Consider the following 57,671-nt stretch of genomic DNA (forward strand, 5'->3'; position numbering starts at 1 on the left):
TGATCAATCATGCCGGGATTAGCTCCACTGGCGCATAAAATCACGGCATCTACACCTTGGTGCTGCTGGATTGATTCAATTACACTGCTGACATCTTCTACACTAGCGCATACGTGGGCGGCACATGTTTCCTTGAGCTTGGCACAGCGTTCGGCTAACAAGTCAAGCCCGATGACCCTATTGCCAGAAACATCTGCGATCTGACAGACGATTTGGCCCAAGATGCCAAGTCCGACCACAACGACGGATTCACCTAATCGCAAGTCAGCTTGGCGCAGCGCATGAATGGCAATCGCTCCGAGTCCGACGAAGGCGGCCTCTTTGGAGCTGCAAGTCTCGGGTATTGGCGTAACAAGATGCTTAGGCACGACCAATACTTCGGAATGGTTAACAAATGGCGCGCCATAGCAAGCCACGCGTTGTCCCGCCTTGACGTGCGTAACACCTTCCCCCACCTCACGAACGATGCCCATCGCACTATAGCCAAGCTGCATCGGCTCTTCATTCATCATTCTTTTGAGCAGCAGTTCCGTACCTGAACTAATCGCGGAATAGAGGGTCTCAACGCGCACATGATTCACAGCGCTGGATGGTTCGACTACATCTATAACATCAACTTTACCTTTCAGGGAAATCACTGATTTCATCGGTACCCTCCTTTTTATTGGTATATATCTGGTTCATATAATCTATGTTAAGTCATAATAAAACCACTGTCAAACCTTTTATCAGTGAAAATTGATTTTATTTCACTAAAAACTCACATTAATAAGAACCAAATAAGTATCAGAGTATTTCGTAGGCTTGACCACAATTAGAACTCAGAACCGAGTTAGTTTCCCCCGTTCCGATATCTAACTGCAAACCTCGTCTGGCCCGTCTTGCTTCGCTCTACGATCGTGGGAATTTGCTCCACCTTACTGATGTCTGCTACGCCCCTTTCGTTTGTGGTTACAGTTAACGACAAAATCAATCCCTCGATGGTACTCGTAGATTTCGTCAGCTTTGACGATACGAAATTCCCCAGAGACGATGCCGCGACTCGCGTTCGCACCTGACCGTAGATGTCTTTCATCACACTCTGCGTCACCGGATGCAGGACATGAGGATGTGCCCCCACAACCACATTCGCACCTTGTTTGAACAGAAATCGGTTTAACTGCTTCTGCTCACGCGACGGGGAGGTTAGGTACTCCTTGCCAAAATGAAGGCATACTAGGATGAAATCCGTTTTATTTTTCAACTCGCGCATATCCGCTGCCATGATCTTGGGATCCAGACGATTCACAAGCCAGCGCTGCGGTACGGGGATCGCATTGGTGCTTTTGGTATAGGCCAAGATGCCGACCTTCACATCTTTGACCTTCAGAATCAGCTGCCTCTTCGCTTCACTCATGGAACGTGCCGTCCCTGTATGCGCAAGGCCTTGTTGATCAAGGATACGCAAGGTGCGCTTGAGTCCGTTAATGCCGCCATCCATGCAATGATTGTTTGCCGTGGTGACCACATGAAATCCCGTGTTTTTCAACGTTGCTGCAAATTCATCGGGGCAATTGAAAACCGGATAGCCGGTTTTCGGATTTCGTCGTTCTCTCGGACAATTGCATTTGGGACGTATCCCCAAAGCGCCTAACTGCCTTTTGCCCGAAAAGGTCGTTTCCAAATTGCCTATCGTCAAATCATGCGCCATGAAAGTTGGTTTAACCTCTTCCAAAATAGCATCAAACGCATAGCCTTCGGCTTGCTTGCATGAAGCAATGATTTCACTTTTCATCAGTAAATCCCCGACCGCGGCAATCCTAATTTCAGCCATCACCTCACTCCTCTCTTGAGCACATTATTCAGCCGGAGGCGCTGACGTTTGCAAAATGGGCGTGAGAAGAAACAGCGCTGCATATTCTCAGCGTTCTTGCCTCCATCTATTTAACTCCACCATTTCATTCCACCAATTACTCATTTCCCCATTACTCTCCCACCATCGTGATCGGGAAAGAAATAAGCACCTTCTGTTGTCCTATTTACCCGGATCGAATAAGAAAAACGGCTTCGCCGCTCTGAGAGATCAGTCTCTTCTTAGCGACAAAACCTGTTAAGGGAACTGGAGGACGCTATTTTGGCAAATAGCAGGGATACTGGGGTATTAGTGGAACTACAGGGTCTTATTTCCGCCAAAAGCGCTGAATTACCCATGAAACAGCAGAATAGCGTCCTGTAGTTCCCACACCCCCGCAATAATGGCACTTTTGGCCCGAATAGCTTACTGTAGTTCCCTCACCTCCGCGCGAGGCAACTGGATCAACCCCGCGCTGTAAAAAAAAGAACAGCCGAGTTTCCTCGACTGTCCTTCCATAATGCCGCTGCCAAGCATGTGCAACATCCCCTAAACAAGCCTTCAGGCAGCTTGGCATCCCAATCCCTGGGAATAGGGAGCCCCAGTGCATGCAAAGCGACGGCTGCCGTGTCTATAATCGTCAGACCGACCAGATCGGCATTTGCAGCAACGCCTGGACCCCGACATCCCCAGAATATGGTCATATCGCCCGGCTGATCGCTGCCGTGTTATCCTAAATCCGGTGTATCTACCAACTCAACAACCGCCTTATCCGTATGGTGCAATTCGAACACGATGATTTCATTGCGGCCTTTTTTCAGTAATGGCGCTGGCAGGTAGAGCGTCTTTTGAGGCCCTTTTTCCCAATAACGTCCCAAGTTAAACCCGTTGATCCACACCACACCCTTGGACCAGGCATCCAAACGAACAAAAGTGTCCCCAGCCTCTTCCACCGTGAACTCCCCACGATAAAAAGTCGGACGGGCCTGTCCTTCAACTTCTACCGCTTGGCGCCCAAAAGGAATCAATGCCGGATTGTCTAGCGGGAGTGGATATATCGTCCAATCAAACAAGAATTGATTATTCATCCGCACACCTTCGGTAATGCCTTTATAATCTTTCAATTGCGGGCCATAATTAACACGTCCCATGTTCTCAACGAGAATATCCAGCTTCGCTCCGCCAGCAGGAATGTCCAGTGGAAGTGGATGTTCCTCCCATCGTTCTACTACACCTTGATAAACGCCGTCCAAGAAAACAAGTGCGCGATCATGAACTTCTTGCAGGCGAAGCATCTCGCCCGTGCGTGGTCCAGACACCTGCGTCGAATACACAATGAAGCCATAGTCTTGACCGAGTTTCTCCATCGGCTCCGGGTACGTTCGCTTCACAGGCTCCGAAAGCTCAGCTAAATGATGGAGCAAATCCACCTTCTCAGTCAACGCAATGTGTCCATAGCTTTTCTTTGCAATTGGCTCAGGCATCACTGGGAAATCCTCTACATTCTTGCCCAAATAGTTCGCAATTACGGTGCGAATAGCCCTGTATTTCTCCGTTTCATCCCCGCACTCGGATAATGGCGAATCATAATCATAGCTCGTAATTGTCGCTTCATACTTATCATGATAATTGGCTCCATTATAGAAACCGAAGTTGGTTCCGCCGTGGAACATATAGAAATTCACAGATGCGCCGGCACGAAGCATACGGTCGAACACATCAGCCACATCATCAGCAGCCCGCGTATGGTGCGGTTTCAACCAGTGATCAAACCAACCATTCCAATACTCCATGCAAAAAAGTGGTTCATCTCCGCGGTATTCACGGAATTTCTCGAACGCTTCTTCCGGCTTAGAGCCGAAATTGACTGTCGCCAATGTACCGGGGACTGTGCCGCCTTGCAGCATGCCATCCTCAGGGCCATCTGAGGTAAACAGCAAAACATCCACACCTCGTTTAATCAGGCCATCCCTTAAATAAGTCAGGTACTCTGTATCGTTGCCGTAGCTGCCGTACTCATTCTCGATTTGCACGGCCAGGATAGGCCCGCCATTCGTACTCAGCAATGGAGTCAACCGGGGAATCAGCTCATCATAGTAGCGATCCACTTTTTGCAAATACCGCGCATCCATGCAGCGGAATTTCATGTTCGAATCTTGCAGCAGCCATGCCGGCAACCCGCCAAATTCCCACTCTGCACAAATGTAGGGACTCGGCCGCACAATGACATGCAGCCCTAAATCGCCAGCAAGTTGGACGAATCTCTCTACGTTGGCAAGTCCCTCGAAATTAAACACATTTTCCTGTGGTTCATGCAAATTCCAGGGCAAATAAGTCTCGACTGTGTTGAATCCGCAAGCTTTCAGCTTGAGCAAACGATCTTCCCAATATTCCGGTACAACGCGGAAATAATGAATCGCTCCCGATATCAGCTGAATAGGTTCTCCATCTAGTAAGAACTGTCTATCTTTTGCTTTTAAAATTGCCATATAAATCCCTCCGGATTAAGAATACTTAAGAATACGATTGGTTGTTGTCTCCTCTCATCATCGCTGAAAAGACATGACCGCTCAATCTCCAAATGGAGCATTTTCTATACCAAATGTGCCATTACAATGGTATGATGATAAGAACCATTTGAACCCTAGGGAGGGATTTGCTGTGGAGGATTTATATCGGTTTCCCAACATCATACATACCCTGCAAGTCGTAGGCTGCCATTTTGGACGCAAGCCCCCGGGATGGGAATATCCGCGGCATCATCATCATTTATTTGAACTGCTTTACTGCCAAGAGGGGCAAGTTACGCATGACATTAATCGTGAAGCTGTAACGATGAAGACAGGTGACTGGTTGCTGATCAAGTCCGGGGTCCGTCATCAATCTTCTAATTCGTCTGCGCTCGATTATGGCTATTTCAATGTGCATTTTGATCTCGACGATACGGAAATTCGCAGTCTGCTGGCAGCAACACCTTATCGTTATATTCCACAAAAGGCAGCCGCTGAGAGCAAACTCTTGCATTATGTAAAAGAGCTGGAATCTGTCATGCATAGGAATCTCGCCAATGCCGAAGAAGCCCAGCTTCACTTACGCTTTGAGGATAAACTGCTGCTGCAATCTTACCTATTACTCATCATTCATGATGTGCTTGATCTAATACGGGGGCATGCTGCCTCATACAAACAAAAAAAAACAGCAGTGTCGGATAAAGATGCCTCTTTATTCGCCGCTGATGTCGCGCATGCAATTGAAGAAAAGCTATCAAGTGGGCTTTGTGAGGAAGCGACCGTCGCCGGGATCGCCAAAGAGCTGAATTTGAGCCGCAGCCAGTGTACCAAGCTATTCGCCAAAGTGTATGGCCTGTCGCCGCGTCAGTACGTGAGCCAACAAAAGCTGAAACTAGCCAAAGAACTGCTGGTCACAACCCATTTGCCCATGACAGATATCGCCGACAAGCTTGGCTTCCAATCAGCCAGCCACTTCTCACGGCAATTCCGCCGCTGGACCGGTCAATCGCCAAGCGAATTCAAGCCCAAACACCAGGTCGCTCAGCAGCCGCTATCCTAAATCAGTCACTGATCAGAACTTCAATGCCGAGTGTCTCAATCGCATCGATCCATTCTTTGGAACAGCCGGAATCGGTTATCACCATCGATATTTCTTCGAGTTTCGACACGCGGGCAAACGTAGACATCCCGAATTTGGTATGATCCGTTACCAGAATGGACTCCTCAGCTCGCTGTATCATTTTGCGCGAAACAAGGGCTTCCGCCAGGTGAAAGTCGGTTATGCCGTCAGTGAGTGAGATACCTCCAACGGAGATAAACGCCTTGTTTACTTTGAACTGGTCCAGCATTTGATCCGTAAGAGAGCCTGCAGCTGCTTGAAACTCCATATTGACTTCCCCGCCTACGAAGATGATTCTTCCACGGAACGTTTCCATGGCCAGATTGAGAATCGGGACCGAATGAGTAATCAACGTAATATTCGTACGATCCTTCAAATAAGGCATAATCTCAATCGTCGTCGTGCCGTTATCCATCATGATCGTTTCGCCATCCCGAATTAACGAGGCAGCCAGCTTGCCGATCGCCGCTTTCTCCGCCTTCATCATTTGGGCCCGCTTCAGAAAAGGCGGCTCCACAAGCTCCAGACGCATCTTAACCGCACCGCCGTAAACCTTGCGAAGCTTTCCTTCCTTCTCCAATCGGTCCAAATCACGCCGCACTGTTTCCGTAGAAACCGCAAGCATCTCTGAGAGCTGATGCACTTGGACCTTCCCTTCCATCTCCAGCTGATTCAGGATCGTCATCCTGCGATCTTCATATGTTAATGACATTTGGGCCTTCCTCCATGACCGATAGTTTGTATATGGTGTTGTTTCTTGTTGTTTTAATCAGTGTAGGGGTAGGTGTTGCGTGTGTCAACTGGGACCAATCACTACCTTAGTGTGTCAGATCAAACTCATATATGCACATTAGCAATACCTAATATGCCATTTTTGAATTTTACTCCTGAATAAACCTTTCGTACAATAAAATAAAGCCATTCTTCCAGGTTTATCAAACCGTCTGATCGGAGTGATCCAGAAAAAGTATGCTTTGAAACACAAGAAAGTAGATTAGTTCAAAATGGAAACGAAGACACCGTTATAAAGTAGAAATCTGAATAAAAACCTCGAACTCGCTGTAAGATGAGATCGAGGTTTTTGTATTTGCCTATCACGTACATGCTGCACAAAATTTGCATTGACAGTTCAACTGAAATGGATATACAATTGTCAACAAACAACAAGATATTATCACAAAACCACATAACGACAACAAAACAACAAATAGGGGGCTATTCGCGTGCAGCATCCGCTTACTTTTCGGAAAGATCACACGTTTACCATTACACAATTTACTGATGTACATTGGAAAGATGGTGGAACAGAAGACCAGCTTACCAAACGGCTTATGGAAGATGTGCTTGATGCCGAGCGCCCTGATCTTGTCGTATTTACTGGCGACGTCATTTATACCGGCTATGTCACACCAGGCGAACCTCTATGCGAGCAGCCTTTAGAAGCATTCCGCGATGCCGTTCAGGTTGCTGAAACCCGAGGCATTCCTTGGGCTGTGGTATTCGGCAACCACGATACCGAGACCCTTATCACAAGGACTGAGCTCATGGATACCGTTCTTCAACAACCGCATACGGTTGCACAGCGCGGTCCGGAAGAAATCAACGGTGTTGGGAACTATCAATTAACGATCACTGATTCAGAGGGATTGGCAGCTGCTGCCTTGTACTTTTTCGATTCTGGGAATGTCTCATCGCTCCCTCACATCAAAGGCTATGATTGGATTCGCCGCGATCAAATCGACTGGTATACCAAGCAGTCTTGGCAACTCACGTCCAGCAACAACGAGCAGCCTTTGCCTGCGCTTGCCTTCTTCCATATCCCGCTTCCGGAATATCAGGAAGTTTGGAACCGCGCCACTTGTTATGGCAACAAGTTCGAGAATGTTTGCTGCGCTCCCGTGAATTCCGGATTGTTCACAGCCATGGTCGAAATGGGCGATGTCATGGGAACATTCTGCGGTCACGATCACATCAATGATTATTGGGGCGAGCTGCATGGGATCCGTCTCAGTTACGGAAGAGCAACAGGCTACAGTACCTATGGGCAAGAAGGCTTCCCGCGAGGCGCCAGAATGATTCGTCTTCACCAAGGCGAGCGTTCTTTCGAAACATGGCTGCGACTGGCTGACGGCAAGGTGATCCGCAATCAACCAGAACACAATCCTACCGTATAAGTTCACCTAGATCTGGAGATGATCATTTGTTTGTTGTTTCACTTTCACTTGTCGTAGCTTCTGGTCTTACACATGCGATTTGGAGTTTATTCACCAAAAGAAGCCGGAATAAAAGCGTCTTCCTCTGGGCCATTGTGATGGTAACGACTGTCGGTCTTTTTCCTTATCTAGTCAGAGAACTGTGGATTACTCCTTTATCCTTGCAAGCCTATGGACTATTACTTTTATCAGCTTGTTTACAGAGCATCTACGCCCTATTGTTGGCCAAAACCTACAATATGGGCGATCTCTCCCAGGTGTACCCGATCATGCGAGGCACGAGCACCCTCTTCATACCTATAGTCAGTGTCCTCTTCCTTCGTGAAACCTTATCTGTCTATGGTTGGATGGGTCTGCTCTGTATGGTCATTGGTTTCCTGTGGCTTAGCGGCATTATTGGCCGCAAACAGACGTCCGCGGGAACGGTCAAACCTTTTCTTATGGCCCTTTGTGTCGGCTTATGCACGACTTGCTACGTTTTTGTAGATCGCCTTAATCTACAGCATGTCTCAGCAATCACCCTGCTCGAAGTAACGAATATAGGGTTCATGGCGGGCTTGACGCCGATCGTTCTCCGTTCCAAGCAGATTGGAATCGAATGGAAAATGAATGCCAAAATCATTCTCCTAGGCGCAATCCTCAACCCTGGATCTTATTTGTTATTCCTGTTCGCAATGACATACGCCCCGGTCGCTCATATTTCGCCAATTCGTGAAATTGGCACCGTCTTTGCTACCATACTCGGCATCGTTGTACTCAAAGAGAGACAAGGCAAACTTCGAATCATATGCTCAATTTTCATCTTAATCGGAATTCTGATCATTAGTTTCTTTGGTTAAGTCGCGGCTTTATTCGTTCACCTGTTGACTTTATCTTCTAATCACCTTATTATGATGTCAGTGAGTACTGACATTGATTCGGAAGAGGGATACCATGGACACCAGCAAGCTGGGAAGCAGCGATAGACTTCTTTTAGCGGCGCTCAATCTGATTTCGGAAAGAGGCTATAATGGGGTAACGACGATGGAAATCGCCAAAGCAGCAGGGCTTAGCGAGAAGACATTGTTTCGTCAATTCGGCAGTAAGCAGAAGCTTCTTGAGGCTGCTTTTGACCGCTATCATTATGCGGAAGAGATGAAAAAGCTATTTAATGAGAAGCTCGTATGGAAGCTGGAAGCGGATCTGCTTCTGGTCAGCCGAACCTATCATGAGATCATGAATCGCAACCGCAAAATCTTCCAGATCAGCCTCAAAGACGAAGGCCAGCTGCCCGGATTCCGCGAACGTACGCATAAGCATCCCCATCAATTGTTGGAAATCTTAACGAATTACTTCATCACCATGTCGGATAAGGGTAAAATGATTGCTGCAAACCCGGAGATGCAGGCCTTCTCTTTTATGATGATGAATTACGGGGCGTTCCAGAATGATCTCGACAGTCATAAAAATTATCCCAGCATTTCGCTGGAGCCTTTTATCCAAGAAAGTATAAAGATTTTCGCTAGGGCCTTACGTCCCTAGTTTTTTTAAGGACCAAATGTCAGTCAGTACTGACAGTCAAACCGAAGAAAGAAGTGATTACAGATGACTACTCAAACTGAAGCTCCAACTCAAGCAACACAGCAAAACGCCAATAAATTAATGCGTATTCTGATGTTTACCCTCACCATTTCTATGATGAGCGGCATCATGTTTAACATCGTACTCCCAAAAATTAGCCAAGAATTCTCCCTTACGATTGCACAGGTCAGCTGGCTCTCCTCCGCCTATATTCTTATCTACGCAATTGGCGCAGTCACTTATGGGAAGCTGGCGGATCGCTATAAGTTGAAAAATTTAGTGACTTTGGGGCTGCTCGTCTTTACCGTTGGTTCTCTCATCGGGCTAACCTCACACACCTTCGCTATGGCACTTGCTGGCAGATGCCTGCAAGCTATCGGGGCCGCGGTTATTCCCGCGATTGCAATGATTATCCCGTTGCGTTATTTTGCGCCTGAACGTAGAGGAGCAGCACTTGGCATGACCGCGGTAGGCCTTGCATTCGGCAATGCGCTTGGACCTGTTATCGCCGCTTTAATCGTTAGCATGGTACACTGGCGTTGGTTGTTCGCTGTCCCTGTGCTAGTCTTGGCTACAATCCCCTACTACCGCAAGTATTTAGGCAATGAACAAACCAAGTCCACCAGCAAATTTGATTGGATTGGCGGTATTCTTTTGGCAGTCACAATCACCTTAATGCTCCTAAGTGTGACCAAAGGGATCTGGCTGCTTTTAGGTGGATTAGTCTTCCTAGGTTTATTCATTGCTCGAATTTGCACGGCTGGAGAACCCTTCATTGCGCCGAAACTTTTTCAGAATAAAAAGTATACACTCGGACTTATTATCTCATTCCTGATCAGCGGAACGTGCTGTTCCCTGTATGTCCTTAGCCCGCTGCTGCTCTCAGATGTTCAGAAGCTGCCCTCCGTGTGGATTGGCTTCGCCCTGGTCCCTGCTGCCGTTGCATCGGCTGTTTTTGGCCGCAAAGGAGGCCGACTGGCAGACAAGAAAGGCAACTCCTTTGTCGTCTATATCGCTTCGAGCTTGCTATTCGCCGGTTTTCTTCTGCTCTCCACTTTTACGGGTGGATCCGCTCTGTTCATTGCGGTCTTCCTGATTCTCGGCAACGTTGGGCAATCTTTCATCGTCATCGCGATATCCAATTCTGTTTCGAGAACGCTGCCCCAGGAACAAGTTGGTGTCGGCATGGGCATGCTGGCGATGGTCAACTTTATCTCGCAAGGGATCGCTATCGGCATTTACAGTAAAATCGTGGATCTTGGATCACAAACCATACCTAGCTGGAATCCGCTGTACAACTACTCTTCCGGCTCTATTTTCAGCAATATCTGTTTGGTTCTTGCCGCTTCGCAGATTGTCATCTTTGCCATTTATTATCTGTCATTTGGACGGATGACGAAACACAAGCTTGGTGGGCTTATGCCCGAGGCGGAGGCTAGAACTTTATCTAATATTTAGGATCTATCGACATGATTCGACATGACTTCGACCTATTATCCTATAAACTATGAATGGAAGCTTTATCTTACCGTTCATAGCTATTTCATTTACTAGGAGGAAGTCATGGTTCTACATCAGAAAAAGAAGTTCATTACCACACTAGTTTTATTATTCACTATCTTCGCTCTCGTTTATCCGTCAAACGGTTATGCTTTTGAAAATGACGATTTAAGCGTTGAGACAGTAAAACCCTCTTTTAATGAAAGTGATATTGTTCCAGGCAAGGTCATTGTGAAATACAAACAAAAGCAGACAGGATCACTTGGCTTGCAGTCACTTTCTTCAAATCCTGTTTCGTGGACAACTCTATCATTCAATAATGAGGTATCGGTAGCTACTAAAATAGCCGAACTGGAAAAAGATCCTGACATTGACTATGTAGAGCCTGTTTATAAAGTAAAACTGATCTCTAGTACTTCCACACTTACTGTTACCGATACCGTTTACTCCGGTGCTGAGGCATACATGCAGCGGTGGGGCAAACTTGCCGCACATTTAGATGATACGGGTTCATATACGACCACTTCTCAAAATGAGAAAGTAACCGTTGCTGTTTTGGATACCGGGGTAGATTTGACGCACCCTGATATTAAGAACTCTATCGTTTCTGGATACGACTTTATTAACAAAGATGCAGTCGCACAAGACGATAATGGACATGGTACGCATGTATCCGGCATTATCACAGCTCAAGCAAGTTCTGGAGCAAGCATCGGAATTGCCCCAGGAGTTAAAATTATGCCACTGAAAGTCCTTAATGATAAAGGTGAAGGGGATTCCGCTTTATTAGTTCAAGCGATCCAATTCGCGATTACTAATCATGCAGACATTATTAATATGAGTCTTAGTGTTAATGGTGATAGCAAAGCTTTGCACGATGTGATTAAACAAGCACACAATCAGCATATATTACTTGTATCTGCAGCTGGTAATGAAAGCAATCACTGGATCAATACAGAACAGGGACAAATGAGTAAGACTCCTTCTACGGACACCGTACGTTATGCAAGATATACAGATTATCCAGCCGCGTACGAGGAAGTAGTCAGTGTAGGCGCTATTGCACAACTCCCTGATAAAAGTTACTCTCTTGCGGATTTCTCTAATGTTGGCAAAGTAGATGTGGTCGCACCGGGTGTTAACATTTACAGTACAGCCTTAGGCGGAAATTATATGTATATGTCGGGTACATCGCAGGCAACCCCGATTGTTACAGGACTTTCAGCCCTCCTAAAGGCAGCAAACAAGAACTTGGATGAAGAGGATATTAGAACTATTCTTCGAACCTCCAGGAATCCGGTTACTTTCCAGCCCTTTAAATTGAATGGAACAAGTACTTCTCTTAAAAACACGATCTATTCGAATAATCAAGTTTCCAACACAATGGCTTTCGGCGATGGTCTAATTCAAGGTAATCGTGCCTTTCAAGTACCGCGGCTGATCATAAAGCCTAACTTGGAAAATTATCCTGCTAATAAAACTGTTACTTATGATTTATCCATGGTAGACGTTCATAACTCGGTTGTTGACGCTACGTATGCGGTTGCTCTTAAAGCCAAATTGTATAATGAAACTTCTCCTGATCGAGAACGAGATCAAACTTTCGATCTTGGTGCGGCATCATCTGGTCAAACACAACATGGCCTCAAGAAACTTACAGCCAATTTTACTAATAATGATTCGGTCCATCATGTGTATATTTATGGGGAGTGGGATGAACAAGTTTCTGGCGGATATTCTCATAAACCATCCAATTCACATACACTGATAAGTCTTCCGAATACGCCTAATGTCAGCTTACAATCAGGAACTTATACTGGGAAACAAACCGTTTCCATTACTTCTCCTTATCAAGAAGGGATGATTTTTCTCCAAGTTCAAGCAAACGGCAAAGTGTGGGTAGATTCATCTGATTACCGCGGCGGAAAATTACCAATTACCGAAGATACAATCCTAACAGTAACTACTCTGCACAATAACGTATTTAGCGAAGAAGCCGTCTATCAATACACAATTAAAGCTGCCCAGGTTGGCGGCGGCGGCGGTGGTGGTGGCGGCGGTGGAAGCAGCCAAGCCCCTCCTTCACTAAACAAAGAGGGAAAAATGACCTATGATTTCAAACCGGCTCCTATTGATTTATTAATTTCACTGAATTCGGAGTCCAAAGTAGTCTCCCTTGATGCGAGCACCAAAGAAAAAGTGGATATTTTCACGGCAGAATTCAGCGCTAATTTTATGCAGAAAGCTGCCGAACGCAGCAAAACATTTATCATAAAAACGAATAATCTTACGATTAATTTTCCACCTGATGCACTGCCAGTCAAGAATGGAGACAATGCTATTCTATTCAAATCATCCATTGAAGTCGCGCCATCCCTACCTGCATTTTCAGCGGCGTCTTCTATCTATGATTTTTCTTTGACTGAAAATGGAGCAAAAATTAATACCTTTAACAAACCGCTCCAAGTTACTTTTTCTTACGACAAAAGCAAAGTACAAGATACTCATAACCTTAATGTGTATGTTTACGATGAACCGAAGGGAATCTGGACAAGTATAGGCGGCACGCTAAACGGGGATGGTACAATTACTGCATCACTCCCCCATTTCTCCAAATATGCTGTACTGGAAAAAAAGACAACCCTAAAGGATATTCAGGACCATTGGGCTCAAAAGGAGATCGAGGAATTATCCGGCAAACAGATTATTGATGGTATGGATGACGGATCTTTTAAACCAGATGCGAGCATGACTAGAGCACAATTCGTCACAATCCTTACGAAAGCTTTGAAACTGCAAAGTTCTGCCGGCGATTCCAATTTTGACGATATATCCAACGATTCTTGGTATAAGAATGCGGTTTATGCCGCCTACCAAGCCAATATCGTAAGCGGTTTGAATGAGCATACTTTCTCCCCCGAAACTAATATTACGCGGGAGCAAATGGCTGTCATTATGGTAAATGCTTACTTGCACGCCACTGGCAAGAAGCTCGCAGATATCGCCATTACGCAAGAAGTAAACTATTCAGATGAGGGAAATATCAGCGAGTGGGCCAGATCCTATGTGAGAGTAGCAACTGGCTTAGGGCTCCTTAGCGGAGCTAGCGAGGGCATTTTTGCACCAAAGGACAATAGCTCCAGAGCTCAGGCTGCTGTTGTTATGTCTCGTTTATTGAGTAAAATAAAATAACACGAAGGGGCTTCCGCTCAAGCAGATGATAAATCTACTCGAGGGGAAGCCCCTTGTTTTTTTGAATACAACCGTTGTGTTGTCTTATCTCACGAAGTTCTGCCCCAGATAGTAGTCTCCAAAGACTTCTATTTGCAAAAAATGACCCCTATATGTGCAATTAGGGAGCTCCTACAGACTCTTATTACTCCAGATATCGGCGAATTAGCAAACCCGGCCGATGGGCGGCCGCTAAGGATGATTTACAGCGCTAAACGCTGAATCCGTAGCGTCCGCTTCAACTTAACGCTGTAAAACAACGTTACAGCATTAAGAATTGGCGAATCCGGCCGATGGGCTGCCGATAAGGTTGATTTACAGCGCTAAACGCTGAATCCGTAGCGACCGCTTCAACTTAACGCTGTAAAACAACGTTACAGTATTAAGAATTGGCGAATCCGGCCGATGGGCTGCCGATAAGGTTGATTTACAGCGCTAAACGCTGAATCCGTAGCGTCCGCTTCAACTTAACGCTGTAAAACAACGTTACAGCATTAAGAATTGGCGAATCCGGCCCATGAGCGGCCGATAAGATGGTTTACTCGGCGCCGCTGCCCGCCGAGGCGGCTTCCCGCATCGCCGCGGAGAGCGCATCGTCGATGGAATCGCCACTGCTGCGCACCGTGCTGGCCATCTCCGCGCTGTACGCCCACCAACGAACACGCACATTCGCCGGCTCGGAGGTTTGCTGCACTTTCACGCCAATCCGGAAAGTCCCTTTCTGCGGATAGGCAATCGTGCCAATCTTCACTTCGGGCGCATCCGGTTCAAATTCACTGCCTTTGAACACGTCGGACGCACCGCCATAGACGCGGTCGCCGCTCGAAAGCATGTCAGAAATCGCGTCGCCGCTGCTTTCTTCCAGGCTCGTGATGATCAACACGTTGCCCTCACCTAAACCGTGGGCGATTTCGCCGGAGAAGAAGCTTTTGGTCGCTTTGCCGAATGGCGACACCGAAATCTTCGTGAACGGCTCAACCGGGATGTCCGCGAAGCCGCTCACGATCCCCGCAATCCCGCTGCCCCCGCCTGCCGGGATGCTTAAATCAAAGGAAAGCTCACTGATTGCTTTATTGAAATTGACCTTGAATTCCGGAGGTTGACCCGGCGCCAAGGTTCTCACTTTGGACTTGGTCACGAACTGGCCGGACGTGTCTTCCCGGTACTCACTCGATTGAGCAAGTCTGTACATCACCGAAGAATTATAGACATATTCGCCAAAAGGAACTTGCTCCACATTTTCAATAACGTAGGTCGGACCCATTTGAATCAGGCAAATTTTGGCCAAATAAATGCATGGCTCCGAAGGAGCTTCCAAGGAAGACTCCAGCGATTGTTTCACGAAATCGCTCATCAGTCGCTCCTGCACAGAATCGGCAATAATTTGCAACTCGCCAACGGCTTGCGCTTGCAGATCCAACTGTCTGTCATCTAGTTTCAGATTAGCTGAACCTGATTGAACACCAACGGAGGCTTTCACGGAAGCCGTGCTGTCCGCTCGGAGCAGCACCGTCATTTCATACTCACTCTCTAGCTGTTCTTGAGGTTCCTGGAACACAATCGTCGTTCCGCCCATCGCCTCAACACGGCTAGCTGCTAATTCATATTGAAAGGATAGTCTGCCAGCCTTGAGCGTTTTCTCGAAACGCAGCTTCATCTCGAACAACTGCCCCGGGTTCACATAGCGGGGTGTCGTTTGCAGAACACGCACATGCGTGTCGTGATAGAGGACGACTGTTTGGTCCGATAAGCCCGCCAAGGGTAGAGAAGCCGGATCTGGCGCATCCTCGCGAATGAATAAACGATAGCTCTCCAGCACCCGGTTATAATCATTAATTTCATCGGAACGAACCGACGAATTCGCCACCGCGTGAACGGGCTCTTTATCTTTTTCATCATAAGCGATACAGAGATATACGTTCTTCGCATACTCGTTATTGCTGAATCCGTCCATCATTGACAGCTTCAGCGTCATGGGAGTCGGCACGACAATTTCGCGGCCAAGCGCGTCAATCGCAGCTCCCATTTCAACAGAAACCGACTTATCATCGACCGCGACAACTTGCAATCCCGTAAGCACACCTGAGCCATGCAGCAGGCGATTCATCATTCTGCGTTTGTCATTGAAGTATTTTTGCTCGGACTCAAAATCCCTGACCGTCAGCAGCTTTCCATAGAAATACCGATTGCGCTCAAACGGATAATAACGTGTTTTTTTCATAACTATCCCCTCACCTTCTAAGGCTCATTTCGTTTACTCGATTTCGGAATCCAGTCCCAAGCGCGTATGTATATCCATTCGTTTATCGCGATCCACATCGATCAGCACCGTGTTGTAAGGCATGGATGAACGCTGATCGAGCGTTAATAACGTAGGTTCAGATAAGTAAGTATTGATGCCCAAATACGTATGCATATCGGCGTACATCCAAGGCTGTAGAACGATGAGTTTGCCTTCCGTATAAGCAGGCTTCTGATCCTCGATGATTTGTTCGATTGTCATTCGCTGCGCATCCGTCCGAACGAATTCAGGCTTCAACATCAGACAGAAGCAATACGGGTTGTCGCCATACAGTTGGGCAAAAAGCTGCCGCAGTTCTGAAGTCTCCTGCATTTGTTTAAACTGGAAATACTCCAGTAAAAAAGGCTCGGAGCCGGTGTAAATCTTCACCATATTAATCAAGCCCTCACGAGTCCCCCGCAGCTTATACAGCTCTGGCGCCTGTTTAATCAACTGCCTCAGCTTCGTCTCGCCCCAAGCCTCATGATCCGTAATCGCCAGCCATCGGCCTAACCACTCCAGGTATGCGCCAGAGACGGCATCGGGATCAAAGTGAGCCGAAATATGGTCGATTTTATCCTCCATATCATCAAAAAACGTGCTGAACATTGCCAAGAATCGTTCCAGAAAAGGACTGTGTTCCTCATCCTGCTGGTAGATCGGCGGCAAATAAGCAATCAATGAGGTTCTTGGGTAGTACACCCGCAGTTTACGGATGAACGGTGATTTCTGCTCACTGCCGATCAACTCCAATTTGAACCACAGATATCGGCCTCGGGCATTCATAAGCAGCGCATCCTTGGGATTCAGAATCGGTTCCGACCATAAACCGCGTGTCGCTGACAGCTTGGCTCTAGTCGAAATACTTGGATCGGTAAAGTAGCTCGTATAGGAAACATAATTCCCATCCAGAAACCCTTCGTCCTCATCCGAGGCAAAATAGGAAAACCGCACTTGCGTCTCTTCCGGAATCTCCGCTTCCAAGCGAATCTTGTGCCACTCGATCTCTGTTTCGGTTGTGTCCAAATCGGCTGAAAAATAGACAGCCTCCGGCAGTTGGGTATCTTCAAGGAGCATCGTGCGCGCCCTAAGATCAAGCAAACTGATCTGACCGCTGATGCCATCGAACACATACAACCTGTTGCGTCTATCATGCAGCAGCTTATCCGATCGCCCCCGGAAGCTGGTCACCTTATCAAGCTGTTCGCCATTGCCCCGATATTTGAGAATAAAGCGCTCGGTCACTCCTTCTTGCTGTGCGTATCCGCTGTCCCCTATATAGAGATTATGATTCGTATCAATGGAAATACCAGCAAACCGTCCCTCCTGTACGAGGGTAAAATGCAACGGATCACGTCCATCCTCATGGAAAACCGTGACGGTCCTGCTCCTAGCATCGAGCAGAGCTATTGTCCCGTCCGCAGCCGCGGTAAAATAGCGGGAATGAAGGGAAGATATTTCCTCCGCTTCCTCCAGTCGGAGAGCTTCGTGCTCGTAAACGTGCACCACCTCGCCCGCTGCGTTCCATGAGATAATGCCAATCCTGCCCCCTGCGGGGACTTCTGGATTTCCATTCATACCAACACTAATGTCCAAAGGAACTGTCGTGTAAATCGCATTGGCTGATGCCAACTTCGTATTGACCGAGAGCGGGAACAATTCCAGCCCATTCCATTCATGCACAGCCCACATGGTTTGTCCGTTGGAAATGGCATACACAGCCAAACGCCGTTCACTGGCCTGATTAGCGTCTGCAATAATCAACAGATCAGCCATAGCAGCCAAACTAGCTTGATTGCTGAATAAATGGTGACCTTGCCCGAATAGCAGCTCCCGATGACGGCTTTCATCCTCATAAATCCAGATATTGGCCAATTCATCCAGCAGGATGAGCTTGCGTCCAGGTCCCACCGTCATCTCGTGAATCGCTGGCATCCCCTCAATCTCGTCCGTACGAACGATGCGATGGATGCTGTACTTTTCGGTATGTTGAATTGAAAAACCAATCTCCCGCATATCGATATTGGCTGTATAGCCTTGTTCCCAGTCGAATGGCTTGTTAAGTGAAAAAAACGTCTGTCCATCCTGCATCGTTCGTCACCTCTCTCCTTCATTAGCAGCTAGACATCCGTCTGACTGATCGTTTCAACCTCGTGATCGCCGGAATAGACCAACGCATAGGGGGGGATATGAATATCGCCGGCTCCATCTTTGTGAAATCCAGTCCCTTCTGCATCCAGCCAAATATCCTGCACGTAGACGACACCTTTGATTCGAGAGATTACACCATAAATATCACCCTTGTACACGGTCCGTCCAAAACGCCATCCTGCTGAACCCTGTCCATGATCCATGGGCTGCAGCAATAATTTCAATTCTTGGGTAATACGGCGTTGTTCGGTTTTGAACTTAGGTTCCATGACCACAACGGCATGAACCGTAATTTTAATATATTCCGCTGGAATGACGTGCAGTTCTGTGGTCAAAAGACGATGGCGATCCAGATGCTGCTTGATCGTTTGCAGAAACCCTTTGCCGGCCGTTGGCTTATCGCTCTCGCTGTAGGGAACGACCGCGACGGTCATCTGCGCAGGGGCCTTGACCTTAGGGTAATCCCGCATGCCTGGCTTGTACAGCGGGATCGCCTTGACCCGCGCGACGCGCAGGCCTGGCGTCGCCCCCACGATCGCCTCGTAGTCCTCGGCGGTCACTGCCCTTGTCGGCATGCTGAGCTCCCGCTGCACGCGAAGCTTCGCCTGGTCGAGCGTCTCCGCCTCCAGGCCGCCCCGTGCCGGGAACGCGTTCGTGACGCTCACGCCCGCCACCTCCGTGAAGCCGGTCACCAGACCGTCCTTCACGTTGCCTCGCACCCCCCCGCCCGCTTGCAGCCTGATGAACCGAATATTCGGTTCAACGGACTTCGGCGGCGTCAACCCCGCTTCGTTATTGCCGAAGCGAATCGTGCCCTCCGCAGCGTCGTAGACGTAATGGCGGTCCGTGGACTTCGAATTATCGAAGTCATCCACGGCCTGCCAGTCGTCCCAGACGACGCTGGTCTCGCCCCGCGGCCGATAGCCCACCTGCAGCAGCATGCTGCTGGGCTTGTAGCTCAGGCCGCGGCTGACTTCAAAGGTCTGCCCAGGCAGACCTTTGCTGCCTCCAACATAACGGCCGTAGTCGAACTCGGCCGTGTAGGCAATAAGCCTCACCCGCTGCGCGCCTTGCGGCGGGATGCTGCCGTTCACCCCGTCGCCGAAGCGAACGCGGGTGACGCGGCGGGCCGAATCCTGCTGCAGCTCGCAGCAGTGATCTTCCGGCCCGCAATCCGCCAGCGACTGGACGGCCAACCAGTCGCGCCAATGCCCCTGCTCGTCCTGCACCTGCAAAGTATGCAGGCCGTTGTAAGCAAGATAAGAGCTGACCTCGAAGCTCTGATTCGGCTCTCCGCTGCTAGGGAAGGCTGAAACTTCGCTAAAGGTTTCCAGTTCAGCAGCCTTGACAGCATTAAGGCTGACCTTCTCAATCTTTGGCGACAGCTCATAGCCATCCTCCACCAGCGTACAGCAGATCCAGTAGCGGCTCCGATCGTCTGCTGGATATAGAGAAATCGGCTTCATCTCCGATGTGACGCGGAAACGAAGCTCACCGCTTTGGGACAAGTGAACCGTCGTATCGCTAACGGATTCAATCGGCAGCCAGCTCTCACTTTGTCCTTGCTGGCCTGCTCCTGCGAACGTCCAGGCTACCTTGGCAGACGATACCATCGGTGCGGCTCCGTTACCCGCGCTTCGGATCGTTACTGGATAGCGATCGAATAATTGAAAGAAAATCGAGATATCCGTTTGCTCAGGTAAAGCGCGATCGAACCCAAGATACAGATGGGCTCCTTTACGCGCTTCCGGGCCAAACGCATAATAAGCAATCTTCGCATGATTATTGGATGTAAAATCACCTGCCGCGGTTTCCGTGCGGACCAGCACTTTCTCCAGCGTGGATGCCACAAGCTGCACCGTGGTCAGAGTCTCAAACCGTTGATCCAACGCTTGCAGAGGCGTTCCTTGCGGGAGCACAAGCTGCTGCTGCAGTCCCTCGAAGGATACCTCACACTGGGCAGACACAGATTCACGCGGACGGATGCCAAGAAGCTTCAGGAACTTCCGTTCACTGCGCTCTGTCACCCGATTCAAATAATACTGCTGCATCTCGGTCATCCATGACATGAGTTCCAGCAGAGTAATACCCGGGTCATGTTCATTCTCATCCGTCCACTCTGGGAAAAGCTTAGGAATCGACTTCCGCGCTTCCTGCACCATCTGTTCAAACATACGATCATCCAAATTAGGAATCGGCAGCACTTATGCTCACCTCCTTCGATTATAGTTACAACGCATTCACAATTACCTTGTGTTTGCCGCTTACGATCATTCCATGCGGCATCACAGGCAAGCGATTCACATCAAGTTCCTGTCTTTCGCCATCTTCCAATTTATAGACCGTCATATAAAGCTTCTCTACATGGCTGATCGTTCGAATTGATTTCAATAAAGCATAAAAGACCGAAGGATGAATTTGTTGCCCAATTTCCCAACCTTTGCCATCGAAATTGCCAGTCAGCGGATCCAAAAAGCGATTCAGTTTATCCAACGCCTGAATTTCGGTTGCCACAACTGCGTCCATCCCTTCGACAGCGACAATGGCTGAGACGGATATTTCCATATACACAGGCTCGATAACTTGCAGCCGTTCTGGGAAAGCGACCAAACTTGAAGCCCGCTGAATGATATAGCGCTCCACCTGCTTCTTCAGTTCCGGGAACGTGGAGCTGCCGCTTTGCCCTTCTTTCGGTAAAATAACAAGCGTCATCGCGCCGATTTCTTTGTTCATATAGGCATTGCGATTCGGTATGCAGGTGACTTTGGCGATGTTGGGATAAGCTTCGCGAGCCAGCCACTCATAATCTTTGGAAGAGACGGCCCGATCCCGATGCTTGAGCAGCTCAGGTCCTCGCTGTAAAGCCGATTCCAGCTTCTCAGGCTGGCATCCCCCAGACGCAGGCTCTGGGTTGAACACCTCACCTACAAAGGCGATGGAATCCTGCATCTGAATAATTTCACGAGCCGCGACATTCCCGATCTGTCCAGCCGTGACTTGATACGTCACTTTCAACTGCTCCAGCCCTCCCTTGGGAGGGTGCATGCCATGAACTCCATCACCCACCCGTATGCGGCCAAAGGTGCGATCTATCATATAATGACGATCCCGATAGCCGGAATCCGCCATTTGGCGAACCGCCGTCCAGCGCACCCAGAGCTGCAGCAGGTTGCCTTCCGAATCCCGGCTAACCTCCATCAGCGGAGTTCCTGCCTGCTCGTATTCAGCAATTTCTTCCTCCGTGACGAACTCGGTCTCATCCACCCAGACCTCTTCCGAAACAATTTGATTGCGGCTAAGCTGGTACTCAAGCTCTTCCAATCCTTTGGAATCAGGAACTTCGCCAATGATGGTCTCCTGCTGCAGCACTTGCACCGTATTCATATACATACCTTGGATGGTAGGAATCTGCACGCTGCCTGTTAAGTCATCATACTTGTCATCCCGATTCACCGCGCGAATCCAGTAGCCGTCTCGGCCAAACAGAGAGACTCCCGCAAAATCCGCAGGACCTACGAACTGTATCGTACCGCTCTGCGTTAAACCGTTCGTTGCATCCAGGACCTTGAGCGCCGCCCATTCCGGCGGATTGCCAGGCAGCAACCCTGAGCGCAAATATTCCCATTCCAGCAAAGGAAGATCCTGCTCGGAGAAACGCTGCTGCTTAACTGAGATAAACAATGAAATCGGACCTCGCACCGGCGGCGTATCAAAAGCAAGGTGCAAAGCAGGATGACTGCCCTGCAGCGGCTGAAAAGGCTCGAAACCTCCCTCAAGCTGCCGGCTATGCCGCGTCTGATCGACAAAAACAGTGTTATTCAGCGCTAAACAATGTTCGGCTTGATACATGCGATCATCGTATTGATACGATAACGTCACCTCATTAATCCAAGGTGAAAGATAGATCGCTTGTGCCACATAGGCATTCTCAATATGCAGAATACGCGCCCGAATCCACCAATTGTCATTCCCGTTCACATAGGTCGCTTCCAAATTAGTTGGACAGCGGAAGTGAATGTCCTTGCGCACCTTATGCTCCTGGGGATAATAAAACAGCTTCTCAGCTTCTTTCTCCACCTCAAGCCGCACCCAACTGGAACCGTTCCAATACTCCCAAGCAACTTGGATGACCGTAACATGCGTGACCGGCGGCTTGTCGAACTTGGATTTTTTCATCACCATTTTCCAATCCACTTGTTCGATCAGCTCGGGCTGAAAACGGTTCTGAATCGCTTGCAGCTCGAAACTCAACTTGATATCGCCGTCTTTTTTCGTAAACACTTCCTGACTCCCGATATAAAAAGAGCCATAAAGCGCAAATTGATCACCAAATGGGTAAAATCCTGTCGGATCAGCAGCGATATCGTTATAAAACATCAAATCAGGCTGAATGCCACCCGTTTCTAGAGGATCGATATAGTCTGTTTTGAACGAAATGTGGTCCATCGACAGTTTGCTGTCTGCTAACGTTTGGCCATCTGCCAATAGCGGTTTGAGGCGGCATTGAATAAAGCGCCCTGCCGTTCCGTTCACTTCCTTCAAAGCAAGCTCCCCTGCTTCCTCTTTGAGAAGAATCACCCGATTGCCTTTGGCCGACACATGGCTGAACGGCTGCCAACCGTCCTCAGTCGCATACAGCCACTCCGTCAAGGCAGGGTCAGCCAATTGTTTGGACATGGACAGTTCATCAAATCGCCGTTTGGAATTGCGGAATTCAATTTCGATACGCGCCGTACTGGAGATGGTAAAAAGCGAGCTGTGCTGCAAATAAATCGCATGCTCCTGCAAATTATCGCCATCCTGCAAGCTGAATAGCTTGGTAGGATAGGCCTGTCCCTGCCGGGATGCGCGAACGAACTCATCGGGCACATGAATAATCTTATCTTGTTTTAGACTTGTCATGAAGACATCTGTCAGCAATGCAGGGGTTAAAAGCGCACTGCGAGCGGTCTCGTACAGGATGTAACCATCCTCAGCAGCAGCCGCGACTTGCGTTCCTGTCGCAATAAAAACCGACTCCTTGGTCCCTTCGTTCAATGCAAATGTCACATAGCTGCTGGCCGGCCGTGCCGGGAGCAAGGTCACATCGAACATATTCAGGAAAGAGATCAGGTTCTTCGTAGGCACTCGATTCAACCGCTTGATATTATCATGAAACATGTCTGCGAACATGAAGAACAGCGCTGAACCAGGATCTGGATTCTCCGGTGTGAAACGCCACTCCGGTGTATAATAAGGCGCCATTTCTTTCATTTGCACAATCAGATTAGGAATGTCTCTTGGATCAATTTTGGGAGGTTGCACAGCTCCACCTCCTCTCTGAATGTATCGTCATCGCTTCTGCAGCCTCTTTCTATTTGGAACCCTCATATAAGTAAAATGGATAAACTTGGTTAAATAAATTGTTCGTCGTGCGGACTACATACGCAATTCGGATCATCACTTTAGCGGGATCATCCGCTTCCGGTACGGCTTTTACTTCCACTTCATGAACTCTCGGTTCCCAGTTTCTGATCGCCTCGACAATATTGCTTTCGAGCAAATGCAGCGATGTATCATCCGTCATGCCAAAAATAAATTCCTGAACGCCGCAGCCAAATTTCGGCCGCATGACCCGTTCCCCTTGTGTCGTGCCAAGGATCACGCGAATCGCTTCAGCAATGTCTTCTTCATACTCGGACATTCGGATTCTCCCCGTAGCAGGATCAACCTGAATCGGGAATTTCCACCCGCGTCCCAAAAATGCCTCCGACATCCCCGCTTCGCCCCTCGCTAATTAATTTTGACCATGCTGCCCTTAATATTAATAATGCCATCCGATTTCAAATCGAGCGTTGCGCCTGCCTTCAGAGCCATGGTCGCAGATGCTTCGATGTTAATTTGTGTCGATTTAATTTTAATTTCTTTGGAACTCTCAATGGCTACATCGCCTTTGGCATTCATCGTGATTTTGGAACTGCTGCTTACCACAGAAATCTCATTGGCCGAGCCGCCTTTGATCGTGATCTTGTTATTGCCGCTCTGATCGGCGATCGTAATGCTGTCATCCTTATCTTTGAGCTCGATGATTTGACCTTTTTTCGTTTTGATCGTAATGCTCTCATCACCGCTCTTATCATTGAAAGCTAATTCATGACCGGAACGTGATTTGATCATCCGCAAATCATTCTTCTCCGCAGGCGCAGGCGGCATATTCTTAGGATTCCAAAGCATACCGATCACGAAAGGTTGACGCAGCTCCCCTAGATGGAAAGCAACCAACACCTCATCATTCACTTCCGGAATGAACAGACTGCCCATATCTTTGCCGCCCATGAACGTCGCGATACGCACCCAATCTGTCTCCGTATCCGTTTCCTGCATGGGAAGCTTGAGCTTCACTCGCCCCATTTTATCGGGATCATTATTATTAGTAACTACGGCTACCATGACACCGCCAATTTTCTGGCTGGCAAAGTCCGTCACACCGCCTATCGTAATATCGGGAGCCTTGAACATTATACCGCATTCCCTCCAATCTGAAAGCGAGTTGTATAGCCTTCATCATCAAAAATATGCGTCGCTCCAGTCACATAATAGGGCTGATCAAACTTCTTGCCGACACCATCCAGCTTCATGTAGCGCCCGGCACGGATTTCCGGTATCCCGATACATTCCCCTGTCCCGCTGATCAGTTTCATAGCCCGCCTGTTCAGCAGCGCATCTGCATAGGTTTTGGCTTCTTCAGCCGATGCGGCATTCGTATAAATATGCTCCACGAACTTCCCCTTCGCTGCCAGTAAATCTTTCCCTGTCTTGGCGTTTGAACCAAGCTTAGCTATCGTGCCCGATTCCCCCTGGATGACCTTGAGCTCTTTATTGTCCCAAGCCCTGACAGTCACGCCAGTAATCTGCTCGGACAGATTCATATCAATGGTCAAGTTGCGCAGGGTTTTACCCATTTCCAGCGTCATCACAGCCGTCATATCTGTCAGGGGCTTGCGAAAGTATACATTTTTGCCGACAACGAAGAAGTCATAATTGACCAGATTCGCTAAGTTTTGAATAAAATGATAATCATTTATTTGACTCTGAGAAATCGTCGGAAACTCCGTCGTTGTCGCATCGATTTGCGTCTTGGCGCCATATTCCTTGGCAATTTCCGTAACCACATCGCTGTATTTCTTCTTATTCCAGGAACGCGACTTCGTCCCCTTCATCATCAAATAAGACATATCCATCCCCCGTATAATAAGACCTGGCGAACCATCCTCAGGAAAATCCACAACGACCGACGTAATATACCCTGTAAAAACGGGCGTAAATTTATCGACATAACCCAAGCTGATATCAATGGCTTTCCCTAAGGCAAAATCGGAGAGCCACTGGAAATCATTCTTCGTGATGTCGTATGCGTTCGTAATACGAAAAGAAAACGAGTCCGCTGTACCATCAATGGACGTATCCACACGGATCGTCGCAATGGCAATGCTGTCCGAAATCTTCGTACCATCAACGGTGATCAAATAGGCGGGAGAGAAAAATTCTTTATATTTTTTGGCTAGATCATCATAAGTAAAAGAGCTTGTATCCAGTTGTAATGTCGCCATACGATCAATCCAATCTTGGGACCGAAATGCGGCGTCCCGTGACCACTTTGAGTGGGTTATCTATGTGATTGGCCTTGGCGATTTCCCGCCAGAGACTCGGGTCTTCATATTCATGAGCTGCCAGCATCCAGAGCTGGTCGCCCTGTTTCAGCATCTTCTGTTTCGTACGATCTGCCGAATGCCGGGGTATCGTTTGCAATTGCTCTTTCTTGCTGTGCCAGGAGCGGAATACGACATTGAGCTTCGCCCGGACTGGAACGCCCGTATCTAGAAACATCGTAAACTGTTGTGTCACTTTCTCTACAACCCCTTTGAAATCCAAGGAGCCCCACACGAATCGGCAAATGGGAGGTGCATGCAGCTCTTTCTCTACATCCAATAACCCAGAAATTTTCTTCGTATAGTTACGAACATCCGTCCCTTTTTCATAGGTGTCAAAATAAAAATCCATCGAGAGCGTTGTCGTTCCGCCGCTCACGAATTGGCCGATGGGCATGGACAAACCAGGCACTGTTTTCCAAGAGTAGCTGTTTTTCGTGTCGAGCGTGTATTCACCAGGGTTGAATAATACGGGGACGGTCTCTTTGCTGTTGCCCTTGTCTACGATAATTACCGCTTTCTTGAGTGCCATTCCTGTCAGTCCTTCCTATCGAAGTATGTAAGATTATAGTCCTCGGCGCTGCCGTTCGAACTTCATTTTTTTCTCGATTTCGCGGTAGACCTTGTCCGCGATTTTGGCGATGTCGAGCTGCGGCAGCTCCTTGATCAGTTCCTGCAGCTGCTCTTCACTCAGCTTAGGAGTACCCTCCGGGACTACTAGTGTTGGAGCCGCCTCTTGATCTGCGCTGGCTTTGGTGCGCAGCCAGTCCATCTCGAGCGGAGCCACGGCTAGCGCGCTGGGCTCGGCCGCGCTTGCGGTTGCGCTTGTCGCTGGAGCCCACTTGTGCTCCAACGAGGTTGGTTGCGAGGCCGCCGGGTAATCCGGCCTCGCGGACGCCATGCTGCTCATTGGCAGCATGGTTGCTGCTGCGGGGGCGCCTGGCTGGGCGCCCCGTGGTTGCCGCTGCACCTGCGTGCCCAGCGGCTTGGCCGTTATAGCAGCCATCGGTTGGCTGCTGCTGTGGGTCAGGCCGATGCTGCGCTGCGCGTCGGCAATTGCTGCGGCAGGCGAAGCCGCAGCCGCCCCCGCAGGAGCAGCGCGAAGCGCTCCTGCTCTGCTCGCCAACAGCGGCATGACACGCGGTGTCATGCTCACGGGCTGGCGAGCCATCGGTGCGCGCTCCTCTTCCAGCGCGCTCACTCTAGCCCTGATGGTTCGTTCCACCCAATCCGACTGCACGCCTGCGGCTTCAGCCGGATTCTCCGAACCATTCCCCCTCCGCTGTGCGCGTTCCCCTTCATCGACAACTGCTTGTCTCTGAAGATGCTCGACTTGCACCTCGCTGCCAAGTTCTCCGCCAGACGTACGCTTGCTGCGTTTGGCTCTGACAACCTCAGCTCGATCATTTTCCTCGCCGCCAACGCCAGATTCAGCTTGCCGGTTTACGAAGCTGTTCCTCGTTAATACTCTCTCAACGCCAGCTTGCCCCTGCCTTAATTGCTCCCTAACTTGATTTACGCGGGAGGGCTGCTCTGTTCTTCTAATGATGTCAACTGGTTTGAGACTTAAGGTTTCCGCTAAGCCAGATCTTTCATTTCCGACACTTCTCTGTGTCCCGCTAGCCGCTGCTCTGCTTTCTTCCATTCGTCCTTCTGTAACTTTCCTCCATATAGAGGGAAAAGAAGGGCGGTTATCGGGCTCTTTCTGACTAAGCAATCTCATCTGTCTGCCATTCGATCTACCATCGGAAATCAGACCTAATCCAGCCACCCTTATACTGTTTCGTGCCACTCTGGCAGCTATATCCGTTGCTAGAGTACCTACTGCCGAGCGGCTCAGTTCCCTAATTCCAGAAGCTTCTCCTACTGACAACAATCGCTCTTGATTTGCCTGAATGTCGATTCGTCCAGCTCCGGAAGAAGGAGTAAGAAATACTCGCTCTGGTCCGTTATTTTGGAGCACCGAGGCAGACTTTCTCTGTGCTTGTGCCTGATTAACTCCGTTTAACTTCAAGTTGGTCTTTGCCGCAACTAACCTTGGCAGCCTTTGTCTTGCTGTAGACTCAGATGTCCGCGGTGGCTCCACTATCAAATTAGTTAAACTGGCTACTGCTATTTTCGCAGCGAGTTCTACAGCCAAAGATCTATGAACTGCTGAACCTTGCACGACCGATCGTGCGTTGGTTTCAATCTCATTAAGCTCGTTCGAATCTTGGTTTTGAGCTTGAACTTGGTGTTGCACTTGATTCTGATTCTGGCTCTGTACTTGATTGTGTAGTTTGTTCTGTATTTGATCCTGTATTTGTTCCTGTACTTGTTCCTGTATTTGTTCCTGTACTTGTTCCTGTACTTGTTCCTGTAGTTGATCCTGTACTTGTTCCTGCATTTGACTCTGTAATTGTTCTTGTATTCGATTCTGCACTTGATTCTGTACTTGTTCCTGTAATTGATTCTGTACTTGAATCTGTGCTTGATCCTGCATTTGACTCTGTACTTGATTCCGTACTTGATCCTGTACTTGTTCCTGCATTTGATTCTGTACTTGATTCCGTACTTGTTCCTGCATTTGATTCTGTACTTGATTCCGTACTTGTTCCTGCATTTGACTCTGTACTTGATTCTGTGCTTGTTCCTGCAATTGATTCTGTACTTGATTCTGTACTTGTTCCTGTAGTTGTTCCTGCATTTGACTCTGTACTTGATTCCGTACTTGATCCTGCACTTGTTCCTGCATTTGATTCTGCACTCGACTCTGCACTTGTTCCTGCACTTGTTCCAGCATTTGACCCTGCTCTTGGCCAGTCAACAACCCTGTTGGAGAAGAGTTCCGAAAAACGCGTTCCACATTTTGCAACTGACTACTAGCTTGCGCATTAGCCCTGTAGCTTTGTAAGGGACCAATTTGCCCTAGTTGGTTGAAACTATTGGCAGTTTCTTTTGCAGATGTCTCAGAAGGTATACGATCTACAACTATCCTTTTTCCTGTTGATGTTGTCAGTGGATCTGCGTTTTGTTTAATGAACTGCGAGTTATGGAAGGGTTCTCCTGAATTCTCATGTCTGGAAGCACTACGGAAAATACGCTGATTTCCCTGCACAATCGTGCTGGCTTGCACACTGGCACGGTATCCTTCCAACGGATGGCTCGATGTTACTTTCTCAAGGCCGCTTCCCCTCACAATTGTAGATACCACAGAAGACGTACGTTTCGGTTGGATAGAGCTCTGAATAGAAGGTGCTAAAAAAACCTCATCTTGTTGACGCGACTGGCGGTTAGGCTTTTCCTTCTGTGTAAATGAAGAGGTATGACTTCTGCTATTTTGGATACTCTCATCTCGTATCATTCGCGGACTGCGTCCTGTCATGATCGATGAATCTTGGATTCGCTTGGATTGATCGCTTGGAGCTGTATGTGTACTTCTAACCAATGAATCGTTAGAAGAGCGTTGTCTTGGTTTGTGAACAAGCTGAGTCAGCCATTGTTCATTGCTTTGAATCTTCCCGCCTGCTTCTCCCTTAATCTCACTCCCATTCACTTTTCTGTGAACTACCTTAGATGGTGCAGTTGCTAGCGGAAGTTGAGGTGAAGCTGCGTTTCCTTGTTGCACTACTTGTTTCGCAGCAAGCTGCGTTATGTTTTCTAACGCTGAGGAGCCTTGCTCCTTCTTACTAATCGCCCGTAATATAGGTCTAACGCTTGTAAAGTCATCTGATCGATCGATGCCAACATGTTGATGTTCAGAGAGCTCTTGCTGACTCCCAACATGCTTCTGTCTTTCTCCTGCCTGTTCTTTTCCTCGCACTTGCCTTTGTTCCTGAACTTGCATTTGCTCTAGTTCTTGCACTTGCTCTTGCTCTTGCACTTGCTCCTGCACTTGCTCTTTCACTTGCTCTTTCAATCGCTCTTGAATCAATAGCAATTGCTCCTGGATTTCCGCGCTGCTCTGCTCTCGTGGGCTTTGCTCCAGTCGGACTCGTGCTTCATCGGCAAATTCACGAACGGACACATGCTCGCCAATTACGGCTTGTTCCGATGGTTTACGCCAAATCTGAGATGAGTTCGCGCCGGTTCTAGCTGCCCGTCCTGTGGAGCCTGCTCCCCAGCTTGCTCCTGCCTGCATTGCAAAAGGCACAGAAGATGTTATGTTTGCAGCCTGAATAGCTAGCGGACGCTGGCTTGCTGCCAGAAAGCCTCTTGCGGAAGAAGGAATCGTTTCACTGCTCTGGTTTGAACCATGACTTGGACTAGCCTCTTGCTCTAAAGTAAGCAATACTTCATCCGTCATGTTTCGAACTAACAAACTTTTAATAAACCGAACCGTCCCTGGCGAGGTGCCTTCACTGAAAGGACCTTCTCCGAGCTTCATTCTAACTTTCTGAGCCGTTGATGGTTCATTAAGGCTGCTTGCAGCCGCCCCAGAACTACTATTTTCGCTAATAAAAGGAAAGCTTTGATTGTTCTTTGGGGCCATCGGAGATTGCGTCACATTAACTAGAAAACGCCCAGCCTCCTGGAGAAATGAGGCCCCACCCGCCTTATCCATGCTATTAAGGGGTGCTCCTTGAGCACGAATATCCGCTAATCCTGCACTTAGTTTACTTGGTTTACCTGCTTGAAACTGCTCCAGCCATTGCGATGTGCTGCGAATGGCATCCACATGGTTGATCACATGTTGAATGACATTTTTATGAGAAAGCTGACTTCTTCGCATCTGGAGATTTGCCGACAGACTTGTATGTTGAAATCCACTCACTCCGTGTGATCGTTGATCAGGGTTGCTTAAATGGGCGCTTGAAAGCATGCCGATTGCAGAGGCAATTTGTCCGATGGAGCGCTGAATGAACGGTGAGCTTCTTTTATTAACGTTGTTAAATGACTCTTGTTTAGCTAGAACCTGTTTAACAGGTGCAGTCTCAGGCTTATTAGTTGAAGCTATAATTCCCTTGCTATTTCGTCCCTGTTTCTTAGGCGTTTTGACAGGCAGCTTATAGCCGCTGCTCGTAATCAATTGCTGTAATTGACGAATCGTTTGTTTCTTGGTGAGTAAGGGTGCAGAATCGGGATGCTGCAAGTTCTTCAACTGCAACTGAAGCTGAATCACCCAAGCCTGGTCATGTGTCCTCGTAAAAGCCGCTAAATCTTTGTTACTCAGCGGACCTTTTTTGTTGAAAATGAGGGCGAGCAGCCCTAAATAATTGTGACGACCGAAGCCATACTTGCCCATAACGCCAGAAGCAAATAGGTTGGATTGTCGACCTACACGTCCGGCAGCACTGCTGCTGACAGCAGAGGTTTGGATGACAGCCTTCTTCCGCTGTGCACGGGGTTTATGCGATTGTCGAGATTTCATAAACAATCCCCCTCAGCGTTGTCCATACCGACTTATTTAAAAATGGCCTTTAAACCCTCATGCACCAGTTCAATCGACTCAATAGCCACGTTGCCGGTACTTGCATTCAAATCCGGCCCGTTCCATTTCACCGGGAATGCATTGAAGAAATTCCATCGGCACATCTCTTTGCCTAATTCATTATTCAGGATGATAGAGCCGTTCATCCGCTCAATCTTGCCTTGTGAAACGTTGTAATGCCAATCCCAGAGCTCACTGGAGTTGGTAATTCCTCTTTTCAGCACAATGTTAGGAAACTTCGTATGTTGAATCATATAGTGAGGATGCGTATTCACACCGCCTTCCCATAGCGGCTTTACTTCCGTTTCGGCCTTCATGCCCGTCACTTCGGAGAAGCCAGCGACAAACAATCCGTCTAACTCGACTACGAACCGGAATGCGCCACCAATATAATGATAATCGGATACCATTCGTTACTCACCTCTTACCGAACACATCAAACGGATTGTCCGGCTGCTTTTTGCCATCGTCGTTCAAATTGCGGTTGATGCGGGATATTTCCTCACACCACGTGCGGCGTTCCCGGTGTTCCATTGACATGATTTCATCATGTGTCCAATGAAAATAGTAAGCAATAAAGCCCGCTTCCTCATAGATCTTGTCAATGGGATATCCCGTTATGCCCCCGCCATCTCGTCCAAAAAAGACACGTCCACATCGAACTCATGCTCACATTTCGGGCAGCTGGTGTGTACGGTCGGCACTTCCATTTCATTAATTTGACGATAGAAATTTTGGAGGAACGCGAGATCTGCTGTAAAGAACTTCTCTACTACACGCGTATCAATCGCACGCAAATCACCAAGATTTGTGATGACACGAGTAAGCAGGATGATCGTTAAATAACCTGGGTTCTGCTGTACACGTTGGTCGCGCATTGGCAAAATTTCGTCCGCAGCTGTAGCAAGTCTCATGACGCCCCTCTTGTGCAGCGTTCCGTTATCGTCCACATAGCCTCTAGGCAGTTCGAATTCATATTCGGTTTTGAAAGCCATGATGTTACCTCCTTAGCCGTTTGTATTGTTGAAAAAAAGAAGAGTTAGGAACCGGAACTCACGTCCCGGCGCCTACTCTAACGTTCTTTACTTCGTGCGCGTCATGCCTTCATGGGCTAGCTCTAAGCTTTCGATCGCAACTTCGTTCCCCGTACCCTTGAAACTAGGTGCCGAGTACTTGGACGGCCATGCTTCGATAACCTGCCAAGTCGCTACGTCTCCGCCTTCTTCGTTGATCGCGATAATCGTGACCGTTTTACGGGAGATTTTACCTTGAATGGACTCTGACATCCAGTTGTACATATCCAGGGAGTCCGTAACCCCCCATTTCAATGAGATGTTGCCGTATTTTGCAAGTCCCGGAAGCTTCCGAGGCGTGATGGTTTCGTTGCCTTCGCGGTATTCAATTACCGAAAGGGAAGCGTCAAATCCAGAAATTTCGCTGAATCCAGCTTGCTGAATACCTTCTACTTCAATTCGAAATCTAAAATTGCGGTATGGATCCCTACGTTCGCCAGCCATATAATACCCCTTTCCTAATATGAAAAATGTTTAACGTTCAACTATTCTTCTCTTGTTTTCTGAGTAATGCGGAAGATCACGAACTCGGCAGGTTTGACCGGAGCAACCCCAATCACACAGATGAGTCGACCATTGTCGATATCATCCTGTGTCATCGTACTGCGACCAATGTTAATGTAGAAGGCCTCGGAAGGACTTCCGCCCATTAAGGCACCATCTCTCCATACACGAGTTAAGAAGGCATCTATGGTCCGTTGGACACGAGCCCAGAGCTGTTCATCATTCGGTTCGAATACGACCCAGTTCGTGCCATTCTTAATTGACTCTTCAATGAAGATGAACAAGCGTCTTACGTTCACATATTTCCATAAGCCATTGGAAGAAGTTGTGCGAGCACCCCAAACGCGGATACCTTGGCCTGCAAAATGACGGATCAAGTTCACGCCCTGCGGATTCAAGATATCTTGCTCGCCTTTGTTGTACTGACAATCCAGACCAACTGCACCGCGTACGACTTCATTGGCAGGCGCTTTTTGAACGCCGCGCGTTTGGTCGGAACGGGAGTAGATCCCAATCACAGAGCCGGATGGAGGGATGTAAATATTTCTTTTGTCCAATGGATCAAAGACTTGCAACCACGGATTGTACATCGCTGCATAACTGCTGTCAAAAATGTTGCGGTGCGTCATAACATCTGCTACTTTGGTTTTCTCACGCGGAATATCCAGAACCGCAAAGCGGCTGCCCAGATTCTCACAGTGTGCTACCAGAGATAGTTGAACTGTAGGCTCAGTTACACCCGGAATCGCAATGATGCTGACAACATCGTTATCGATGAAAGACTGAATCCCTGTACGTTTGCCAGGACCGCGGTCTACACCCATGAAGACATCAGGCGTCACTTGAGCGATGGAGCCGTTGCTTCCGCCAGACAAGGCGATCTGGAACTTGCCAACGGTTTCATTTTCACCAGAAAGCACTTCAAAAGGAGCAATTACGCCTAGATCTTTGCCATCTGTCAAATCTTTCACCGTGATGATATTCGAACGAGAAACAATTTTCTCGATATGATTAGCTGCGGAGATGTTCAAAGATACTTTCTCATAAGTCTCAGCTTCATCACCATAGAACACATGCAGGGTGAACTCGGAAGTTGTTAATACTTTGGAAGGCAGCAAACCCGCGTCTGTTACATCGCCATCAAGCTCTTCAGCAAGCTCAATAATGTTATCTTGGGAAGCGACGACTTTGTTGTATTGTTTTTGACCAGCAGCTTCGAACGCTACGACGTCACCAACGTTGAACCCCGCATTGTTTTTCACACGGTATTGTTTGTCGCTGATCACTTCATAGATTTGTGTTTTGGCTTTGCTGGATGGTACAACAACGATACGGATTTGGTTGCCCCAAGTACCAGGATTTTTGGATGAGATTTCTAGAATGGAAGCTTCTTTGTTGCTATCCGCTTTGTTCTTAGCTACTTTAGCGTCAGTTGGCGCTACGCGCATAACATAACAGCGAGAACCCCCATTTAGATAAAAATGCTCTACAGCATAAGAAAGGAAACGGTACTCACCAAACTCATTCTCCGACAAATAACTGCCGAATAAACGATGGAAATCAGCTACACTTGTAACCAATTGGGGGACACCTTCAATTTCCCCTCTTTGCGCAAGCCCTATAAACCCGGCCGTACTTGTGCTTGCACCCTCAAGCGGTTGTGCTCCGCTGTCAAACTCTTCCACATAGACTCCAGGTGATAAATAGTCAGCCATTGTTCCCCAGTTCTGTCAGACGGCTCTTCTTGCAAATGAATACGGCCATCGACATGAAACCAGTTCTCTCCTTTCTGCTTGTCATTTTGTATAGAAGATGGACGTGTCCATTCTACTAATTAAGATCAGGTAAGACGTATAACCCCCAAATTGGTTGTCGTCCCCTCGGATACCAAAACTTCTTTCGTTAGCTCCGAACGGTCTTTGCCGTAAGTAATAATGAGCTCCGTCTGAAAAGCTTGAATCCGATTACCACGAAAAGCGATTACTGCTTCTCCCCGCTCTGTTGATCGGGTTTCTTGGACAGGCAGCAGCAACGAGCCCCTTGTGTAAGCCTTGGTCAGCTTACGTTCTAAGCGGAATCGCTTCTGATACTCCAATACCTCGACGATGCGGATGTGTTCTTCAGCCGGTTTGGCGCCTCGCCCCCGCAGGATGTAGGTATCTCCTGCTGCAATCGTTCCGGTGAACGAACCCAGCGTAACTTCCAATGCGCCTTTATCCGCTTGATCCATCATAATACGGGCACGCGCGCATTCCTCGGTTACAATCCTCGCTTGCAGCTTGGCGTCCATAATAGGAGCTCCGGCGGCATCCTTCAGCATCGCTCGGATCAACCCTACTCCTTGCGAAAAAGGATAGGATGGCAGTGGTTTTAATTGAACAATCTCTATAAAATTGTCGGTTCCTACGGTGATCAGAGACTGTTCTGGGAAATAGTACTCGCTGCTTACCATTAATCGGTAATCACCGGGTGGCAAGTCATTGAATATATAGGAACCATTCGATTTACTAATTGCTTTCGAACGGGTGCCTTCCAAATAAACGGTGGTTGTGTTGCCAAGAGGAGTTTTCGAGGTACTTGCGTCGATCACGCAAACAACAAGGGAGACTCGGGTTTTCAATTGCGATACGCGAATATGTTCCACAACCTAAACCTCCTAACCTTGTATACGAAAATCGGTTTCCGAAACCCTTTTGGTTGTTCTGATGCGAGTGGAATCAATACTTACAGGCCCAACGGTATAACTGACTGATAATCTGTAGGGGGTTTCTGCGAAATTCCATAAATTCAGGATGCTTTCTCCTTTGAAAGGGTCCATGACAATGCGAACCTCTTCATCTTGCTCTGCTAGAGTTCCTATCGTCATTGATCCTCTTAATACGGAATGATCATACAGAACTTGCATCGCTCGCCCTAGAATCCGGTGTTCGTCCAATGCTCTGGACTGCAGCTCGGCAGGTGATTGAACCGTCAGCAAATAGCTGAGATCTACCACCATAGGGGGAAACTGAATCTCATTCGTCCCTCGGGAAATCATGTGGGTGCGGCGATTCTCGCCACTTTCGCGAATGTTGTACAAATAAAGAGATAAGTAGAAATCACCTTTATCGACAGGCGAAGCAAGCCCAATCATCTCTGGTTGGGGTATGGGATCTGGGGTCATATTTTCTCTGAGCAACTTGATCAAAGATGCGCTTACATCAGCAATTACCGAATAATCGCCTATGGGGTTCACTTCCTACCTCAAAATACCTATGTAATGTGTTAAAACGATGAGGAATAATGTCATATTGTGTACCTTTTTCTATTATAATTGCAAATTGCTAGGATGACTATAGCGATTATTTAGGAGAATGGTAAAAATACATTATAAACCTAGCATAATGCTAGGTTTATGCTTTTTAATAGTCCTCCCACTCCTGCCGAGCGAGGATTTTGCCTGATTTCTGCAGTTCGTGCCGGATGGACTTGATAATATGCTTCATCCGGATCGAGTCACCCGCTTCGGCAGCTAAGAATGCGGATGAAACCACGACATTCTTGATGTTGCCTCCGGCAATCTCGTAGCGCTGCGCCAAATACTTAAAATCAACGTCATCGTTAAGCGGCGCCGCAGGCGGAAACATGGATTGCCAGATTTTTTCACGGTATTCGCTGTCCGGAAAGGGAAATTTAATAACGTAGTTAATGCGCCGCAAAAAGGCTTCATCAATATTATTTAAGAGATTCGTAGCCAGCACGGTAATGCCTTGATACTCCTCCATCTTCTGAAGCAGATAGGCGGTTTCGATGTTCGCGTATTTATCATGCGAATCTTTCACTTCCGAGCGTTTGCCAAACAGCGCATCCGTCTCATCAAAGAACAGCACCGCATTGCTCAGCTGCGCTTCTTCGAAGATCTCATGCAGATTCTTCTCCGTCTCGCCTATGTATTTACTGATTACCTGGGAGAGATCGACTTTGTACAGCTCTAGCTGCAGGTCGCCGGCGACAACCTGCGCAGACATCGTCTTGCCCGTGCCCGGCGGGCCGGCGAACAGCATGCTAAGCCCTTTGCCGTAGGCTAGCTTCTTCTCGAAACCCCAGTCGTTGTAGACAACGCCGCGATATTTCACTTGATTGCAGGCGTTGCGCAGCTGATCCTTCTGCTCGGGTGGGAGCACGACGTCCTCCCACCCGTAGCGCGGCTCGATGCGCGTCGCCTTGCGCTCCAGCTTGTGCTGCACCTGCTGGTAGCACGCTTTGTAGAGCGCGTCCAGCCGCAGCGCCTGCGGCGCAGCTGCGGCTTCGCCATCCGCCTGCGGCTCGCGCTGCCAGGCGGAATACCCGCGCGCCAGCATCAGCGCGCGGCGGATCTGCCCAGGGGTGAAGCGGAATTTGCCGCTCATCACCCCAAAGTCAAGATTCGCCGCGCTCACACCGAGCTCGCGCGCGAATGCCGTCCACAGGCGCTCACGCCCGCCTTCGTCCGGCACTTGCAGTTCATGCTCAAGGAGCAGCCGCTCCTTGGGCTTCCAGCTCAGCCGGTTGTGCCGCCCGGCGAGCAGAAAGACCATGCCGCCGTAGCCGTCGAGCTGCTCGTGAAACCGCCCGAGCCGCTGCTGCGCAGCCTGATCCGGCTCCTCCGGGTAGAGCACATCCAGCCGTGTGAAACACAGCATGGCCTGATGCAGAATCGCCTCGCGGATAATCACGCTCAGCTGCTCTTCCAGACTTACGGCGTGCAGCAGCACATCCGCCAGATCAACCAGCAGCAGCGGCTTCTTGAAGAAGCTGCTGAGGTGCTTGACCTGCAGCTTCTTGCCGGCGCCCGCGTTCCCCCAGATGTGGAACGCCAGGCGCTTGCGCTCAGCCGCAGGTACCGCAGACATATCGCGGATGAAGTCCCGCAGCCGCTGCTGGAAGTCCTCGTGAACGAGCAAAGGCGTGAGCTCCTCATCGGGGTAGACCATTTGCACCGCAGGCTTGAGTTTAGGATCAACCTCACCTGAATCCAATAGGAAAGAGATGATCCTTTTATCTAATACAAGCGGTTTGGATAATAGAGACTGACTGCCGTTGTCAGATTCTTCCCGTTGAAGCAGGTAGCGAGCCAAGCGACCTTCCGGTGCCATGAACGTCGTACGCGCAGCCCTCATTTCCTCCGGTTGACTGCATGCAATCTGCAAAGCCAAGCTGATGTTGGGTGTTTTGCGAGTCAAATCATCCAAGAGAAAACCAAAGATCCGTTCATACTTGCGATCCAGTTCTACCGCTAGACCAAGCATGACGAACTTTTCCTCCACGTGAGAGAGTCCGAATACGGATGACAGATAAGATAAAGGCAAGAATATGCCTGTTTGGCGGCTTTCTCCCAGCCTTGCAGCTAGGTAAGCTTCACTCTCTTCAATCGCAGCCATCAGCGCTCGCTCTTCCTCATCCAACGCCTCATTAGCGCCATATCCACCGACCAGACGGATGAATTCATCTTCGGACACGAACATCCCCCGGAACGAATCCGTTTGCGGATCAGGGGTTAGTTTCTGACGACGTTTATATAGAAGCTCCAGCTTTCGATCCAACAATGTAAGCTCGTCCTTATAATGTTCCCATGCATGTGAATATCCTTGAGCTGCCATAGCCCTCCTGAAGAACTCTTTGCTATTTTCATTGCTTGCTAAAATGGGGTGTTATTCTTTACAATGGTCACATAAGGCACAAATTGATTTCCAATAATTGCTACCCTGAAAGGAAAGTGGCCTGCTTCCGATGGAACAACTTCCGGCGAATGATCATATTTGGAACCGCAAACTTATCCATTTACTATGGTGGATTCTACTCATCTATGAAGTAGCGGCAATGATTGGTTTTTTCTTTGATTTATATAATCAACCTGCTGGGTGGCAAACCAGCTTTTGGCAATACCAAGTTCTTCCCACTAGTTTTCAGCTTTTACTTATGGGTGCCGGTTATCTGACGTTGCATTATCTCAAACGATATAGTGATTTTATCATGATTATATGGACCATGACCACGGTCAGTATTTATATGGTTTGCATCCCGGAACTGATGGGCAGTTACGAATTAATTAGCATCCCTATTATTTTGGCCTCTGTATATTTCCAAAAAAGATATATTATCTTCGCTTATAGTTTAGGTATGTTTTGTTTAATCAGCTTATTTATTAGCCAGGTTAATCAAGGATACTTAATTACACCCTATAAAGTGATTGTCTCTGTTACAGTGCTTACTTCCACCGCTCTCGTCTGTTTTGCCATTATGAATAAAGGCTTGGCGCTTATTACTCAGCTCAGAGAATCGGTTGTTCGCGAGCAGGATCTCCTTATCCGCAATGTCATGATTGATCGGCTGTCCAAGGTAGATGCCCTCACGGAGTTGTTTAATCATCGTTCCTTTCAAGAACACACGGATCACCTTATTTCGCATATGCCTTATGACACACCATTGGTACTAGCCCTGATGGATATCGATAATTTCAAAAAAATCAATGATACCTATGGTCACTGGGTAGGTGATGTCGTGCTCAAAACCATCGGAACTCTCCTCAAAGAAGTGCTCGGGCCAGATGATATGTCCTTTCGCTATGGCGGAGAGGAATTCGCTGTTCTTTTCGTGGGCAAGAGCCATGAAGAGGTCATGGGCTTGTGTGAACAACTGATGCAATTCATTCGGGAGACTGAAATTCCAGAGATGCCGGGGCAAGCGTTGACGATGAGCATCGGGCTTGCGCCTTACAATCGGAATACGATGAAGAAAGCCTGGTTTCAACAGGTAGATGAATGTTTATACGTCGCCAAACGCAATGGCAAAAATCGGATTCATGCCCATATGTCCTACGAACAACGTTAATTAGTCAGGAGCCTAAAGCTTCTGACTTTTTTATTTTTGGCCTGTGTCATTACTTTCCAGATAAAAACCCCTCATCAAATGCTCAACTTTCTCCGAAACATATAATATACAACAGGAGGTAGACACATGAAGCCAAAAATTCTAGTCGTTGATCCCGTCAAAAGTCTTCGAAACATTTTATGTCAATTGATTCAGTCTATGGGCTATGATGTGTTGGAAGCGTCTAGCGGTGCTGAAGCTATTCGATCTTACCAAAACAACTATCCGATCCTGACAACGATGGATCTGAATATGCCTGATATGAACGGTGTTGACATCATTCGTAAAATAAAAGAATTCGACCCCGAAGCCAACATCATGATGTGCTCCGCTTTGGAGCAGCGATCGATGATTATTGAAGGCATCCATGCAGGAGCCAAGGAATTCGTCTCTAAGCCTTTCCATGAAAACAATATGAAGGAAACGATGAGGAAGCTGCTGCTTGTTTGAAGGCGATTGGGATGACAAAAAAAGAGCATAATCTCATACATGAATTTGGTGGATTCAGCCAATAATAGCCAAAATCAAATGAGGTGATTAGCGATGTGTCATTCCATATCCATGCTTGCTGACGTTAACGATATCATGAAGCAATTCCGTATTGATCGACTGCTTTCCTACAGTTCCAATCGTTATGAAGTGAAGCCGACGGAGTCGGTTTCTGCGGTCATGATGAACAAAAAAGGGGAACGACTGCTTGATGAGTTTCGCTGGGGATTAATGCCGTTCTGGGCCAAAGACGCGGTCTGTGGAGAACGCGATTCGATCTTCTCCAACATCGTCTTCGAGCGAATTGTCAAAAAGCAGCGCTGTATTATTCCATGCAGCGGCTTCTATATCAGTGTCACGGAAGGCAAGGAAACCCAGTGGACCAGGTTCAAAATGCGCAGCGGTACGTTCGGCATTGCCGGCCTATATGATGTCTGGCAAGCTCCTTCCGGCCAGGAAGAACTTCGCACATGCATGATGCTGATGACAGAAGCCAACTCGCTTGTGTCCCCCTATCATCGCCACATGCCAGCCATTCTCGATGAAGAGCAAGCTGAGAAGTGGCTCCAGCCTGAACAGCGCGACAGCCGCTTGCTCCGGTCCATCCTTCGTCCTGTCGACGATCTTCTCATGGTTGCCAATGTCCTCTCTTCGCCGGAAGAGAAACTGGAATCGGGTACCGATGTGAGTGTTTTTGCCTAAAAAAACAAGGGCTGCGCCAATGCGCAAGCCCTTTATTTATGCTCTGGAACGGGTGGCAGCGATCCACCTTCGCCGATTAAGCGCACACCATCCGCACAAACGCCGTACGACTCCCAGCGGCATGTTGCACAGAGCTGACCTATGTCTCCTGGCTTGACGAAATCCGCTACTCGCCCGCAAATGTCTGACCAACTTAGCTCTGTCCCTACCTGCAAGCCAAGCTTCTCGATAATCTCGGCATCACGGGAATAGACCGTCCGATTCTCACAATGCGAGACTTCATCTGTAGGATAGGCTGCGCAGAGATCATCTGGACCCAGTACAACGCGGATAACCGTCTCTGGCTGCTGACGGAGTGTTTCATAAACGTCCGTCATATTTTCGCAAAATTGTTTGGAGTACCCCATCCCTCTGTAACCTAACAGACAAAGCAGGTGATGGCCTCGCAAACCAATCGGCTCCCTCATTACACAGACACCTTGGGAACACGGTACAGGCCGTACCCCTCCATATGGATGATGGGCTCCTGATCTTGGGTAAGGCCTTCATCCTTGGAATGCAGCGCAACATCGATCAACCAACGTGTGAAATCAGCTACAGGCATAGACGCCATTTCCTGCAAACTGAAGAAGCCAGCTGCATCCACTTCCACGCCATCCGGGATAGGTTCACCGCCAACATAGGCCATTTCGAAAGCGATATATACATTGTGGATGCTTCTTGGCAAATCACGCACAGCGACCAAGCGAGTAACCTTCGCCTGAACGCCGGATTCTTCAAGCACTTCGCGCACAATGGTATCCTGAATCAGCTCATACTGCTCAATATAGCCGCCTGGGTTCGTCCATCGGCCCTTCCCTGGCTCCTGCGCTCTGCGAACAAGCAGAATTTTCTCATCTTTCATAACAAGGGCGCCTACCCCAATGCTGTAATTGCCCCAATGTACGAAGCTGCACGCCGTGCATGCTCTTCGCACCGTACCATCCACATCGCGCGACTCCATGGCGGACCCGCAAGTCATACAAAATTTAGCTTCCATCTGCTTCATCTCCAACTTCCTATAATAATCTGTGTCTATTAGCTTACTGCTTTAGACAGATAATAGGCAACTCCGAATCCGAGGCTAGAACTGAAAATAAATAAAAGAACTTTGCTCCGGCTTCAGCACGTACAATAATATTAGCACGACTAGGCAGTAAATCGCAGCCCTGACAGGCGAAGGAATCCAACGATGCCACGCCGTCGATACGCGACCGAGATGCCTCAATAAGTACGCCTCCAAAACGTGAAGCGCAAAAAGCCCTGCCGCGATCCCCCAGAAATGCCATACCCATCTTGGCATGAGCAATGCCTTGGGATTCAGCATTCGACTAATGAGATCCATTGCGGTATGAAGCCCTTCTGTTCGAAAAATGACCCAGCCGAGACAGGTTAACATAAAGAAGACACCAATTGCCAGGATACGGTACCACAGATACTTTTGAATATAAACGATTCTAAGCCGCTGAAGCAGCATCACATATAATTTGTGACCGATCAAAAGCCCTCCCTGGTACATCCCCCAAGCAACAAAAGTCCATTTACTCCCATGCCAAAACCCGGAAATCGTCATAGCCGCAAATAGATTGGCATACTGTCTGATCTCACCGCGCCGAGATCCCCCTAGTGCAATGTAGATGTAATCACGGATCCAGGAAGACAAGGTGATATGCCACCGCCGCCAGAATTCCGTTGCATTGGCGCTTAAATAAGGCGTATCAAAATTTCTGGCCAGCTCCAGTCCGAACAAACATCCCAACCCGACAGCCATATCGCTGTAGCCTGAGAAATCGCAGTAAATCTGAAAGGCATACAAGACCGAACCCGTCCATCCCTCAGCCCCGCTGATGGTGCTCGCTTGTGAGAAAAAGCTGTCGCTATAGGGCGCCAACTGATCTGCTATGCCCATTTTCTTCAGCAAGCCCAGTACAATAAAGAAAACTCCCAGACGTATCTGCGCTGGGTTAAAACGAATCTTGTCCAATTGCTGAATCTGCGGCAAAAATTCCTTGCCTCGCATGATTGGCCCAGCGATCATATGCGCGAAAAACATAATGAACATCCAGAACCGCAGCAGCGAACGCTCGGCAGCAATCCGCCCCTTATAAATATCGACTAAATAAGAAATCAACTCAAAGGTATAGAAAGAAATACCGAGCGGAAGGGCATAGTGCAGCCATGATGCTTCGTGGGCGACCAAATGGATGGACAAGAGCTTCTCCAAACTGCGCAGGGCAAAATCAGTGTACTTAAAAAAGACGAGATTGCCTGACGTCAGCAAAATCCCTATCCATAGTAGGATGCGCCGCCCTCTGCTCGCTTGTTCGATCCATCGTCCACACCCAAATACCGCTAAAGAGACAATTCCGAACAAAAGCAAGTAACCAGGCCCCACTACGCCGTAAAAAATAACATTAGCCGCTGTCAGCAACCAGAGCCGATGCTTAGGAATGAAATAAAATAATCCCATTGAGATTACCAAAAACAAAGCAAATTCCGGCGTATTAAACATCATAGCGGTTTGGCTGCCCCTCTCTGTCTATAAGCATCCCATATCAGCTGCGCCATCATCTTATACCCCTCCGGCATGAGATGAGTGAAATCGGTAAACCAACTTTCTGAAATTTGTCCTTCGAGATTTAAATAATGAACAGGTAATTGCGACAAAAACCCGTCCAATCTCCCACTATTCTCTACATAGCCAGGATCATTGACGAAATCCTTCATTAAATCATGATTCGTTCCCGCCATTACGATCCAAGTTTCTTTCCCTTGTTGATGACGTATGATTTGCCGTGTGAAATAAACATCAGGATTGGATTCTGTTAAATCCAATGGCTGATTAGTAAAAGCCACCTTCAACTGATCTTGCTTGAGCATCGCATCCAAAGAATCCCGGTCCTTCGTATACCAAGGCTCTGGCAGAGCTAGTGAATCATCGGGCAATGGCCGATTGTGCAGCTTATCCCATTGAATATCTACAGATTTTTGGTAATAATCCTTGTACGCTAGTAACGGAATGTAGGGATACACCTGCTTTTTCAGCAAATCCTGCAGCCAGATGTAGGGATTTTTATAAAGTGGATAATCGCTTGTTTGTCCTAATTGTGATTTGAATTTGCGATACGAACCAGGATCTAGCACTCGCAAATTCTCCTGCCACCATGAAAGAACAGGTTGATAAGGTACTCTAGGCACATAACTGGCATATCTCACATTTAAAATGACATGGTCCGTAGATATCCCCTGTTCATCGAGCATGAGCAGCATCGTATAAATATCGCCCAGTTGCGAGCCTGGAAAAGAAAGATTGAACACAGTCGGACGCTCCGGCATTTGTTCCAGAAATGCGCTGATGCTCTGATCCGAACTGCCCGGACTTCCATAAAAGACGGAATCACCCAGTAGGATTACGTAGTCTTGAGCAGGGTCATGGTCAATTTTGCGCTTCATATAACGGATGACCGGGTCAATATTTCGAACATTATTGACGATAAGCGGGTAGCTCAGCCTGTTGCGATACACGGCTTCTGCAGAAATGACATAAGGAAGCAAGATATTAATTAGTAAAAAAAATACGACAACATAAGGGATACTCTTCTTCTTCATCCATAATCACCCAGAAGTTAGACGCACAATTGGTTCAAAAGTTGCAGATGAAGGTGGGGAGGTAGATATATAAAAGCATCAAACTTGGGCACACTCAGCATTGTCGGCCAAATGCTCTCAAATTTGATGCTCAGCGTTAATTCGTGCTAAACCAAAAACATCGCCACAACGGTGGTCACTGCCAAGCCGATGAGCACAGGCTTCAAATTCCGTCTAGCGAGCTCGAACGGACTGACGCCGCAAATCGCCGCGGCTGGAATCAGCGCCCACGGGATCAGCGTGCCGCCGCCGACCCAGATGGCGGCAACTTGCCCGAGCGCGGTCAACACGGCCGCGCCGGAACCGATCGCGGTTGCGAAGAGCTGCGCAATCGAGCCCGCGAGGGAGATGCCGGAGAAGCCGGAGCCGTCGAGGCCGGTAATCGCGCCGACGACGGTCAGCGTCACGGCACCGACCGCGCCGTTCAGCGGGACGTGCCCCGCGAGTGCGACACCGAGATCGTTCACGATCCCGTGCGAGCCCTCGGGGAGGATTTTCCCGTACAACTCGGTGAACGCGGAGTCGCCGAGGTAGAAGAAGGCCGCGATGGGAATGACGGGGCCGAATACTTTGAAACCGAAGACGAATCCCTCTATGAGGTAGGAGGTGGTTTGCTCCAGCCCTTGATTGCGATGCGCAAGCAGTGTAACCGCAATCAAAATAAATACTGCGGTGCCGCCAACAAGCGCTGTTGCATCCCCGCCTTGCAGATGAAGCACGAACATCGCAACGACATCCAAGGCGAACAGGAGCGGAATCAGGATCGCCAGCAGCTTTTTCAACTTGGGCGCCAGATTGACTTTGACCTGTTCATCCGCTCCAACCAGGGAACTGCTATCCCCGGAGTTGCTCGCAATAAGGCCATCCCGCCAGGTGCCTTTCTTCATATCCCGCCGCATCATCCAGAATGCCGTAATGGTTGTGACAAGCCCCATCACGATAACCAGGGGAATGCTTGCCTCCATGACGGAGCTCACTGGCAATCCAGCGGCATCCGCGGTCAATTTGGGCGCGCCTTGAATAATGTAATCCCCCGACAGCGCGATACCGTGCCCGAACAGATTCATAGCCATCGCAGCTCCCAATGCAGGCAACCCAACGCGAACGGCTACAGGAAGCAGAACCGCTCCAATCAGCGCGACCCCAGGAGATGGCCAGAAAAACCAAGACGTCACCATCATGATGATACCGATGCCCCAGAAAGCCATGGCAGGTGTCCGCAGAAACCGGGTTAATGGCGCAACCATGGTCTCATTAATTCCTGTGCGTATAAGAACCCGGCTCATTGCCACAACAATGGAAATAATCATAATTGTGCCCATCAGTTCTTTGGTCGCATAAATAAAACTGTTGAAAATCCCCGATACCGACCCGCTTAACGTTTCCGTCGCCAACAAGCCAAGGGCAAAAATACCGACCACACAAATCATTGTGGTATCTCTGCGCTTGATCAAAATCGCAAGAATAAAGCCAATAAATACGAGATAGACCCAATGAATCGGCAATAATTGTATGTCCACTCGAATCACGCATCCTCTCTGCCTGAGCAGCCTTTGGTGCTACAGTGTATGCTCGGCTAGGCCTAGGCGTTCGCGCATCTCGGGAGTTGACAGGCACCTTGTGGCACCCTTGTGGTACAATAGAGGAATTATTTTAAATATGTTAGGGGTATGCGTGCTAATGGCAAGTAATCAACGATTAGTAACCGATGCCGATTTCCAAGAAGCTGTGGATCGGCAGGCGCCTGTTCGTGTTTTTAAAGATGATCATATCGTGGACTCGAACGCGGTTGTCTTGCGTTTCAGCGACAAGACGATTGTCGTTCAGACGAGGGTCAGTGATTTGACGTACTATGATCGGGACGCATGTGAATTTTTTGAGATGAAACGAAGGTAGGTAGGTTCCTTGGTATTCGAATAGACATAAAAGAATACATCTAAGCTGCCCTGAGAGAGACCAGCCTCTTATTAGCGATAAAATCTATGAGGAAGGGAACTCTAGTACGTTATTTCGGTAAATACCAGGGATGCTAGAGTCATAGCGGAACTACAGGGTCTTATTTCCACGAAAAGTGCTGAATTTCCCATGAAACAGCAAAATAGCGTACTATAGTTCCCTCTCGATCGCGATAATGCCACTTTTTGCTAGAATAGCGTACTGTAGTTCCCTTACCTCCTCGCGAGGCAGCTGGAGAAACTTCGCATTCACTCCAAAACATATAAACTCATATAATTGTAAAGAACCTAGCCTGTGCGGCTAGGTTCTTTACAATTTTTGTTCAGGTATGAATAGGCAAGGTAAATATGCTTATTTCCGCTAATTTGGTCGTGTCCCGAGCGATAGGATCACAGAGCGTGCTTATTGGTTGGATTTCCCTACTTTCGGAGCGTATGTACAAGCAATACGCAATCGTGTCTAATTGCAGTGGAGTGCTTATGCGTCCATAACTGGAGCCATTCGTGCAAATAAGCAAGCTTCGCTCCCCCCAAAGGGCCAATGGACCTTGCGGGACGCCCTTACGAATCCAATACCCCTTATTCGATCAAAATCGATAGATTTAAAATGACAACGAATTCCAGATGCGTTATTTGAAGTAAATGATCACTAATCCGCCTAAAATCCACCTCATAACGCGTCTACAGTTTGTTAGATCGAAAAAGTAGCTGTTTTCTCGTATATAAGCATAATACAGTTCGTTATGTCAGGTGGGGCGGGGATTGCGAGTTCAGGTGGGGCGGGGATTGCGAGTTCGGGTGGGGCGGGGATTGCGAGTTCGGGTGGGGCGGGGATTGCTGGTTCGGGCGTGGCGGGACTGCAAGTTCGGGTGAGGCGGGGATTGCGAGTTCAGGCGGGGCAGGGATTACGAACTCCGGTTGGGTTGAGATTGCTTATCGCCTTCCCATTTGTTCCCTTTGTATTTCCCGCCGGAACTCCTACTCCAACAAATAAGTAGCAAGCTGAACGAAGTGAAACCCAGCTTTCTGCAATTCAGGGATGGCTTTGATGACGCCCTCTGCCGTATCTTTCTCCGGGTGATTCATATGCGCAAGCACGATAGAACCGCTTTTGGCTTGGAGCAGAGCACGGTAGACTTGCTCCGTGTTATACGTCGCCCCGGCATCGCCAAGCACATTATAGCCTGCCAACTGGGCGCCCAAGTCATGGACAATGCTGGCAGCAACGTCATCATAATAAGCCGTGCCTGAGCGGAAAAACAGCGGCCGCCGCCCCGTCAGCTTCTCGATCTGATCGGCATTATCCGTCACCTCATGGATGACTTCGCTTACGCTTTTGGTTCCAGCGATGCCATAGGCCAACCTGCCGTTGACAGACAAGGGACGATGCTCTGTGCCATGATTCTCGATTTCAAAAAGCGGATTCGCCGCTAACTCAGCAAAGACTTCCGGATTCGCCGCGATCCATCGCGCGTTGATGAACAAGGTAGCAGGGATTTTCTCCTTAATCAAATATTCGATCAGCTTCCGGTCGTATCCACTGCCCTCTTTCCCTCCGCAAGCGTCAAACGTCAGCGCTATCACTTGTTCCTTCGTGACCATATGCGTCCGCACGCCTGCGACTCGTTCCCCCCACTTATGGGGAGCGATTTGGCTGTAATGGTCAACCAAGGCAGTGATATCGGATGCAGACAGGGATTCATGTGTTACGGCTGCGGTCGGGCGGAACTCCGAAGTGGGCGCCGGCCCCGGTGCGAGGTCTGGCGCCGCCTCTGCTTCCCTGCCAGACACCACCGGGCTCGGCATTGAACTCGTCGCCGAAAGCGCCAAACTTGCTTCAGCCGACTCAGCAGCGCTCTGCGAACGGCTTGACTGGCAGCTTGACAGCGCCATCATCGCGAATAGAAAAAAGAGAAAGCACAAGCTGCGCTCTCTCATTTGTGCTTTCTCCAGTCAAGTCCGCTCTTCTCGAGCAGATGTCCAAAATCGTTCTCCAGCCGTTTCTCCTCCGCTTTGCGTGCAGCTTCTGCCTCGGCTCGAAGCGCATCCTTGCGCGCCTGTTCCTCCGCTTTCATTGCGTCAGCCTGAGCCTTCAGCCCCTCTAGAATCTCTGGGCGAAGCAAATCCTTGAGCGTTGCCGGTTTATCTTGCACACTGGTATCAGCGGTTGTGGACGACCATTTCTTCTTAGCCATAACGGGTCACCTCTGTTCTATTTCTCACACAGTTTTCCCCTTTATTGTACAACTCTACTCGTGCAAATGATAGGGGACGGTGGCGACAACGATATCTTTGTCCGCTTGGAGTTTGGAGCGAATACGCGCCGCGGACTGATTGTGGAGCAGTCGGTGCCACCATTTTTTCGGCATAAATTGCGGCAGAATAACCATAATCGATTGTTTTTCCGAAACATGCGTATCGATCCGTTCGATGAATTCAGCCAGCGGCTTCAGAATCGTCCGGTAACGTGATTTGAACACGACAAGCCTTACGCCAGGGTCCCATTTGTCCCATTTCTCCTGCATCGCTTCTTCATCCTCATCGGAAAAGGATACGTAGAAAGCAATGACGTTGGGAGATAACGATTTGGCATAGTTCAAGGATTGCGCAACAACGCGGTGAATCCCCGCTACGGGAACAATAATAACAGGCTCCTTCGTGCATACACGCTCATGCTCGATATCGATTCGGAGCTGTTTGGCAACGTCATCATAGTGATGACTCACCTTCGTAATGAGCCACAGCAGGATTGGCGTCACGATAATGACGATCCAAGCACCCTCGCTGAATTTGGTGAAACAAAAGATCAGCAACACGGCAAAGGAGACAATGCCTCCTAAACCATTAATAAGCGACTTGCCGATCCAGCCTTTCACGCGTTCTTTCAACCATTTGCGGACTAGACCGCTTTGCGCCAGTGTAAAGGATAAGAAAACGCCAATTGCGTATAAAGGAATAAGTGCATCTGTTTTACCTTTGAAAATGATCAAAAGAATGCTGGCCAAGACACCTAGCGTGACAATCCCGTAGTGAAAAGACAACCGGTCTCCTCGGTATGAGAACATACGCGGGAAGTTTTTATCCTGGGCCATGATGGAAGCCAAAATAGGGAATCCGTTGAAGCTGGTGTTGGCAGCCAATACCAAGATTAGCATGGTGCCGATCTGTGTGGCATAGTACAGCGTTCCACGGCCAAAAGCTTGCTCCGTAACCATCGATAAGACCGATGTATGACCATGCGGATCAGGCGCGATGCCGTATCCCAAACTGAGCAGCGTCACACCGCCGAATACGATAGCCAGCAGCGTGCCTAGCGACGCTAATGTGCGTTTGGCATTTTTCACGGATGGGGTGCGGAAATGCGGGACTGCGTCGGAGATGGCCTCAATGCCAGTTACGGCTGAACAGCCGGAAGAGAAAGCTTTCAGGATGACGAATAGCGTCAATGAACTTGTCATGGAGCTTGGCGCGAACTGAATCGGATGCATGTTCATCGAACCGCTCAGCATGTCGAAAATCCCTTTGCCAATCAGCAATAAAATACAAAGAATAAAAAAGTACGTAGGAATCGCGAACACAGTTCCAGACTCGGATGTGCCTCGCAAATTAAGCCAAACCATTAGCCAAACCAAGATCAAAGCAATGGGAACAATATATGGCACCGCGATCGGAAATGCCGACGTGATGGCGGTCACACCGGCCGAGATCGATACCGCAACGGTTAATGTATAATCGATAAGCAGCGAAACTCCTGTGAGTCTCCCCCAAACCATGCCTAAATTTTCTTTGGCTACCATGTAGGCGCCGCCGCCCATAGGATAAGCCTCAATCACTTGACGATAGCTGAGCACAAGCAGCGTAATCAAAGCGATAATGGAAATCGCAATCGGCAATGAGAATGCAAAAGCAGCAATACCTACTGTTGCAAGCTCTAAGAGAATTTGCTCTGTACCATAAGCCACCGAAGATAGCGCATCTGAAGAGAGAATGGGTAATGCTTTCCAAACCTGCATTTTTTCAGATTCGAGTTCTGCCGATTTGAGCGGCTTGCCGAATACAATTTTTTTCAATGAATCGCTTGTCATGCTGTGAAATTCCTCCAAATTAGTCTAGTATTGAGTTCTTTTCCCTTTTTAGGACGCAAAAAAACACAAGGATAGACCTTGTGCTTAGCCACATGTTCTCCTTTCTCACGATCGCTTACGAGGTTAGCTGACGGGTTCGGGCCGCGAGAAATCTGCCCTAAAGGTACACTATCATGCACCTTATTCACCCCGTTGAAACCTATGGTTCCCCCGCTTTTCTATCCAGAAAATTAAGCGAAATATTCAGTTATAACTACGTTCTGAATACTACTCTCTTCTCAGTTCATAGTAAAGGATGGAAAAGTCTTAAAAAGTATTATTCCAACCTCTCATTCCTCCAATAATTCGCTTACAACGTTTTGGATCTCTCTCTATCTCCTTTTATCTTCCGATATCGTAGTTCTAGGTCATTTCATAGAAAAAAGCTGCCTTGATGGCAGCTTTTTTTCTTCTAACTTCTGACATGAAAATTGCGATTTGACATTTTTTGTTTAAAAATCATTTTTTTCCATATAAGTGGAATACCGCCTATGAGGAATAAATAGCGGGCATCGATCATTTTTTTGATCAAAGCGGCGAATTTCCCCTTTACTTTTTTCACTTTCAAAGTGCCTACGGCTTCTCCGCGTCCCAATGAAGCCACCGTCCCTTTGTAGTCATAGGCAAAAGGTCTCAGCGGTTTCCCACGCAAGGTATAAAGTAAATTTCGGGCTGTGTTATAGCCCTGCTGGACGGCGATCTGGGCGTTCGCGGGGTATGGCGTCCCTTCCGGACTCATAACAATGGAGCAATCTCCTGTAATAAACACGTCAGGGTACTGCCACGAGCGCAGGTAATCATCCACTTTCACCCGCCCCCGCTGCACATCGAATCCAGCTTGCTGCAGCAAGGCGTTCCCGCGAACGCCCCCCGACCAAATGATCGTGCCTGCTCGAATGAACTGCCCATCTGAGAGCCGGACGCCGTCCGCTTCGCAGGCTTGAATGGCGGTCGACAACTTATATTGAACGCCTTTGCGGCGCATCACTTCCATGCCGTATTCCACCAAATCATTCGGCAATCCTGGCGGTAGGGCAGTTGGCGAGGCTTCCACGTTAATGATTTGCACGAGAGCCGGATCTACATCATAAGTCCTGCATAGAACCGGGATGCGATCGGCCAATTCCCCGACGAATTCCGTTCCCGTAAAGCCCGCACCCCCAACGACGAATGTCAGATACTCTTTGTGCTGGGGATTCATTTTATACTTGGCAAACATATATTGGGTATGCTGGCGGATGAAGCGCACACTATTAATGCTATGAATCGACATCGCATGTTCCCGCAACCCCGGAATGCCGAACGTCTCTGTCTCACTGCCCAAACCTACGACAAGGTAGTCATAGCTCAGCGTATCATCCGTTAAAACAACCTTTTTGTCCGTTGGTAGAATTTGCTGAACGGTGGATTTCACGAATTGAATTTTGCGTTCATCGATAAGATCCCTGATTGCGACGCGGGCATTCTCATGATGATCGGTACCCGCTGCGGGCATATGCAGATGCGTCGTCATATAGTGATAATCATGCTTATTTACCAAAGTAATCGTCATTTCTCCTGATCTGATCAGCTTCTGCAGCCTGATCGCTGTAACAACACCGCCATACCCTGCACCCAGAATCACTACTTTCGCTGGTTTCATCTAAATCCTCTCCTCCGATTGAATCACTTGTGCTCTACTGAATCATGATAATCTGAAGACCAAACCCGTGAAAGTTGATATGTGAAAATAATCACATAGTTAATCGAGGGTGACGGGCGGTTTGGCTCTCTCTATAGGTTATGATTCAAATACTGAAAAATCACTAGAAAATCGTCTACGACAAATAAAAAAAGCCGCGAGTGCCCAATCCACTCACAGCTTCTTAGGTTTCGCTTTATCCTGCAGCCAACGCAGCCGAAAGCAATTCATCCCCGCCACCCCAAGCTCTTCCAGCAAGCCATAATTGGCCCATGCCCCGACCACAGCCCCTATACCGGGAACCAACTGAAGCATTTTGCGAAAATCAATCGTATCGCGGTATTCCTGCTGCAGCTGCTTCCAATCCACTTGATCCATATAGGCCTCAGCCGGCGGAAACGTATCAGCCACGCTGCGCCAATTTTTGATGGTGAGCAGAAGCTCGGGTTTCTTCTCATGGCTGGAAAAAGCCAATTGAAACACATAGAGAATGAATAGACGCTCTCTGTAGTCCTTCGTCGAATAGCCATAGACATGCGCTAGCTCAAACAGAAATTTCAACTTGATGCCAATTAAAATAGGGAAATCCGCAAGCCCGAGCAGAATCCCTCCCGCTCCTGTCCCTGCTCCCTCGGCAGCGGCGATCTTCTTATAGAGCGCCAGCAATTCCTGTGCTTTCGCATCGCGATCTGCCAAAGAGAGCCCTTGCAGCGGCCCCTGCGCAGGGATGTAATTAATGCCAAACAGAGTTGTCTGAATGATGCCCTTTACCGTTGCAGTAATCGTCGTATGAACCTTGTCAGGGATCAAATTATTGATGCCTGTCTGCATCGATTTGGACGCTCGTTCCACGAGATTTGGGAGCTTATGCAGCCGGATTTCCCAGCGCTTGAGCTGTCTTGACGTTTGCTGTTCGTACAGGGTGTATTCGGACTCCACTGATCTCACCGCCATCCCAATAAAGAATTTTTACAACAAGTATATACTTTAAGCAGCCACTTGCACTACCTGGAAGATCTAAAAAAACTGAGGGCTGCTCTTAACGAATAACAAGTAAAAGTGCAAAACCAACAACCCCCGCAGCCACGATATAACTATCCCGGCTCTGCCACTCTAAAGTGCTTTTCTTCAGCAGAAGCTGCTTGCCGTCGATTTTCTTCATGTCCATGGCAACAGTCAGCTGCTCGGCTTTGTGGAACATGGCAAGCAGCAGAGGAACGACAAGCGCAGGGATATCCCGCGAGCGGACAGCCCCCGGACGAATGGCTGCCTTGCCTCTTGCTCGGACAATCGCCGAAAACCGCGTCCACTCCCGTAATATCATCGGAATGAACCGAAACATCATGGAGACGGCAAGCGAAAATGATTCAACGGGCAGCTTCACTTTCCGCAGATATTTCAAAGCCCAATTAAGTCCAGCTACCAATTGTCCGTAAGGTGTTGTCACGGCGAGCCAATAGCCATCCATGAGAATAAGAAACAGTCGCGTCACCGTGAATGCTGTGCTCCAGCCGCGTTCCAGCGAGTAGCCTAGCTGGAACGATCCCTCCGGCGACGTCCAGTTCATACCGGCAAGCCAGATCGAGAGGGCCATGAAGATAAGGAATGGCACCGCGATCTTCCAACTGCTGCGCAGCACGCTGCGCGGCAGGCCGAGGCTCACGAGGCCAAGCAGCAGCGCGGAAGCCGCGAGACCGCTCCATGCCATCTGCTGCATCGTCCCGATGACGAGCAGCAGGTAGAGCAGCCACTTCGCGCGCGGGTCGACCCGCAGCCACGCGGCCTGCGGAGGCGGCGCTGCCGCGCTCGCTTCGCGCGCGGGCGGGGCATCCGGCGCTGCCGCTTGCGGCGCCGGAACTTCAGCGCTGCGGCGTTCGCGCAGCGCCTTGAGCATCGCCGGCGCTGCAAGCTCCGGCGTGAGCAGGTCCGGCGCGATGGCGATGCCATAGCGCGCAAGCGCAAGCTCGGCCTCCACGCAGCTCGGGAGGCCAACCCCGGCGTGCGCCAGCAGCTCCGGCGCGCGGCATAGCGCTTCTGGCGTGCCGTCGAAGACGAGCGCGCCGCGGTCTAGAACAAGGACACGGTCTGCCAGCGGCAGGAACGTGTCCAGATCATGCGTGGCGATGACGAAGCCGCCACGACTCCGCTCGCGAATAAGGCGCAGCAATTCGCGGACGGCCGCCGCCTCGAGGCCGGCGGTTGGCTCATCCATGAGGAGCCAATCCGGCGCCGTGGCGAAGGTGGTCGCCAGCGCAAGCCGGCGCTGCTCTCCGCCGCTAAGCGCGAAAGGCGAGCGCTCCATGGCAAAAATGCCACGTGGATCGTGCTCTTCACACGCCTCCCGAATGCGCCTGTCACATTCGCTAGCGACCAATTTATACGGTCTAAGCGAGTAGGCAAACTCTTGCCTTATACTCCGGGCAAACAACTGCTGCTCAGGGAACTGAAACGTCAAGCCAAGACGCAGAAGATGCGCTTGATTCACTTTCCTTTTGTCCCACAGCGGCTGTTGGTCAATGGCTATTGATCCGCTATGCGGCTCTAGAATCCCTGCTAGGATTTGCAATAGAGTCGATTTCCCCGAACCTGTATGACCTATTATCAGCGTTACGGAACCATCGGACAGCTCGAGACTAATCTCTTTTAATAAGTGACGGCTGGAATCATCCGGGGCTTGAACCCCTATACGGTTCAGAGTTAAAGACATGGAGCAGCCACCGCCTCTGCCAGTTCGTCCATATTCAACGGAAGCAACCTCAATTTACACCCCATCTGCAATAGACTAATAGCCGTCTTAACAGCAAAAGGCGCATCAAGTCCCAGCTCCGTACAGGGTGTCATGACAGGGAGTTCAGCCTCATTGTCACCATAAAAAAAGGCTCTTGGCCCGCCATCATACGTAATTCGTCCTTCACCAAAACCAATTACACGCGTGGCATCCGCCACCTCTTCCAAGCGATGCGTGACCCAGACAATCGTGGTTCCCTGCTGATAGGCCGCTCTGACTGCTTGACGCACTTCTTTGCGGGCGGCAGGGTCCAGCATGGCCGTAGGTTCATCCAAAACGAGCATTTCCGGTTGAACGGACAGCGCTGCCGCCAAATTCACCAGCTGTTTTTGGCCACCCGATAATGTATTCAACGCTCGGTCCACAGGGAGAGATAGTCCAACCGCGGACAAGATTTCCTTATACTGCGCTTCACGTTCTTCTTCCTCCGTGCTTATCTCAGTGGCTATGTAGTCAAGTTCTTCCCGAATGGTGTCCCCAATAAATTGCGCGTCAGGGATTTGCAGCACACCGCGGGTAGCGACGACAGCGCTCTTGGGAACCTTCATTTCCCCCTCAGAAAGCGGGCACAAACCTAACAAGACACTGGCTAATGTACTTTTGCCGCTGCCATTAGGCCCTATAACGACAATCCATTCTCCCTTATGAATATCTAAGGAAACCTCTGACCATACGCGTCTTCCTTCTCCCATTTCCGTTCGATATACGACCGAAGCCTGTCGCAGGGATGTTAAAATCTCACTTTTGGACATATGTAAAATGTTCCTTTCACTTTCTCAAAAGATGTGCTATTATCTGATTGTTGATTGTCAACTGATGTTAAATTATCGAGTTAACAATACCCTAACAATACCAGATACAGGAGCGATGAACAATATGAAACTCACACTGCGCGGCGTTGTTTTCAGTGCACTTTTTGCAGCTTTTCTTGTTTTATTCAGTTTTGCCCAAATCAGATTGCCAGTCTCCCCTGTCCCCATTACCTTGCAAACATTAGCCGTTATGCTGGCTGGCGGTTTACTTGGCGCGCGTTACGGATTCCTGAGCATGGCCCTTGTTGTAGTCCTTACTGCTGTAGGTTTTCCGATGCTGCACGGGAATGGAGGGATAGGCCTTGTTCTTGGACCTACAGGCGGTTTCATTATGATTTGGCCCTTCTCCGCTATGCTGATTGGCCTCATTCTGCCGCGCATTCGCTTGGCAAACAGAACATTGAATTTGGTAGCAACCTTCCTCGTTCTTGAAGTATTCGGCTCCTTGTTTCTTTACCTAGCCGGGGTACCTTGGTTGATGTACAAAGTGCCTACGTATACATTCGCTACCGCAATGGTTCAAGGCTGCTACCCTTTCCTGCTAGGCGATGCTATCAAAGCTGTAGTCGCAACGCTCATTATAGCACCTGTTCGCCAAGTATTCCCGCCCCAAAGACTGACTGGCTCCTCTTCACACAATGTTGTTCAAACCCATAAGAAGCCGGATGTTTTCGTTAGCTAAATCCGCTTATCCTACGTGGCCTTGCAGCCGTAAAAGATTGGAGTACCCCTCGAATCTTTGGCAGGAGCAAGGCCATTTTTACGTTTTTGTAATGTGCAGCTCCGCATTTTTATTCGATTGTAATGCTCTGTCCTGTAAGCTAGTTCTTGTAGACGACAACACGAAGCAAACAACAGCGCAAACAAAAAAATAATATTGAGGAGTGTTATATATGAAAAACAACAAAAAGGTCATCGCCGCTTTAACCATTACAGCAACGGTAGGTCTATCCGCTATTCTTCCTTTTAATGCATTAGCCGCTAATCCTTTCACGGATGCAGCAAGCAAAGCTCAAATTCAGACAGCTATCGAACAGTTAGCGCAGCAGCAAGTGGTTTCCGGATACGAGGATCACGCCTTCAAACCTGACCAAGCTGTTACGCGTGCTGAGATCGCCAAAATGGTCGCACTGGCACTGCACGTGAAAGTAGATTCAGCTGCTTCTAATAACTTTCAAGATGTTGCCAAAGGGGATTGGTACTACGACTACGCGGTCGCCCTAACATCTGTTATGGGGAAAAACGGGCAATTCCAAGGCAGCCAAACGATGGCTTCCGCTGAACTGATTGACCTTCTCACCGCCGTTTTAAAAGTTGACAAAACAGCCGTTGCGCAACTGCCTAGCGCAGCAGCTTTGGCAAACGCCCAAATTACCCGCGGACAAGCGGCATTACTCATCTTTGAAGCGCAGCAATTGGCTCCTATTCAAGTAACAAAGCTGCAAGTTTTGAACGCTATCACGCTGCAAGTTA

General features: G+C 48.8%; 45 protein-coding genes and 1 riboswitch (2 of these 46 cut by a window edge). Of the genes, 12 read left to right on the top strand and 33 right to left on the bottom strand.

What is annotated here, in order from left to right; translation table 11 throughout:
- From IEY34_RS09485 to IEY34_RS09495, 3 genes are all read right to left on the bottom strand, one after another.
- A protein-coding gene (locus IEY34_RS09485) for a zinc-dependent alcohol dehydrogenase (protein ID WP_189010710.1) crosses the window boundary here: on the bottom strand, nt 1-647 show its 5' portion. The gene continues 385 nt to the left of window position 1, outside the view; only the first 647 of its 1,032 coding nucleotides appear in the window; it begins with the start codon at nt 645-647; the stop codon falls past the left edge of the window.
- A gap of 185 nt (nt 648-832) precedes the next feature.
- The gene (locus tag IEY34_RS09490; RefSeq protein WP_189010712.1) at nt 833-1,813 is read right to left on the bottom strand and encodes a CapA family protein; all 981 of its coding nucleotides are present in this window, start codon (nt 1,811-1,813) and stop codon (nt 833-835) included.
- A 746-nt stretch (nt 1,814-2,559) separates the two neighbouring features.
- Nucleotides 2,560-4,320, bottom strand: coding sequence for a glycoside hydrolase family 35 protein (locus tag IEY34_RS09495; protein WP_189010714.1), 1,761 nt, complete (start codon nt 4,318-4,320; stop codon nt 2,560-2,562).
- A 172-nt stretch (nt 4,321-4,492) separates the two neighbouring features.
- Between IEY34_RS09495 and IEY34_RS09500 the strand changes: the two genes are divergently transcribed.
- Complete coding sequence (locus IEY34_RS09500; protein ID WP_189010716.1) at nt 4,493-5,401, top strand: AraC family transcriptional regulator; 909 nt, start codon at nt 4,493-4,495, stop codon at nt 5,399-5,401.
- 1 nt (nt 5,402) lies between these two features.
- On the opposite strand, the gene IEY34_RS09505 is transcribed toward IEY34_RS09500, so the two are convergent.
- A complete protein-coding gene (locus IEY34_RS09505) occupies nt 5,403-6,173 on the bottom strand; it encodes a DeoR/GlpR family DNA-binding transcription regulator (protein ID WP_189010718.1) in 771 nt (256 codons plus the stop codon).
- Between the two features lie 511 nt (nt 6,174-6,684).
- Here IEY34_RS09505 and IEY34_RS09510 point away from each other — a divergent pair.
- The 5 genes from IEY34_RS09510 to IEY34_RS09530 all read left to right on the top strand — a co-directional run bounded on the left by IEY34_RS09510 (nt 6,685) and on the right by IEY34_RS09530 (nt 13,926).
- Entirely contained in the window at nt 6,685-7,635 is a 951-nt protein-coding gene (locus tag IEY34_RS09510; RefSeq protein ID WP_189010720.1) for a metallophosphoesterase family protein, read from the top strand.
- 26 nt (nt 7,636-7,661) lie between these two features.
- A complete protein-coding gene (locus IEY34_RS09515) occupies nt 7,662-8,513 on the top strand; it encodes an EamA family transporter (RefSeq protein ID WP_189010722.1) in 852 nt (283 codons plus the stop codon).
- Nucleotides 8,514-8,607: 94 nt separating this feature from the next.
- Nucleotides 8,608-9,195 (top strand): TetR/AcrR family transcriptional regulator, encoded by a 588-nt coding sequence (locus IEY34_RS09520; RefSeq protein ID WP_189010724.1) that lies wholly within the window; start codon nt 8,608-8,610, stop codon nt 9,193-9,195.
- Between the two features lie 63 nt (nt 9,196-9,258).
- Nucleotides 9,259-10,692: an MFS transporter gene (locus IEY34_RS09525; RefSeq protein ID WP_189010726.1), complete on the top strand. Its 1,434-nt coding sequence runs from the start codon at nt 9,259-9,261 to the stop codon at nt 10,690-10,692.
- A gap of 105 nt (nt 10,693-10,797) precedes the next feature.
- A complete protein-coding gene (locus tag IEY34_RS09530) occupies nt 10,798-13,926 on the top strand; it encodes a S8 family peptidase (protein WP_189010728.1) in 3,129 nt (1,042 codons plus the stop codon).
- Nucleotides 13,927-14,503: 577 nt separating this feature from the next.
- Here IEY34_RS09530 and IEY34_RS09535 read toward each other — a convergent pair.
- From IEY34_RS09535 to IEY34_RS09615, 17 genes are all read right to left on the bottom strand, one after another.
- Nucleotides 14,504-16,186 (bottom strand): hypothetical protein, encoded by a 1,683-nt coding sequence (locus IEY34_RS09535; protein WP_189010730.1) that lies wholly within the window; start codon nt 16,184-16,186, stop codon nt 14,504-14,506.
- Nucleotides 16,187-16,219: 33 nt separating this feature from the next.
- Nucleotides 16,220-18,337, bottom strand: a complete 2,118-nt coding sequence (locus IEY34_RS09540; protein ID WP_189010732.1) for a phage tail protein — start codon at nt 18,335-18,337, stop codon at nt 16,220-16,222.
- A gap of 29 nt (nt 18,338-18,366) precedes the next feature.
- A complete protein-coding gene (locus IEY34_RS09545) occupies nt 18,367-20,601 on the bottom strand; it encodes a putative baseplate assembly protein (protein WP_189010734.1) in 2,235 nt (744 codons plus the stop codon).
- 25 nt (nt 20,602-20,626) lie between these two features.
- Nucleotides 20,627-23,701: a baseplate J/gp47 family protein gene (locus IEY34_RS09550; protein ID WP_189010735.1), complete on the bottom strand. Its 3,075-nt coding sequence runs from the start codon at nt 23,699-23,701 to the stop codon at nt 20,627-20,629.
- Between the two features lie 49 nt (nt 23,702-23,750).
- A complete protein-coding gene (locus IEY34_RS09555; RefSeq protein WP_189010737.1) occupies nt 23,751-24,152 on the bottom strand; it encodes a GPW/gp25 family protein in 402 nt (133 codons plus the stop codon).
- A 17-nt stretch (nt 24,153-24,169) separates the two neighbouring features.
- Nucleotides 24,170-24,895 (bottom strand): phage baseplate assembly protein V, encoded by a 726-nt coding sequence (locus IEY34_RS09560; protein WP_189010739.1) that lies wholly within the window; start codon nt 24,893-24,895, stop codon nt 24,170-24,172.
- Nucleotides 24,895-25,986 carry a phage late control D family protein gene (locus tag IEY34_RS09565; RefSeq protein WP_189010741.1) on the bottom strand — a complete coding sequence of 364 codons (1,092 nt, stop codon included), beginning with the start codon at nt 25,984-25,986 and terminating at the stop codon, nt 24,895-24,897. The genes IEY34_RS09560 and IEY34_RS09565 overlap by 1 nt, the downstream gene beginning before the upstream one ends.
- A 4-nt stretch (nt 25,987-25,990) precedes the next feature.
- On the bottom strand, nt 25,991-26,617 hold the full coding sequence (locus IEY34_RS09570) for a CIS tube protein (RefSeq protein ID WP_189010743.1): 627 nt from the start codon (nt 26,615-26,617) through the stop codon (nt 25,991-25,993).
- 33 nt (nt 26,618-26,650) lie between these two features.
- Nucleotides 26,651-31,435, bottom strand: coding sequence for a hypothetical protein (locus IEY34_RS09575; RefSeq protein ID WP_189010745.1), 4,785 nt, complete (start codon nt 31,433-31,435; stop codon nt 26,651-26,653).
- A 32-nt stretch (nt 31,436-31,467) separates the two neighbouring features.
- Complete coding sequence (locus IEY34_RS09580) at nt 31,468-31,905, bottom strand: phage tail protein (protein WP_189010747.1); 438 nt, start codon at nt 31,903-31,905, stop codon at nt 31,468-31,470.
- A gap of 7 nt (nt 31,906-31,912) precedes the next feature.
- Nucleotides 31,913-32,116, bottom strand: a complete 204-nt coding sequence (locus IEY34_RS37500) for a DUF6760 family protein (RefSeq protein WP_079410461.1) — start codon at nt 32,114-32,116, stop codon at nt 31,913-31,915.
- Entirely contained in the window at nt 32,113-32,490 is a 378-nt protein-coding gene (locus tag IEY34_RS09590) for a phage tail assembly protein (RefSeq protein ID WP_189010749.1), read from the bottom strand. Before IEY34_RS09590 ends, IEY34_RS37500 begins: the two co-directional genes overlap by 4 nt.
- A gap of 87 nt (nt 32,491-32,577) precedes the next feature.
- The gene (locus tag IEY34_RS09595; RefSeq protein ID WP_189010751.1) at nt 32,578-33,012 is read right to left on the bottom strand and encodes a phage tail protein; all 435 of its coding nucleotides are present in this window, start codon (nt 33,010-33,012) and stop codon (nt 32,578-32,580) included.
- Nucleotides 33,013-33,053: 41 nt separating this feature from the next.
- Nucleotides 33,054-34,787 (bottom strand): phage tail sheath family protein, encoded by a 1,734-nt coding sequence (locus tag IEY34_RS09600; RefSeq protein WP_189010753.1) that lies wholly within the window; start codon nt 34,785-34,787, stop codon nt 33,054-33,056.
- Between the two features lie 125 nt (nt 34,788-34,912).
- Nucleotides 34,913-35,716: a peptidase associated/transthyretin-like domain-containing protein gene (locus IEY34_RS09605; protein WP_189010755.1), complete on the bottom strand. Its 804-nt coding sequence runs from the start codon at nt 35,714-35,716 to the stop codon at nt 34,913-34,915.
- Nucleotides 35,717-35,728: 12 nt separating this feature from the next.
- The gene (locus tag IEY34_RS09610; RefSeq protein WP_229757547.1) at nt 35,729-36,307 is read right to left on the bottom strand and encodes a Pvc16 family protein; all 579 of its coding nucleotides are present in this window, start codon (nt 36,305-36,307) and stop codon (nt 35,729-35,731) included.
- A 166-nt stretch (nt 36,308-36,473) separates the two neighbouring features.
- Nucleotides 36,474-38,690, bottom strand: coding sequence for an ATP-binding protein (locus IEY34_RS09615; RefSeq protein ID WP_189010757.1), 2,217 nt, complete (start codon nt 38,688-38,690; stop codon nt 36,474-36,476).
- 130 nt (nt 38,691-38,820) lie between these two features.
- Between IEY34_RS09615 and IEY34_RS09620 the strand changes: the two genes are divergently transcribed.
- The 3 genes from IEY34_RS09620 to IEY34_RS09630 all read left to right on the top strand — a co-directional run bounded on the left by IEY34_RS09620 (nt 38,821) and on the right by IEY34_RS09630 (nt 41,151).
- Nucleotides 38,821-39,921, top strand: coding sequence for a GGDEF domain-containing protein (locus IEY34_RS09620; protein WP_189010759.1), 1,101 nt, complete (start codon nt 38,821-38,823; stop codon nt 39,919-39,921).
- 126 nt (nt 39,922-40,047) lie between these two features.
- Entirely contained in the window at nt 40,048-40,410 is a 363-nt protein-coding gene (locus tag IEY34_RS09625) for a response regulator (protein WP_189010761.1), read from the top strand.
- A 93-nt stretch (nt 40,411-40,503) separates the two neighbouring features.
- Nucleotides 40,504-41,151 carry an SOS response-associated peptidase gene (locus IEY34_RS09630; RefSeq protein WP_189010763.1) on the top strand — a complete coding sequence of 216 codons (648 nt, stop codon included), beginning with the start codon at nt 40,504-40,506 and terminating at the stop codon, nt 41,149-41,151.
- Nucleotides 41,152-41,183: 32 nt separating this feature from the next.
- Here IEY34_RS09630 and IEY34_RS09635 read toward each other — a convergent pair whose 3' ends face one another.
- The 5 genes from IEY34_RS09635 to IEY34_RS09655 form a co-directional block, all read right to left on the bottom strand.
- Nucleotides 41,184-41,618, bottom strand: coding sequence for a DUF1284 domain-containing protein (locus IEY34_RS09635; RefSeq protein ID WP_189010764.1), 435 nt, complete (start codon nt 41,616-41,618; stop codon nt 41,184-41,186).
- The gene (locus IEY34_RS09640; protein WP_308422994.1) at nt 41,618-42,199 is read right to left on the bottom strand and encodes an NUDIX domain-containing protein; all 582 of its coding nucleotides are present in this window, start codon (nt 42,197-42,199) and stop codon (nt 41,618-41,620) included. Before IEY34_RS09640 ends, IEY34_RS09635 begins: the two co-directional genes overlap by 1 nt.
- A 75-nt stretch (nt 42,200-42,274) precedes the next feature.
- Nucleotides 42,275-43,705 carry an MBOAT family O-acyltransferase gene (locus tag IEY34_RS09645; RefSeq protein ID WP_189010766.1) on the bottom strand — a complete coding sequence of 477 codons (1,431 nt, stop codon included), beginning with the start codon at nt 43,703-43,705 and terminating at the stop codon, nt 42,275-42,277.
- On the bottom strand, nt 43,702-44,799 hold the full coding sequence (locus tag IEY34_RS09650; RefSeq protein ID WP_189010767.1) for an SGNH/GDSL hydrolase family protein: 1,098 nt from the start codon (nt 44,797-44,799) through the stop codon (nt 43,702-43,704). Before IEY34_RS09650 ends, IEY34_RS09645 begins: the two co-directional genes overlap by 4 nt.
- 146 nt (nt 44,800-44,945) lie before the next feature.
- The gene (locus tag IEY34_RS09655) at nt 44,946-46,358 is read right to left on the bottom strand and encodes a hypothetical protein (RefSeq protein WP_189010991.1); all 1,413 of its coding nucleotides are present in this window, start codon (nt 46,356-46,358) and stop codon (nt 44,946-44,948) included.
- A 160-nt stretch (nt 46,359-46,518) separates the two neighbouring features.
- Here IEY34_RS09655 and IEY34_RS09660 point away from each other — a divergent pair, with 160 nt between their 5' ends.
- Nucleotides 46,519-46,734 (top strand): hypothetical protein, encoded by a 216-nt coding sequence (locus IEY34_RS09660; protein ID WP_189010768.1) that lies wholly within the window; start codon nt 46,519-46,521, stop codon nt 46,732-46,734.
- Between the two features lie 1,037 nt (nt 46,735-47,771).
- Here IEY34_RS09660 and IEY34_RS09665 read toward each other — a convergent pair.
- The 7 genes from IEY34_RS09665 to IEY34_RS09695 form a co-directional block, all read right to left on the bottom strand.
- On the bottom strand, nt 47,772-48,731 hold the full coding sequence (locus tag IEY34_RS09665; protein ID WP_229757548.1) for a polysaccharide deacetylase family protein: 960 nt from the start codon (nt 48,729-48,731) through the stop codon (nt 47,772-47,774).
- Nucleotides 48,728-48,988, bottom strand: a complete 261-nt coding sequence (locus IEY34_RS09670; protein ID WP_189010769.1) for a YqkE family protein — start codon at nt 48,986-48,988, stop codon at nt 48,728-48,730. Before IEY34_RS09670 ends, IEY34_RS09665 begins: the two co-directional genes overlap by 4 nt.
- 54 nt (nt 48,989-49,042) lie before the next feature.
- The gene (gene kimA, locus IEY34_RS09675) at nt 49,043-50,878 is read right to left on the bottom strand and encodes a potassium transporter KimA (protein WP_189010770.1); all 1,836 of its coding nucleotides are present in this window, start codon (nt 50,876-50,878) and stop codon (nt 49,043-49,045) included.
- Between the two features lie 97 nt (nt 50,879-50,975).
- A riboswitch (cyclic di-AMP (ydaO/yuaA leader) is annotated at nt 50,976-51,125 on the bottom strand.
- A 204-nt stretch (nt 51,126-51,329) separates the two neighbouring features.
- A complete protein-coding gene (locus IEY34_RS09680; protein WP_189010771.1) occupies nt 51,330-52,559 on the bottom strand; it encodes an NAD(P)/FAD-dependent oxidoreductase in 1,230 nt (409 codons plus the stop codon).
- Between the two features lie 213 nt (nt 52,560-52,772).
- Nucleotides 52,773-53,537 carry an EcsC family protein gene (locus IEY34_RS09685; protein ID WP_229757549.1) on the bottom strand — a complete coding sequence of 255 codons (765 nt, stop codon included), beginning with the start codon at nt 53,535-53,537 and terminating at the stop codon, nt 52,773-52,775.
- A gap of 100 nt (nt 53,538-53,637) precedes the next feature.
- On the bottom strand, nt 53,638-55,305 hold the full coding sequence (locus IEY34_RS09690; RefSeq protein ID WP_189010779.1) for an ATP-binding cassette domain-containing protein: 1,668 nt from the start codon (nt 55,303-55,305) through the stop codon (nt 53,638-53,640).
- Nucleotides 55,296-56,138 carry an energy-coupling factor ABC transporter ATP-binding protein gene (locus IEY34_RS09695; RefSeq protein WP_189010787.1) on the bottom strand — a complete coding sequence of 281 codons (843 nt, stop codon included), beginning with the start codon at nt 56,136-56,138 and terminating at the stop codon, nt 55,296-55,298. Before IEY34_RS09695 ends, IEY34_RS09690 begins: the two co-directional genes overlap by 10 nt.
- Before the next feature lie 124 nt (nt 56,139-56,262).
- Here IEY34_RS09695 and IEY34_RS09700 point away from each other — a divergent pair, with 124 nt between their 5' ends.
- Both IEY34_RS09700 and IEY34_RS09705 read left to right on the top strand, forming a co-directional pair.
- Nucleotides 56,263-56,880 (top strand): biotin transporter BioY, encoded by a 618-nt coding sequence (locus IEY34_RS09700; protein WP_189010789.1) that lies wholly within the window; start codon nt 56,263-56,265, stop codon nt 56,878-56,880.
- Between the two features lie 211 nt (nt 56,881-57,091).
- A protein-coding gene (locus IEY34_RS09705) for an S-layer homology domain-containing protein (protein WP_189010791.1) crosses the window boundary here: on the top strand, nt 57,092-57,671 show its beginning. 887 nt of this gene lie beyond the right edge of the window; only the first 580 of its 1,467 coding nucleotides appear in the window; it begins with the start codon at nt 57,092-57,094; its stop codon lies off the right edge, out of view.

The sequence above is a fragment of the Paenibacillus marchantiophytorum genome, assembly GCF_014640555.1.
In the GTDB taxonomy this organism is placed as follows: domain Bacteria; phylum Bacillota; class Bacilli; order Paenibacillales; family NBRC-103111; genus Paenibacillus_E; species Paenibacillus_E marchantiophytorum.

Excerpts from the sequence above, each read along its gene's own strand:
- IEY34_RS09490 (WP_189010712.1), bottom strand. The coding sequence starts at position 1,813 with ATGGCTGAAATTAGGATTGCCGCGGTCGGGGATTTACTGATGAAAAGT.
- IEY34_RS09495 (WP_189010714.1), bottom strand. The coding sequence starts at position 4,320 with ATGGCAATTTTAAAAGCAAAAGATAGACAGTTCTTACTAGATGGAGAA.
- IEY34_RS09505 (WP_189010718.1), bottom strand. The coding sequence starts at position 6,173 with ATGTCATTAACATATGAAGATCGCAGGATGACGATCCTGAATCAGCTG.
- IEY34_RS09520 (WP_189010724.1), top strand. The coding sequence starts at position 8,608 with ATGGACACCAGCAAGCTGGGAAGCAGCGATAGACTTCTTTTAGCGGCG.
- IEY34_RS09525 (WP_189010726.1), top strand. The coding sequence starts at position 9,259 with ATGACTACTCAAACTGAAGCTCCAACTCAAGCAACACAGCAAAACGCC.
- IEY34_RS09530 (WP_189010728.1), top strand. The coding sequence starts at position 10,798 with ATGGTTCTACATCAGAAAAAGAAGTTCATTACCACACTAGTTTTATTA.
- IEY34_RS09535 (WP_189010730.1), bottom strand. The coding sequence starts at position 16,186 with ATGAAAAAAACACGTTATTATCCGTTTGAGCGCAATCGGTATTTCTAT.
- IEY34_RS09540 (WP_189010732.1), bottom strand. The coding sequence starts at position 18,337 with ATGCAGGATGGACAGACGTTTTTTTCACTTAACAAGCCATTCGACTGG.
- IEY34_RS09555 (WP_189010737.1), bottom strand. The coding sequence starts at position 24,152 with ATGTCGGAGGCATTTTTGGGACGCGGGTGGAAATTCCCGATTCAGGTT.
- IEY34_RS09560 (WP_189010739.1), bottom strand. The coding sequence starts at position 24,895 with ATGTTCAAGGCTCCCGATATTACGATAGGCGGTGTGACGGACTTTGCC.
- IEY34_RS09565 (WP_189010741.1), bottom strand. The coding sequence starts at position 25,986 with ATGGCGACATTACAACTGGATACAAGCTCTTTTACTTATGATGATCTA.
- IEY34_RS09570 (WP_189010743.1), bottom strand. The coding sequence starts at position 26,617 with ATGGCACTCAAGAAAGCGGTAATTATCGTAGACAAGGGCAACAGCAAA.
- IEY34_RS09575 (WP_189010745.1), bottom strand. The coding sequence starts at position 31,435 with ATGAAATCTCGACAATCGCATAAACCCCGTGCACAGCGGAAGAAGGCT.
- IEY34_RS09580 (WP_189010747.1), bottom strand. The coding sequence starts at position 31,905 with ATGGTATCCGATTATCATTATATTGGTGGCGCATTCCGGTTCGTAGTC.
- IEY34_RS09590 (WP_189010749.1), bottom strand. The coding sequence starts at position 32,490 with ATGGCTTTCAAAACCGAATATGAATTCGAACTGCCTAGAGGCTATGTG.
- IEY34_RS09595 (WP_189010751.1), bottom strand. The coding sequence starts at position 33,012 with ATGGCTGGCGAACGTAGGGATCCATACCGCAATTTTAGATTTCGAATT.
- IEY34_RS09600 (WP_189010753.1), bottom strand. The coding sequence starts at position 34,787 with ATGGCTGACTATTTATCACCTGGAGTCTATGTGGAAGAGTTTGACAGC.
- IEY34_RS09615 (WP_189010757.1), bottom strand. The coding sequence starts at position 38,690 with ATGGCAGCTCAAGGATATTCACATGCATGGGAACATTATAAGGACGAG.
- IEY34_RS09620 (WP_189010759.1), top strand. The coding sequence starts at position 38,821 with ATGGAACAACTTCCGGCGAATGATCATATTTGGAACCGCAAACTTATC.
- IEY34_RS09625 (WP_189010761.1), top strand. The coding sequence starts at position 40,048 with ATGAAGCCAAAAATTCTAGTCGTTGATCCCGTCAAAAGTCTTCGAAAC.
- IEY34_RS09630 (WP_189010763.1), top strand. The coding sequence starts at position 40,504 with ATGTGTCATTCCATATCCATGCTTGCTGACGTTAACGATATCATGAAG.
- IEY34_RS09635 (WP_189010764.1), bottom strand. The coding sequence starts at position 41,618 with ATGAGGGAGCCGATTGGTTTGCGAGGCCATCACCTGCTTTGTCTGTTA.
- IEY34_RS09640 (WP_308422994.1), bottom strand. The coding sequence starts at position 42,199 with ATGAAGCAGATGGAAGCTAAATTTTGTATGACTTGCGGGTCCGCCATG.
- IEY34_RS09645 (WP_189010766.1), bottom strand. The coding sequence starts at position 43,705 with ATGATGTTTAATACGCCGGAATTTGCTTTGTTTTTGGTAATCTCAATG.
- IEY34_RS09650 (WP_189010767.1), bottom strand. The coding sequence starts at position 44,799 with ATGAAGAAGAAGAGTATCCCTTATGTTGTCGTATTTTTTTTACTAATT.
- IEY34_RS09660 (WP_189010768.1), top strand. The coding sequence starts at position 46,519 with ATGGCAAGTAATCAACGATTAGTAACCGATGCCGATTTCCAAGAAGCT.
- IEY34_RS09665 (WP_229757548.1), bottom strand. The coding sequence starts at position 48,731 with ATGAGAGAGCGCAGCTTGTGCTTTCTCTTTTTTCTATTCGCGATGATG.
- IEY34_RS09670 (WP_189010769.1), bottom strand. The coding sequence starts at position 48,988 with ATGGCTAAGAAGAAATGGTCGTCCACAACCGCTGATACCAGTGTGCAA.
- kimA (WP_189010770.1), bottom strand. The coding sequence starts at position 50,878 with ATGACAAGCGATTCATTGAAAAAAATTGTATTCGGCAAGCCGCTCAAA.
- IEY34_RS09680 (WP_189010771.1), bottom strand. The coding sequence starts at position 52,559 with ATGAAACCAGCGAAAGTAGTGATTCTGGGTGCAGGGTATGGCGGTGTT.
- IEY34_RS09690 (WP_189010779.1), bottom strand. The coding sequence starts at position 55,305 with ATGTCTTTAACTCTGAACCGTATAGGGGTTCAAGCCCCGGATGATTCC.
- IEY34_RS09695 (WP_189010787.1), bottom strand. The coding sequence starts at position 56,138 with ATGTCCAAAAGTGAGATTTTAACATCCCTGCGACAGGCTTCGGTCGTA.
- IEY34_RS09700 (WP_189010789.1), top strand. The coding sequence starts at position 56,263 with ATGAAACTCACACTGCGCGGCGTTGTTTTCAGTGCACTTTTTGCAGCT.